Here is a 55,562-nt window from a genome sequence, read left to right as displayed (position 1 = left end):
CCGCCGGCAAGCGACTTCGTCGCGGCCTGAGCGGTACGCACATTGGCGCGAACCGAGACGTTCATGCCGATGAAGCCGGCAGCGCCGGACAGGATCGCGCCGATGGCAAAACCGATCGCGACATAGAGCCCGAGGAAATAGACAAGCAGCACGAAGATGACGATGCCGACGAGACCAATCGTGGTGTACTGGCGCCGCAGGTAGGCCTGTGCGCCTTCGCGCACGGCTCCTGCGATCTCCTGCATGCGCGGCGACCCCGCATCCGCGCTCAACACCGAAGACGTCGCCCAAATCGCGTAGACGACGGAAAGCACTCCGCAGAGCACTATCAACCATAATGCTGTCATGTGATTTTTGCCTCAGATCCTTGATGTACCCCCGGCGCCTTTTGTTGTCCGTCGTGCGGTGCGGCGCCTTGATTTCGAACAAGGCCGCCCCTTGCCCAAAAGGGGCGGCCTCAGTCGGTTGCGAGCTTGCCAAAATCAAATAGAGGGTGCAACGCCGGATAAGGCCGAAAGCGCCGATCTCGGCAGGTATTTAGGACCAAGTGCTGAGAACCAAGATGCCGGTCTGGAGCAATTCCTAGAAGTGGCTGTAGGACAGCCGCGTCAAGGGTAGTTCCTGGCCCTGCCCGTCCAGGAAGCGCGGCCGCTCACGACCCTGCACGATCCTGCCGATCACGGTCACCGCAACGCCCCTGGCCCGCCCAGCGGCGACCAGCGCGTCGCTTTGCGCCGGCGGAACGGTGCACAGCACCTCGTAGTCATCGCCCCCCGCAAGCAGCGTCTCGACGCAAACGACGTTGCTTGCGAGCAGGCCGGCCGCCGCCGCCGAGAGCGGCACGCTTGTCACGTCGACCGAAGCCGAAACCCCGGACGCTGCACAGAGTTTGGCCAGATCGCCAGCGAGACCATCGGAGACGTCCATTGCTGCGGTCGCATGGTCGCGCACCGCCCGCGCCAGCACGTTGCGCGGCTGCGGCACCCGATAGCGCGAGACCAGGGCTTCCCTCGCGGCAGGATCGGACGCGAGCGCTGCGGCAGCGGCACCGCCGGTGAGCACGTCGAGACCGAGCGCAGCATCGCCGATCGTTCCCGTCACGAGGATGCAATCCCCTGACTTTGCACCGGTGCGCCCGACCATCCGCCCCTGCGGCACGCGGCCAAAGGCAGTGATCGAGATCATCTGAGGCCCTGGCGTCGACACGGTATCGCCGCCGAGCAGCGGGCATGCGAATGTCCTGGCGTCCTCGCCCAGCGCGTCCGCAAAGGGACGGAGCCAGGCATCCTCTCGGCTGCGCAGCGCCAGCGTCAGCGCGAAACCGGCCGGCACCGCGCCCTTGGCGGCGAGATCGGACAGGTTCACCCGCAGCGCCTTGCGCGCGATGGTCCCGGGCGGATCGTCGGCAAGATAATGCACGCCCTCAACGACGGCGTCGGTGGTGACGACGATGTCCTCGCCGGATGACGACAGGACTGCGGCGTCATCGACGAGCCCGAATGCGCCGGGATCGGTCGCCAGCGGCTTGAAATAGCGCGCGATGAGGGAGTCTTCGGCGGAAGCCTGGCTGTTGTCCTGTTTCACGATAGCAGACCCGTCATCCTGAGGTGCGAGCCCTTGCGAGCCTCGAAGGATGCACGGCCAAGGTGCGTCCTCAGCGCGGCACGCCGCCGCCCTTCGAGGCCTCCGCTTCGCTCCGGCACCTCAGGGTGACGGCAACGGCGGAAGTCGTCTCAATTACCCCCGCCCGAACTCGTCGCCACGGAACTGGCGGCCGATCTGGTCGAGCACTGCGTTGACCATGCCGGTCTCCTCGCGGTCGACGAAGGCATTGGCGACGTCGACATATTCCGAAACCACCACCCGGCCCGGCACGTCCTTGCGCTGCTGGAGCTCATAGGCCCCGGCCCGCAGCACCGCGCGCAGGATGGCCTCGATCCGCTTCAAGGGCCAGCCCTTCGACAACGCCTCGTCGATCAGCGGATCGAGCTTCTTCTGGTCCCGTACCACACCCGAAACGACGTCGCGGAAGAACGCCGCCTCAGCCGGCAGGTAAGTGTCGCCCTCGACCTCGTTGCCGAGCCAGTGGCTCTCGAACTCGGCGAAGATGTCGTTGATACCGGCACCGGCGATATCCATCTGGTACAGCGCCTGCACGGCTGCGAGCCGCGCCGCACCGCGCCGGTTCGCCTTCTTCTCCGGAGTGCCTGCCGGCTTCTTGCTGTTGTCGGCCATGGCTTCAGGCCTGCGCAAGGCGGCGTTTGATGCGCAGCATCGCCAGCGCGGCGCGCGCGGCATCGCCGCCCTTGTTGAGCTCGCTGGCGCGCGCCCGCGCCCAGGCCTGCGCCTCGGTGTTGACGGTGAGAATGCCGTTGCCGAGCGGCAGTTTTCGCGCCACCGCGAGGTCCATCAGCGCCCGCGAGGATTCCTGCGACACGATCTCGAAATGAATGGTGTCGCCACGGATCACGCAACCGAGCGCGATCACCGCATCATAGGGCTTGCCGTTCGCCGCCGCGGCATCGACCGCGATGGCGACAGCCGCCGGGATTTCCAGCGCACCGGGAACCGTGATGACGTCATGGGTCAGGCCGGCCGCCTTCAGTTCAGTCACCGCGCCATCCAGAAGCGCGTCCTGGAGATCGTCATAGAACCGCGCCTCGACAACCAGCGCGCGCGCGCCGGAAATGTCGGTCTGGTCCTTCAGGGGTGCGCGCCGCGCGTCTGCCATGGTCAACCTATTCTGTCATTGCCGGGCTTGACCCGGCAATCCATCGGGCTAGCCCCTCTTAAGAGGATGGATGCGCGGGTCAAGCCCGCGCATGACGATCTTTGCTCACCGTCACTTCATCTCCGTCAGCCGCGCCGCGTAGCGGGCCATCAGGTCGACCTCGATATTGACCTCGTCCCCCGCCTTCCAGGTGCCGATCGTCGTGACCGTCAGCGTGTGCGGGATGATCAGCACCGAAAAGCTCACGTCCTTGACCGTATTGACCGTGAGCGACACGCCGTCGAGCGTGATCGAGCCCTTGGTGGCGATGAAACGCGCCAGCCCCCGCGTGGTGGAGAGCTCGAACCGCGCCATGTCGGGCAGATCCTCGCGGCTGAGAAGCGTCGCGATGCCGTCGGCATGGCCGGCGACGATATGTCCGCCAAGCTCATCGCCGATCTTCAGCGCGCGCTCCAGGTTGAGCTTCGTCCCCACCCTCCAGTGCTTGGCGGTCGTCAGCGCCAGCGTCTCGGCGGCGGTATCGACGTCGAACCAGGTCCTTTGAGCAGATCCCCTGCCGCCTTCCACGCCCGAGGCAACCACCGTCAGGCAGACGCCGTTGCAGGCGATTGAGGCGCCGTCGGCAATCGTGCTCTGATCGTAGCGGCAGGCGATGCGCAGGCGATGCAGCTGCCCCTGCGCCGTGGGCGTGAAGCTGACGATCTCGCCGATATCGGTGACAATGCCGGTGAACATTAGGCGCGCTCGTAGATGGTGAGAGTATCCTTGCCGAAGGTCTCGCTAGCATGAACCTTGTAGGCCGGCGACTGCGTGATTTTCGACAGGGGCAATGCATCGAGCGCATCGACGCCGCCACTGCCCACCGCTTCCGCCCCCCGGAACAGCCAGATCTCGTCGACGAGATTGGCCGCGACGAAGGACGCGGCGACACGGCTGCCGCCCTCGACCATCAGCCGCGTGATCCCTTTCTCGGCCAGCGCGTGCAGCGCGGCCGCAAGATCGAGCCCGGACGCGCCCTTCGGCGACACGCGAATGATCTGCGCACCGGCCGCACCAAGCCGCATGGCGGCAGCAGCCTCGGCGAGCTCGGACCCTACCACCCAGAGCGGCGTCTCGCGCGCGGATCGCACGAGCTGGCTCGATGCGGAAATGCGCAGGCTCTGGTCGAGCACCACGCGCACCGGCGAGCGCGCCATCATGCCCGGCAGGCGGCAGGTGAGAAGCGGATCGTCCGCCAGCACCGTTCCGATGCCGACCAGGATCGCATCGCTGTGCGCGCGGAGGAGATGCACGCGGTCGCGCGCGGCTTCGCCCGTGATCGCGAGCGGATTGCCGCCGGCCGCGCCGATCTTGCCGTCGGGCGAAACCGCGAGCTTGAGGATCACGTGAGGGCGGTGATCCCTGATGCGGCGGAAATGGCCGGCATGGTCGAAGGCAGCCTCCGCCGCGCAAGGACCCACATCCACATTGATGCCGGCAGCGCGCAGACGCGCATGCCCCTGGCCCGCGACCTCAGGATTTGGATCCTCGATCGCCGCCACCACCCGCTTGATGCCCGCTGCGATCACCGCATCGGCGCAGGGCGGCGACTTGCCGAAATGCGAGCATGGCTCCAAGGTGACATAGAGCGTGGCGCCACGCGCCGCCTCCCCCGCGCGCCGCAAGGCCTCGGGCTCACCATGCGGTCGCCCTCCAGGCTGCGTCCAGCCGCGGCCGACGATGACGCCGTCCTTGACGATGACGGCACCCACGGCCGGATTGGGCCAGGTCCGCCCCTGCCCGCGCTTGCCCAGCGAGAGCGCCAGCTCCATGAAGCGGCGATCGGCGTCCTTGGCCTCGCGGGCCTTCTGCGCGAACTGGTCTTCCAGGATGCGGAAGATCATTTGCGGATCGCGGCGAGCCGCGCTTCCTCCTCACCGGAGAGCTCGCCGAGCACGTCGGCGAAATCCTTGGCTTCGCGGAAATTGCGGTAGACGGAGGCAAAGCGCACGTAGGCCACGTCGTCCAGCGTGCGCAGATGCTCCATCACGGTCTCGCCGATCACCTCCGAGGAGATCTCGGCCTCGCCCCCGGTCTCGAGCTCGCGCACGATGGTAGAGACCATCTTCTCCACCCGCTCCGGCTCGACCTGCCGCTTGCGCAACGAGATCTGCACCGAGCGCATCAGCTTGTCGCGATCGAACGGCACGCGCCGGCCGTTGCGCTTGATCACCGTGAGCTCGCGCAGCTGCACGCGCTCGAAGGTGGTGAAGCGGAAATTGCAGGCGACGCACACGCGCCGCCTGCGGATCACGGACGAGTCCTCGGTCGGACGCGAGTCCTTTACCTGCGTATCCAGACTGTTGCAGTTCGGGCAGCGCATCCGTGTGACCTTTATTTTCGCATGATCTTTTCGGAAAACCGGCGCCCACTTTTGCGGATCATGCGGCGCCTTACTGGTAGATCGGGAACCGGTCGGTGAGCGCCTTGACCCGTTCCTTGATCGCAGCTTCCACCAGCGGCGCCTTGCCGTCGGAGGATTGCGCGATCGCGTTGAGGACCTCGGCGATCATGCCGCCGACCTGCTGGAATTCGGCCACCCCGAACCCGCGGCTGGTCGCCGCCGGCGTGCCGAGCCGGATCCCTGAAGTGACGAAGGGCGATTCCGGGTCGAAGGGAATGCCGTTCTTGTTGCAGGTGATGGCCGCGCGGACCAGTGCCTTCTCCGAGACGTTGCCCTTCAGGCCCTTCGGCCGGAGATCGACCAGCATCAGATGATTGTCGGTGCCGCCGGAGACGATATCGAGACCATGGCCCTTCAAGGTCTCTGCCAGGGCCTTGGCGTTCTCGACGACGTTCTTGGCGTAGACCTTGAAGTCCGGACGCAGCGCCTCGCCGAAGGCCACCGCCTTCGCCGCGATCACGTGCATCAGGGGACCACCCTGCAGGCCCGGGAAGATCGCCGAGTTGAGCTTCTTGGTCAGCGTCTCCTCATTCCACAGCATGAGGCCGCCGCGCGGACCGCGCAGCGATTTGTGCGTCGTCGTCGTGGTGACGTGCGCGTACGGCACTGGCGAAGCGTGCACGCCGCCGGCGACGAGCCCGGCGAAATGCGCCATGTCGACCAGGAGATACGCCCCGACGCTGTCCGCAATCTCGCGGAAACGCTTGAAGTCCCAGGCGCGCGAATAGGCCGAGCCGCCCGCGATGATCAGCTTCGGCTTGACCTCTTCGGCCTGCTTGGCCACCGCATCCATGTCGATGATCTGGTCCTCGCGGCGCACAGTGTAGTGCGCGGCCTTGAACCACTTGCCGCTCATGTTGACGGGCGAGCCATGGGTGAGATGGCCGCCGGCGGCGAGATCGAGCCCCATGAAGGTGTCGCCGGGCTGCAGCAGCGCCAGGAACACCGCCTGGTTCATCTGGCTGCCGGAGTTCGGCTGCACATTGGCGAAGTTGGCGCCGAACAGCTTCTTGGCGCGATCGATCGCAAGATTCTCGGCGACGTCGACCCATTCACAACCGCCGTAATAGCGCGCACCCGGATAACCTTCCGCGTATTTGTTGGTCATGACCGAACCCTGCGCTTCCAGCACGGCCCGGCTGACGATGTTCTCGGAGGCGATCAGCTCGACTTCATGGCGCTGCCGGCCGAGCTCGCCTTTGATGGCGGCGGCGATTTCCGGGTCGGCCTGCTCGAGCGAGGCGGTGAAAAACGAATCGGGCGCGGAGGCGGTTTTGGGTGCGGTCATCTTGCGAATATCTCCACCGCCGCAGCTTTTGGCGGGCTACGGGCGGGTCTGGTGTGGCGATCGGAAGCGGCGAGCGCGATCTACCACATCGCCCGCAACAGGCCAAGTGGTTGCGGGTCGGACCTGATATTTATGCAAGATGTGGTGGGATTGGAGGTCTTCAGCGCGGGAGCGGTTCTATGGAACCACCCCTCTGCAATATCTCGACAGGGCCGCTGTGGGCCTCATCTCGCGCCAAGAGTCACCGGCCGGACCCGGTGCCGTCTCACAGCCCCGTATACCCCGCCTTCACTGGATCCACGCTGCCGTCGAGCTGGCGCAGATAGGTCAGGCCGCAAACCGTCAACCTGTGAGGGTCCTTCTCGCCGGCTTCCATCAACGTATTGAGGTAGTTCGTGACCTTGGCCCGGGCCTCCTCGCTGGCCGCGGCGGTGCGGTTGGCGAGCAGGTCATAGGTCTTCATGATGCGGTCGATGGCGGCTTCCATGGCATCCTCTGGTTCGTCGCAATTCTGGGGGTTTGGATCAGGCAACCACTCTGGCCTCGATCAGCGCCTGGAACCGGGCGATCGCCTTGTTGGCCAGCCTGATCCTGTTGAATTCGCCGTGCTGGGTCAGCTTGACGATAATCCCGAGCAGGCGCTCGTCGGTGACCAGCGAGTCGGGGATCGCGCCGGAGCGGCGAAGGTAATTCGCGGCGATGCCGTAGGCCTCGCTTACGAGTTCCACGTTCATTGCCTGAAGCCCTCGCTCGACCAGCATCGACATCCCTCCGATCCGAAGGAGATAAGCGCGGGGCCCGGAACTGGTTCCTCAAGGCCGGCTCTTTTTTTCGCAGGTGCGAAGACATAAGGCGCACCGGTCCGGAAAATCCGGGCCGGCGCGCTTGGGGAGGTCAGGCACGTTCGGGAGGGCTGCCGGTCTTGTTCCGGGCCGGCTTGGCCTTGATCCCTTCAGAAAACTCAGAGGCGATAGAGGATCTGGTCGGTCCAGAACCGCTCGAGACGGTGCAGCGACTTGTTGAGGGTCGCGAACTCGTCGCCGGAGATGCCGCCGACCTGCTCCACCGTCTTGACGTGCTTCTGGTAGAGCGCATCGACGATGCGGCGGATTTCCTGGCCCTGCGGGGTCAGGCGGATGCGCACCGAGCGGCGATCAACGCGCGAGCGCTGATGATCGAGGAAGCCGAGTTCGACGAGCTTCTTCAGATTGTAGGAGACGTTGGAGCCGAGATAGTAACCGCGCGTGCGCAGCTCGCCCGCGGTCAGCTCCTTGTCGCCGATGTTGTAGAGCAAGAGCGCCTGGACCGAGTTGATGTCCGCACGGCCGCGGCGATCGAATTCATCCTTGATCACGTCGAGGAGCCGGCGATGCAGCCGCTCCACCAGAGTCAAAGCTTCCAGATAGAGCGACTGCACCGAACCCTGCTGGCCGGAGACGCGCTCTGCGGTATCTGCCGCAGTTGCGACGGCTTTCATCATGACACTTCCCCTGTTGTCGTTTTTATCGACACTTATTCGACGAAACTTGTGTCCCGCCTGATAGGTGCAACTTAAGGGGGCCGTTTGAAGATCGGCTTAAATAAGAGAATAAAGAGATCATGAATTTAAGACAGTGAATTGCGGATTAAGCCTGTGCCACAAGGGCTTTTCGAAAGCCTCTGTTGACCTTCGCAAGGTCCTGTTCACCCTCCGTCCGCCCCTGTTGTCGCATTCCAGAACAGCCCCGCCCCGTTTCGAAACGCGCGCTTAAGAGCTGTGGCGAAAGCGGCTGGTTAGCGAAAACTTACGTCAAATTTTACGCAACCAACGGTCAACCAAGAGCGCACAACTCCGCAAGCGCCGCTGCCCTGTCCCGGACGAGCGAAGCGAAGATCCGGGACTCACAAAGCCACAAGCGAGATCGCGGAGAGATGGGCCCCGGCTCTGCAGCGCATCACTGCGTGCTGCGCAGCGTCCGGGGCACGGCAGAGTGAGCGTTGAATAATCGTCGGCTATGGCGGCCGTTCGCGCGCGGCCATCCAGGCGAGCGCAAGATAGGCGGCAAGCATGAAGACCTCGACGCCGACCACGACGAGGCTGCCGCCGTAGATGCCGGGGAACATCAGCTCGATCACGGCCATCGACACCACGGTCGTGAGCCACACCACCGCGCCCCAGGGCGTCGCGAGCCAGAGGCCGACGGCGGCCACGAGCTCGATCACGGCGAAGTAGACGGTCGCGGCCTGCCAGGCCATCGACTGGTTCTCGAACGCCTCGTCCTCGCCGCCGACGAAACCCGTCACCTGCGCCCAGTGATAGAGGCCTTTTAGGATCGAGAGCAGCGCCATCACCCGCAGGAACAGCACCAGTCGGCGCGTCCAGACGTTATCATCGGACTGGGTGCGCTCCGACGAAATCGCCGCCACCGACAATGCGCTGTCTCTGGCATTGTCTCGGGCGGCGTCCCTGGCATTGGCGCCGTCGCGGGCCGCATCGCGGGTGGAGATCTCGGACATAGCCCCTTCTGGCTGCTTCGCCCCGCAAAATCAATCGGCTGCCATCCCTTGCGACAGGTCAAGCCGCGGTGACGGGAACCATGCGAGCTGGTATAAGAATAATTCCAGCCGGAGGAAGAGTGATGGCGATCAAATACGGACGTCCGATCGAATTGCGCGAGGTTTCGCGCCGGGATAGCACGGCGGTGCCCCATGCCCTCGATCTGACCGTCCGTCCGCGCCGCAACCGCAAGGCCGAGTGGGCCCGGCGCATGGTGCGCGAGAACGTCCTCACCACCGACGATCTGATCTGGCCGCTCTTCCTGATTGACGGCCACAACAGGCGCGAGCAGGTCGCCTCGATGCCGGGTGTCGACCGCCTTAGCGTCGACCAGGCCGTGCGCGAGGCCGAGCGCGCGATGAAGCTGACCATCCCCTGCATCGCGCTGTTTCCCTACACCGACCCGTCCTTACGCGACGAGGAAGGCTCGGAAGCCACCAACCCCGACAACCTGGTCTGCCAGGCGGTGCGCGCGATCAAGAAGGAGTTTCCGGAGATCGGCATCCTCTGCGACGTCGCGCTCGATCCCTTCACCAGCCACGGCCACGACGGCTTGATTTCCGACGGCAAGATCCTGAACGACGAGACGGTGGCCGTGCTGGTGCGCCAGGCGCTGGTGCAGGCCGAGGCCGGCTGCGACATCATCGCCCCCTCCGACATGATGGACGGCCGCGTCGCCGCGATCCGCGAGGGGCTGGATCGCTCAGGTCTGCTCGATGTGCAGATCATGGCCTATGCAGCCAAATATGCCTCCGCCTTCTACGGCCCGTTCCGCGACGCCATCGGCTCGGCCAAGGCGCTGACCGGCGACAAGCGCACCTATCAGATGGACAGCGCCAACACCGACGAGGCGCTGCGCGAGGTTGAGCTCGATATCGCCGAAGGTGCCGACATGGTGATGGTCAAGCCCGGCATGCCCTATCTCGACGTGGTCCGCCGCGTGAAGGATACATTTGCGATGCCGACCTTCGCCTACCAGGTCTCCGGCGAATACGCGATGATCGTGGCCGCCGCGAACAACGGCTGGCTCGACGGCGAACGAGCCATGATGGAGAGCCTGCTCGCCTTCAAGCGCGCCGGCGCCGACGGCGTGCTGAGCTATTTCGCGCCGAAGGCAGCGGAGAAGTTGCGGACGCAGGGGTAAGCTCAAGCTCCATCTTTGGGGGCGTCCCTGCGAACGCAGGGACCCACCGCGTGATCCATCTATGATACACGCTAGTCGTACAAATGTCGGCCCCCGACCATCAGGTCTCCCCCGCCCCCGAATCGCCGGAATATTTCGGCTTGTTATTGCCCGCGCGCCCTTGGCATCGGGATGGCCTGTTCCCATGTCGTGCACCGAGGGTTTTCATGTGCTTCCTCTCGGGAGGACGGACCAATGTCGTATGATACGGGCGGTTCAGGCGTCTGGCGCAATGACGGCGGGGTGCAGCCGCACGCCTACGATCCCTACCTGCACCCGGAACTGTTCCGCGGCGTGGCGACGCGGCGGGTGTTCGCGTTCCTGATCGACATGGTCGTGATCTCGGTGCCCGTGATCCTCGGCTACGTCTTCATCGCATTGTTCGGCGTGGTCACCCTGGGCATCGGCTGGGCCCTGTTCTGGATCGCCTGGCCGGCCTCCGTCATCTGGGCCATCGTCTATTACGGCGCCTGCATCGGCGGTCCGTCGTCCGCGACGATCGGCATGCGGGTCATGGACCTGGAATTGCGCACTTGGTACGGCGCGCCCGGTTATTTCGTGCTCGGCGCCACCCACGCCGTGCTGTTCTGGGTCACGGTCTCGTTCCTGTCGCCCCTGGTGGTGCTGGTCGGCCTGTTCAACGGCCGCCGTCGCCTGCTGCACGATTTCGTGCTGGGCACGGTCGTGATCAACAATTCCGTGCGCGCCCCCGTGCCTCACGCGGCAAGGCCGTACTGATCAAGAACCTATCAATCGGGACCGACTAAGCTGAGTGATCCGACCCGCCGAGCAGACCGATTGACCCGGGGCTTCCGTAGCGCGATGCTGATGCTCAGTTCGGAGGCCCACGACGTCCCTTGACCCAGCACTCGCGCGACACCCCCCAATTTTACCTCACGGCGCCCTCGCCATGCCCCTATTTGCCCGGCCGGCATGAGCGCAAGGTGTTCACGCACCTCGTCGGCGACCGCGCCGGCGACCTCAACGACCTCTTGACCCATGGCGGCTTCCGCCGCAGCCAGTCCATCGCGTACCGGCCGGCCTGCGACCAGTGCCGCGCCTGCGTCTCGGTCCGTGTGATCGCCAACGAGTTTCGGCCCTCCCGCAGCTTCCGGAAGGTGATGGCGCGCAACGCCGATATCATCGGCGAGCAGCGCAGCGCGGTGCCCACCTCCGAGCAATATTCGGTGTTCCGCGCCTATCTCGACGCCCGCCACCGCCACGGCGGCATGGCCGACATGACCGTGCTCGACTATGCCATGATGGTCGAGGACAGCCATGTCGAGACCCGCATCATCGAGTACCGCAAGCGCGGCCCCGACAGCGGCATCACCGGCCGCGGCGAGGAGTTGATCGCGGTCGCCCTGACCGACGTGCTCAGCGACGGCCTGTCGATGGTCTATTCGTTCTTCGAGCCGAGCCAGGTCGGCCGCTCGATGGGCACCTTCATGATCCTCGACCACATCGCGCGCGCCCGCCGGCAAGGCCTGCCTTACGTCTATCTCGGCTACTGGATCGAAGGCTCCAAGAAGATGGACTACAAGGCCCGCTTCCTGCCGCAGCAGCGCCTCGCGCCCTCAGGCTGGCTGCGCATCGACGCGCAGGGCGACGTCGCATCCGAGCCGCAGGATTGAAGGAGCGAATGGTGAGTAGCGAATAGCGAATAAGTCACCACTCACCCGAACAGCGTATCCGCCAGCAGCTTCACGTTCAAAACCACGATGACGCCCGCGACGATCCACGCGATCGCCGCGACCGATCTCGGTATCGCGAACTTGCCCATCTTGCGGCGGTCGGAGACGAAGCGGACCAGCGGGATCACCGCGAAAGGCAGCTGCATCGACAGCACCACCTGGCTGAACACCAGCAAATCCGCCGTGCCGCGCTCGCCATAGATCGCCGTGACGATGATCACGGGAATGATGGCGATGCCGCGCGTCAGCAGGCGGCGCGCCCAGCTCGGCAGGCGCAGGTCGAGGAAGCCTTCCATCACGATCTGGCCGGCGAGCGTTGCCGTCACCGTCGAGTTCAGGCCGGAGGCGAGCAGCGCCACCGCGAACAGCGTCGACGCGATGCCGAGGCCGAGCAGCGGCGACAAGAGTTCGAAGGCCTGGCCGATCTCGGCGACATCGGAATGACCGCTCTTGTGGAAGGTCGCAGCGGCCACGACGAGGATCGCGGCGTTGATGAACAGCGCCAGCATCAGGGCGATGGTGGAATCCGTCGTCGCCCATTTGATCGCCTCGCGCCGGCCGGTGTCGTTGCGTTCGTAGGCACGCGTCTGCACGATCGAGGAGTGCAGGTAGAGATTATGCGGCATCACGGTCGCGCCGATGATGCCGATCGCGATGTAGAGCATGTCGGAGTTGGTGAAGATCTCGGTCTTCGGCACGAAGCCGCGCAGAACCTCGGCCACCGGGGGCGCCGCAGCAACGATCTGGATCGCGAAGCAGACCGCGATCACCGCCAGCAGCGCGATGACGAAGGCTTCCAGGAAACGGAATCCGCGATTCATGAGGAGCAGCAGCAGGAAGGCGTCGAGCGCGGCGAGCAAGGCGCCGCCGATCAGGGGAATGCCGAACAGGAGTTTCAGCGCGATCGCGGTGCCGATCACCTCGGCGAGATCGCAGGCGATGATCGCCGCCTCGCAGGCCACCCAGAGCAGGAAGTTCACCGCCGGTGAATAGGTGGCGCGGCAGGCCTGGGCGAGGTCGCGGTCGGTGACGATCCCGAGCCGCGCGGCGAGAGACTGGAGCAGGATCGCCATCAAATTCGAGAGCAGGATGACGGAGAGCAGCGTGTAGCCGAACTTCGACCCGCCGGCGAGGTCGGTCGCCCAATTGCCGGGGTCCATGTAGCCGACCGAGACGAGATAGCCCGGACCGACAAACGCGAGCAGCCGCCGCGACCAATGGCCGGCTCTCGGGACCGCGACCGTTGCGTTGACCTCGGCGAGGCTCTTGGTGGTGGGCGCGTCGGCACGCCAGCCGGCGGAATCGGGGGTTAGTTGAGGCGATCGGGCATCCATGCCGACACAATACCCAAGTTCGTTCTTATTGCAACTCATTTGCAACTGCATCTAGCCGCGCCGTTCGGGCGCAAGTCTGGGCGACCCCGCCTGTTGTCGGGAAGCGGGTGGGCCTGGTGGCCGCCGAGGGCGAACATTGGCGCCAATTCGCCTTTGCAGGATATGAGCCATGTCAACGCCCCCTCGCCTCCCTGACACTTTCAACCGCCTCGCCTGGTCGAACCTCGCGGCGCAATCGGCCGAGCAGATCGCGCTCGCCGCTGCGCCCATCGTTGCCGTGCTGACGTTGGGGGTGGCCGAAGGTCGGACCGGCCTGCTCCAGACTGCGCTCACCTTGCCCTTCGTTCTGTTCGCCATTCCCGCCGGCGTGCTCGCGGACCGCATTTCCCGGCGCCGGCTGATGGCGGGCGCCGAGGCGTTGCGGGCCGCCGCGCTCGCCGCCATCTTGCTTCTGCTGGTGCTGGGGGCACTCGACTTGCCGCTGCTGGCGCTGCTCGGATTCGCTGCCGTGTGCGGCACCGTCGTCTACAGCGTCGCCGCGCCGGCGCTGGTGCCCTCGCTCGTGAGCTCGGAGCTGTTGCCGGCGGCGAATGCCCGCATCGAGCTTGCGCGCACCATCGCCTTCGCCAGCGGCCCTGCGCTCGGCGGCGCGCTGGTGGGATGGTGGGGCGCAGGCCCGGCGTTCGGCTTTGCCGCGGGGCTCTCGGCTATCGCGGTGGTGCTGCTCTCCGGCATCTACGAGCCCGCGCGCGTACCTTCGCCGCAGCGACATCCCTTTCAGGAGATCCGCGAAGGCGCGGCCTTCGTGTTTCACCATCCACTGCTGCGGCCGGTGTTCATCACCCAGTTCATCTTCAACACCGGCTGGTTCCTGCAGATCGCCGTGTTCGTGCCCTACGCCGTACGACATCTGGGCTTGACGGCCGCCGGCGTCGGCACGGTGCTGACGATGTACGGCGTCGGCATGGTGATCGGCGCGCTCCTCGCCACACGTGTGATGAAGCGCGTGGCCTTCGGCACGGTCGTCGGACTCGGCCCCGTCACCGGCTTCGTCGCCGCACTGGTGATGGCGCTGACGGTGTTGCTCCCCTCGCCCTGGCTCGCCGGCCTCAGCTTCTTCCTGCTCGGCGTCGGTCCGATCCTGTGGGTCATCTCGACCACGACTCTACGCCAATCGGTGACACCGCCGCGCCTTCTTGGACGCGTCTCCGCCATCAACATCATGAGCTACGGCGCCCGTCCGATCGGCTCGGCGCTGGGCGCGCTCGTCGGCGGCCTCTGGAGCGCGGAAGCGTGCCTCTATCTGGCGGCGGCAGTGTTCGGCGTGCAGGCCCTGGTGATCCTGCTGTCACCGGCCGTGGGGCTGGACCGGCAGCCGGACATGGTGGGAGATGAAGCTGCAGCGCGATGCTAGCTAGATCGTCGCCGCGAGTTCAATTCGCCAGGTAGCGCTCATAGCTCCCCGTCACGGGCTCGCTCGCGTCGACCTCCGGATCCAGTGTGTAGAGATCCTGCGCGCGGCCGATGCCGCGCAGCGCATAGCGGCCGGTGGAGACGAGATAGCGGCGGCCGGCGGCATCGAGGCCACTATAGAACTCGGATGAGGCCAGCAGTTCGCGGTCGACCGAGCGGCTCATCGACGCGATGCGGCTGACCTCATTGACGGTCGGACCGACCACGGTGAAATCAAGCCGGTCCTCGCTGCCGATATTGCCGTAGAAGACCTCGCCGACATGCAGGCCGACATAGGCCGACGTGGTCGGGCGGCCCTCCGCCGCCCGCCGCTTGTTCAGCGCAGCGACGTTCTTGCGGAACAGGTGCTCGGCCCGCAGCGCGGCCCGTCGCGCATCCGCCATATCCTCGCCCCAGAACATCGCCAGCACGCCGTCGCCGATCAGTTTCAGCACGTCGCCGCCGGCGTGGTGGATCGCGTCGATCACGGTCTGCGCATAGTCGTTGAGGAACGGAATGATCTCGTCGGGACCGATGCTCTCGCTGATGCCGGTCGAGCCGCGCAGGTCCGAATACCACAGCACGGCATTGATGCGCTCGGTGACGCCGCGGGAGATGCGCCCGCGCAGCACCTGCTCGGAGGCATCGCGACCGAGATAGACCCGGCCGAGCGTGCGCACGATGTCGACCTGCTGGGCCGACTTGATCGCGAGCCCCAGCACCGGCACGAGATCGCGCAGCGCTTCCAGCTCCAGTCCGGAGAACCCGCTCTCGCGGCGGGTGGTCCAGCACGAATAGAGGCAATCCATCAGGCCAAGCGCGCCATTCTCGCCGAACCGGTGCACGAAGGCGAGATAGTGCTTGTGGCCCTTCTCGGCGAGCTCGCCGATCTGCGAGAAATCCATCGACGGCGCATCGGCGAGATCAATCACCATCTCGTCGTGGCCATTCTCGAGCATGTGGAAGAACACCGAGCGGCGCCAGCTCTTTGCCGCGTCGCCGTCGGCGGTCGAGCCATATTCGAACGCATCGCTCTCGTTGCTGGGCCGGTCGCTCCAGCGAAAGCCCCTGCCCTCATAGATCGGATGCAGCGTGTCGATCACGACGAGCCCGCGCGACAGTTCCAGCCCCTCGGCGCAGCAGCGCTCGCAGAAGCCGCGGAGCAGCTCGTTTTCGGGCAGGCCCGTGAGCCCCTGGCCGGTCAGCCAGTTCATCAGCGCAAGGCGCGAGGTCAATTGCATGCGCCATTATGGCGTGCATTCGTGACGAGCGAAAGGCGCAGGCCCGACGTGTGCACCAGGCTCCCGTCCCCTGCAGGTCGAATATGTCGCGGAGCCGGTTGACGCCCTCGCCGCGCGAACGGCAAATGTCGGCGATGATGACTTCGTCGGCCGAAATCGGAAGCCCGTGCGGATGACCCAGCGCCAGCTTCCGATCATCCTGGCGCTCGGCACCACGCAGACCCTGGCCTGGGCCTCGAGCTATTATGTGCCGGCGCTGCTCGCCGATCCCATGGCGCACGACCTCGGCGTCTCCTCCAATTGGATCTTCGGCGCGTTTTCGGCTGCGCTGGTGATCTCGGCCATGCTCGGCCCGCGCATCGGGCGGCAGATCGATCTCGTCGGCGGCCGTCAGGTGCTGTCGGCCTCGAACCTGATCATTGCCGCCGGCCTCGTGCTCCTCGGGCTCTCGCAATCGATCGCGGTGATGGCGATCGCCTGGCTCGTGCTCGGCGTCGGCATGGCGATGGGGCTCTACGACGCCGCCTTCGCAGCTTTGGGGCGCATCTACGGCACCGAGGCACGCCGGCCCATCACCGGCATCACGCTGATGGCGGGCTTCGCCTCCACCGTCGGCTGGCCGCTCACCGCCTGGGGCATCGCCCATATCGGCTGGCGCGACACCTGTTTTGCCTGGGCCGCCGCCAACGTGCTGATCGGACTGCCGCTCAATTTGTTGATGCTGCCGGCGATCAAGGGCGCGAAGCAGGCCGCGGCCACGGCCGAGAAGCCGCATTTGCCGCTGGACCGCACCATGATCCTGCTGGGCTTCATCTTCGCGGCGGTCTGGACCGTCACCGGCGCGATGGCCGCGCATTTCCCGCGCATCCTGGAGGCGACGGGGGCCACGCCTGCCGAGGCCATCGCGGCCGGTGCACTGATCGGCCCGGCGCAAGTCGGGGCGCGCATGCTCGAAGCCGGCTTCCTCAGCCGCTTCCATCCGCTGTGGTCGACGCGGCTCGCCTGCCTCACCCACCCCGTAGGAGCGGTGATCGTTGCGATCTTCGGCGGCGCTGCGGCGAGCGCGTTCGCGCTGTTCCACGGCTCCGGCAACGGCATTTTGACGATCGCACGCGGCACGCTGCCGCTGTCGATCTTCGGCCCGAAGGATTTCGGCTACCGCCTCGGCATCATCGGCGCCCCGGCGCGAATGGCGCAGGCGGTGGCGCCACTCGCCTTCGGCCTGCTGATCGACCTCATGGGCGCCAAGGTGCTGATCGTCTCATCCGCACTCAGCCTCTTGGCGCTGGCGGCGCTGTTCCTGATCCGCCCGGAGCGGCGGCCGGATTGACGGAGCAGCCGCTTTCGCGCACAAGCGAGCCATGAGCGACGACGCTGGCCCGCCCCGCACATTCAAGAGCCTCCTGCGCTGGGCGACTACGCCGCCGCAGGCATGGGGCGTCTATCTCCTCGCCGTCCTCCTGATATGGCTGCTCTCGTTCTATGCCGGGACGCTGAAGCCGAAGAAGTCCCCGGACGCGAGCCAGCCGACGGCGACCGCGCCGCGGAGCTAGGCCGCCTTTACCTCGCTGGTCGCAATCCAGATGCCGGCGAACACCGCGACCAGCCCGATCAGAAGATTTCCCGTGATCGGCTCGCCGATCAGCAGCGCCGCCAGCAGAGCCGCGGCGATCGGATTGACCGTCATCGTATTGGCGACCCGGGTCGGCGTCGCCCGCGCCAGCGCCATGACCCAGAGGATGAAAGCGAGCGCGCCGCCGCCAATGCCCAGATAGACGCCGGCAATCCACTGCGCCGCCGTGAAGTGCTCGAGCGCCGCAAAGCTACCTTTAGTCAGCCCCACCAGCACAAGCGCAATTGCGCCCGCGCCCATGCCGACGGTGAGAAAACCGAGCGCGCTGGAGCGCTGCATCAGCGGACGCGACAGCACGTTGTAGAACGCCATGCAGAACACGGCGCCGGTCATGATCAACTCGCCGCGCCAGGCGCCGGGCGGACTCTGCGCGAGCCCCGCTGCAAGCGCCGCCGCCACGCCGAGCACGGCGATGCCGACGCCCGTGACCTTGCGCGCGGACAGGGGCTCCACGCCGAGCAGCGCGCCGACCATCATGGTGTGGAGCGGCAACGTCGCCAGCGCGAGACTAGCGCGCGCGGCGGTCGTGTAGGAGACCGCGATGTTATAGAGGATGAAGAACAGGCCGAAGAAGCAGATGCCAAGCAGCATCACCACAGGCCAGTCGGGCCGTTGCGGCCACCGCACGCCCAGCAGAAGCGCGCAAGGCAACAAGCAGAGAAAGCCGATCCCCCAGCGCAGGATCGCGAGCAGGATGGGATCGGCGCCGTCGACAAGATAGCGCGTAATGGCCGCAGCGGTTCCGCCGAAGCTGCTCGACGCCAGTGCGATCGCAACCCCGGCCCACTCGCCCACCACCATCCCCCGTCACGAAGTTCCTCCGGGCGTTAGCACGGTGCTGCTGCCAGCATGGTGGCAGCAGCACAACGGCGGGTCCGTTCGCGCGGCCCGTCAATGCGGGCAGGTCTCGACCTCGACCGTGACGTGGCTGAGGCCCTTCAATCCCGCGAGCCGCCGCTTGTACACGGCCGGCTGCTTCGGCTTGTCCGACACCACCGAGAGTAGCACGGCGCAATGGCCGGGGCCGACCTGCCAGAGATGGAGGTCGGTCACGCGATCGTCGCCGACCTCCATGCGGGCCCGGATCACCCGCTCCAGCTTCTCGTCGGCGCGCACGTCGAGCAGCACCGCACCCGATGACCTGATCAGGCCGTACGCCCAGCTCGCGATCACGACGCTGCCGATCAGGCCCACCGCCGGATCGGCCCAGACCCAGCCTGAATACATGGCGACGGCGAGTGCTGCGATCGCCAGCACAGAGGTCGCGGCATCGGTCATGACATGGACATAGGCCGCGCGAAGGTTGTTGTCGTGGTGATGGTGATGATGATGGCCGTGATGATCGTGGTCGCGGTCGTGATCGTCGTGGTCATCATGCGCATGGCCATGGCCGTGACCGTGACCGTGATGGTAATGATCGTGGCTATCGCGCAGCAGCCACACGCTGGCGAGATTGACGCACAGGCCGAGGGCAGCCACGGCCATGGCTTCGCCATAGACGATCGGTACCGGCGTGATCAGCCGCAGCACGCTCTCATAGGCGATCTCGACCGCAATCAGGCCGAGGATGATCGCGCTGGCGAAGGCGGCAAGATCCCCGAACTTGCCGGTGCCGAAGGTAAAGTGCGCATTCCCCAGGTGCCGGCGCGCGAAACGATAGGCGAAGGCGGCAATGCCGAGCGCGGCCGCATGCGTGCCCATGTGCCAGCCGTCGGCCAGCAGCGCCATCGAACCGAACAGCGAGCCTGCCACGATCTCGCCAACCATCATGACCAGCGTCAGGACGACCACGAGCCAGGTGCGGCGCTCGTTCTCGTCGTGCTTCTCGCCGAGGAAGGCGTGGTCATGGGTCCATTGTTCGATGGAATGGGAATGCATCGAATTCTCCCGAAGATTCAGGTCTGCCGGCGCGCAATATAGACGGCAGGCACCAATTTTCTAAGGTCCAATCGTCCCGCGGATTGACAGTACTACTTAGTTTCGCTGTAATCTGCGCCATGGGGATTTGAGCGATCTCCCCACGAGGCGACAGGCCCAAGCATCGCGTCCCGTTCGTTTCTTGCGAGGACGCATCATGTCTACATTCACGACCATTTCGTCTGACAAAATGGCACGGCTGATCGGCACGGCGAACGCGCCTGTCCTGATCGATGTGCGCACCGAGGAGGATTTTGCCGCCGATCGGCGGCTGATCCCCGGCTCCATCAAGCTCAGCCACGACAATGTGACGGACTGGGGGGACGCTTTCTCCGGCCGCCGCGCCGTCGTGTCCTGCTTCCGCGGTGAGAAGCTCGCGCAAGGCACCGCGGCCTGGCTGCGCCAGCTCGGGGTGCAAGCGGAGACGCTGGAGGGCGGCTTCGAGGGCTGGAAGGCGGCCAAGCTGCCGCTGCTCGATGCCCGCAAGCTGCCGCCACGCGATGCCGAGGGCCGCACCGTCTGGGTCACGCGAGCGCGTCCGAAGGTCGATCGCATCGCCTGCCCGTGGCTGATCCGCCGCTTCGTCGATCCCAGCGCGGTGTTCCTGTACGTCGCGCCGTCGGAAGTGGTGGGAGTCGGCGAGCGCTTTGGTGCCGCCCCCTTCGACATCGAGAACGTGTTCTGGAGCCACCGTGGCGAGCTCTGCACCTTCGACGTGATGATCGAGGAATTCGGGATCGCAACGCCGGCCCTGCTTCGCCTCGCGACGCTGGTGCGCGGCGCCGACACCGCGCGGCCGGACCTCGCGCCGGAGGCACCGGGCCTGCTCGCGGCCTCGCTCGGGCTGTCCCGGATGTACGACGACGACCTCGAACAGCTCGAGGCCGGCATGACGCTCTACGATGCCTTCTACCGCTGGTGCCGCGACGCCACCACCGAGACGCACAACTGGCCGACCAACAAGGTGAAGGCGTAAATGGACATCCGTAACGTTCAGGCAGGAGCTGACGCCGGTCACGGCGTCAGCTCCAATGAGGCCTTTCGCGTCTGGCTCCGCGTCGCCTGCCTCAGCTTTGGCGGGCCCGCGGGCCAGATCGCGGTGATGCACCGCATCCTGGTCGAGGAAAAAAAATGGATCTCGGAAGGCCGGTTCCTGCATGCGCTGAATTACTGCATGCTGCTGCCGGGACCCGAGGCGCAGCAGCTCGCGACCTATGTCGGCTGGCTGATGCACCGCACCGCCGGCGGGCTGATGGCGGGCGGGCTGTTCATCCTGCCCGGCATCATCGCCATCATGGGCCTCAGCTACGTCTATGCCGCGTTCGGCAATGTCAGCTTCGTCGAGGCGCTGTTCTTCGGCCTCAAGGCTGCCGTGCTCGCCGTCGTCGTCGAGGCGGTGGCGCGCGTCGGCAAGCGCGCGCTGAAGAACCGCATCATGATCGCGCTCGCGGCCGCGGCCTTCGTCGCGATCTTCTTCTTCGCGGTCCCCTTCCCGATCATCATCATCGCCGCCGGCCTCATCGGCTATGCCGGCGCCCGAAGCGGCCGTCCGGAATTCGCGCCGGCCGGTCACGGCCATGGCGGCAGCGGTGCCGCGATCGACAGCATGCTCGGCGAGGCCGTGCCCGATCATGTCCGTCCCAACGCGGCACGGGCGATCCGCGTCGGCGCAATGTGGCTGGCGCTCTGGCTTGTCCCGGTGATCGCGCTGCTGTTGTTCGTCGGACAGGCCAATGTGTTCAGCCAGGTCGCCCTGTTCTTCTCGAAGATGGCACTGGTCACCTTCGGCGGCGCCTACGCGGTGCTGGCCTACGTGGCCCAGCAGGCGGTCGAGCACTATCACTGGCTGAAACCGCACGAGATGCTCGACGGCCTCGGCATGGCCGAGACGACGCCGGGGCCCCTGATCATGGTGCTCCAGTTCGTGGGCTTCATGGCCGCCTTCCGCGATCCCGGCGGCCTGTCGCCGATGCTCGCGGCGACGCTCGGCGGCCTGCTCGCGACCTGGGTCACCTTCACGCCCTGCTTCCTCTGGATCTTCGTCGGCGCGCCTTATATCGAGCGCCTGCGCGGCAACACGGGCCTCGCCGGTGCGCTCAGCGCGATTACCGCCGCGGTCGTCGGCGTGATCCTCAACCTCTCGATCTGGTTCGCGCTGCACGCGCTATTCCGCGAGACCGTGCCGGTGCACGCGTTTCCGCTGGATTTCGACAGGCCGGTGCTGACGAGCGTTGATATCCCCGCGTTGCTGCTGGCCATCGCGGCGGCGACGGCGATCTTCCGATTCAAGCTGGGGATGCTGACGGTGCTGGCTGGCAGCTGTGCCGCGGGCGTGGCGCTAAGATTGGCGGGAATGATCTAGGAGAGCCGCTACGCTGTCCGGCCTTGCATGTCCCGGGTGGTCGATGATCCGGCTTAGCATCAGGCTGCGGTGTCCAGTTGACCGAGCGCGGCCTTGATATCCTTGGCCGGCGGCAGCCCGAACATGCGCCCATACTCTCTCGTGAATTGGGAGACGCTTTCGTAGCCTACTCCGAAGGCCGCGCTGCTCACGTCCGAGCCCTCGGACAGCATCATCCTGCGCGCCTCGATGAGCCGCAGCTGCTTCTGAAATTGCAAGGGAGTGAGTGATGTAATCGCGCGGAAGTGCTGGTGAAACGAGGAAGGACTCATGGCAGCCGCTTCCGCCAGGCGCTCGATCCGCAGCGGCTTTGCGTATTCGGATCGAATGATCGCGACGGCGCGCGCAATGCGTTGCGCATGACTGTCCGCGACGCCGAGAGCCCTTATCGCCGCGCCGTGTCGCCCCGCCAGCAGCCAATAGTGGATTTCGCGAATGAATTGAGATCGCAGAACCGGCAAGGAGGACGGACGCTCGAGCAGCCGCATCAAGCGGAGCGCGGCATCGGCAACCTCCGTTTCGGTCGGATCGACGCGCACGGGAATGCCTTGCTGCTCGGGAGCAAGGTTCATCTCCACGATCAGGCTCGCGATCACCGCCGGGTCGAGCTCGACGACCAGGGAATAATATGGGAGCTGCGCACTGGCACGGGTAATCTGGCTCACCGTTGGCACGTCCGCCGAGATCAGGAGCGACTCTCCTGCCCCGAAGTCGAAGGTGTGGGCTCCCATCGTCACGCGCTTTCGGCCCTGCAGGACGAGCGCGACAAGCGGTCGGTTGATTGCGTATTGGAGCTGGCCCGGCGTCAGCGCCCGTATGGCCGTAAGGCCCGGAATCGGCGTCCTGGCCGTGCCGTTTTGGTCGGAGTGCGAGTCCGCATAGCGGCGAACCGTTTCAAGGAAGGTCGTCGTCATTACGCGAATTTACACCAGCCGCGGGCTCCGGCAACCGACATGGCCGGACTGCTTCAACTTTGGGCACGTGAATTGATCGTTCGACGCAGCGACGGCCGGGCCTGAGGGACGCTCGCGGTCATTTGGAGGAATAGGCAAGAAGGTTCAAGGATCCGGCAACTCGAATGCCGCGGTGTCTGCCACCTTCGCCGTGTCAAACGAAGGAGACATCACATGGCAAAAATTGCAATCGTCACCGGCGCGAGCCGCGGCCTTGGCCGCAACATGGCCGTCAACATCGCGCGCAAGGGCAGCGATGTCATCATCACATACCGGAGCCGTGCGGACCTCGCGGAGAGCGCCGTTTCCGAGATCAAGGCGATGGGACGCCGGGCCGTGGCCTTTCAGCTGGACAGCGCCGACGTCGCCAACTTTCCCTCCTTCGCGCAAAGACTGGGCCTGACGCTGAAGGAGACATTTGGTCGCGAGAGCTTCGACCACCTCGTGCACAATGCCGGCGATGGCCTCTTCGCTCCGCTCGGGGAGACCACCGAAGCTCAGTTCGACCAGCAGATGAACCTGCATGTCAAAGGCGTATTCTTCCTCACCCAGGCCTTGTTGCCGCTGATGGCAGACGGTGGCTCGATCGTCACCATCGGCAGTGGCTTGACGCGTGTCACTTATCCGGGCTTCGCTGTCTACACCATGGCGAAAGCCGCCGCTGACATGATGGCGGTCTGCATGGCCAGAGAACTTGGGCCGCGTGGCATCCGCGTCAATAGCGTTGCGCCCGGCGCGATCGAAACCGACTTTGGCGGTGGCCTGGTCCGTGACAATCCCGACGTGAACAAGCAATTCGCCGGCATGACCGCGCTGGGCCGCGTTGGTGTCCCGGATGATATCGGCCCGATGGTCGCGAGCCTGCTGAGCGAGGACAATCGATGGGTGACCGGGCAACGGATCGAGGTATCAGGCGGTCAGACGATCTGAACGCCCCCACACTCGGTGTCATCGCCCGGCTTGATGTGCAGACCGGGCGATCCAGTACTCCGAGGCAGCCGAGATTGAGAAGAGAGGCCGCGGCGTACGGATGCCCAAATTCGCGGGGCATGAGACCGTCGTCGCGGCACTACCGCATCATCATTCGCGCGATCGCCTCGCCGATCACCACCGTCGTGAAATGCGTGTTGGCCCGGCAGTCCGACGGCATGATCGAGGCGTCGGCGACGCGCAGGCCCGCGATGCCTTTCACCGTGCCATCGGGGTTGACCACGCCGTCTGAATCTCCAGCGCCGCTCATGCGGCAGCTGCCGGCGGCGTGCTGGATGTCGCCGGTCTCACGGCGCAGCACCGCATCGAGCTCGTGATCCGGCAGGCTGGCGGCTTGCGGCAATGTCAGATCGGTGTCGGCGAGCCGGATCCAGTCGGAAATCCCAGATAGCGCCGGCTGCGAGGTGATCACCGCAAGGCGCCTCACCGCATCCATCATCCGCAGCATGTCGCGGGGATCGGCCAGCATGTTCTCCTCGACGATGGGATCGATCGCGGGATCGGTCGAGGCGAGCTTGAGCGTGCCGCGGGAGTACGCGTTGAACAGCCCGGCACCGATCGCGCCTGGCACGCCGACGCCGCGGTGATTGAAGGCGATCAGGATCATGTCGCGCTTGCCGCCATTGGCGAGGCCCGAAGAGTAGGTCACGCAGCAATTGGTGTGTCGCGTATCGGGATCGGTGGGACGAAGTTCCTCCCGGAGCTGGATGGTGGCACGAAAGAGCGGGTGGTCAAAGAAATGACGGCCGACCGGCAGATCGCGCGCGACCGCGATCCCCATCGCCCGCAACTCCTCGGCCGGTCCGATGCCCGAGCGCAGCAGGATCGCCGGACTGTGAATGGCGCCGGCGCACAGCACGATATGGTGCGCCGCGATCTCGCTCGTGCCCTGTCCTTCGATGTGAACGCGGACGCCGGTCGCCCGGCCGTCGCTGATCAGCACGCGATCGACCAGCGCATGCCCGCGGATCTCCAGATTGGCGCGGCCGCGTGCGGGCTCCAGATAGCCCTCATTGGTGGTGATGCGGCGGCTGTCGCGGCTGTTGATGGGATAGCAGGCGACGCCCTCGCCATCAGGACCGTTGACATCGGCACACCAGGGGTATCCGCTCGCCAGCGCAGCGTCGCGCAAACCGCGATCGATCGGGCCCCATGTCTCCGGCGGCGCGCGATAGACCGGCAACGGCCCACCGCGGCCGTGGCCCTCGGCATCGCCGAATTCCAGATCGTCCTCGATCACGGAGAACAGCGGCATCACCTCCTTCGCCGACCAGCCGATGCAGCCATTGGCCGCCCATTCGTCGAAGGCGTCCGCAACGCCGCGGATCGCGATCTGGCCGTTCATCATCGATGAGCCGCCGAGCCCCTTGCCGCGCCAGTAGAAGCGCGGCTCCTGCCCCGCCACCCGGCGCGTCAAGAGGTCAGGCCATTGCCATTTCTGCTGGTATTCGCGCTTGTGAATGATCGGGATCGGATTGGGCGTCCGCACCTCCCAGGGCGCCTCGTCGGCGCGCCAGTCGCGTCCCGCTTCCAGCAGCAGGACGCGCCGGCCGGGATCCTCGGACAGCCGTGCCGCAACGGCGGCGCCGGCGGAACCACCGCCGACAACAATGACATCGTACATCGCGTTACTTCTCAACGTTCCAGAACACCGGGATGGCGGACGGTATCAGACCGCGCAAGGTCGCGCGATAGGCGGCCGGTTGAGCGAACTGGCCCCACGGAATTGCGGGTGCCTGATCGTACATGACGGCCTGGATCTCGCCCGCGATCTTTTTGCGGTCCTCCTCGGCCGGTGCCTTGGCGAAGGCCTCCATCAAGGGCGTGATGCGCGCATCGCAATGCCAGCCGGTGAAGTCGGCGCAGTTGAAGGCAACCATGACATTGGTCAGCGGGGAGCCCAGATCGAAACCGCCGGCGTGAACGCCGTAGACGCTCCAGCCGTCCTTCTTGGCGCGGCGCGCCAGCACGCTCGCCCAGTCCATGACCTGCAGATCGACGTTGAAGCCGGCAGCCTTCATCCGCTCGGCGAGCACCTGCGCCGAGACGCGCGGGGCTTCGAGATCGTTGGCCTCCATGACGACGACAGGCTCGCCGGCATATTTGGTCGCCTTCAGAGTGGCCTTCGCCGCTTCGATCGACGGCTTCGCCGCCGCTTCGGTGCCGGCCGTGCTCTCATAAGTGGTGCCGCAGGTGAAATAGGTCGCGCAGGGCGTGGCGTACTTGGCGTCGAGTCCGAGCGCATCCAGCACTTCGCGCTGGTCGACCAGCTTCCACAGCACGCGCCGGATCGCGGGATCGTCGAACGGTTTCGACGCGGCGTTGAGGCGGTAGGCGCCCGCGAACATGTTGCCGCCGGTGAAGTTGACGAGCTTGATGCGGGAGTTCTTCTCCAACTGAGGCAACAGATCGAACGGGGCGTATTGCATGAAGTCGATCTCGCCGGCCTGGAGCGCGGAGGCTGCGGTCGCACCGTCGGGGATGACGCGGATCTCCAGCGTGTCGATATTGACGCGTTTGCCGCCGGCGAGGAAGTCGGCGGGCTCGGGGCGTGGCACATAATCGGCGAATTTCTTCAGAACCATGCGATCGCCGGTGCGGTGATCGGCCTTGCTGTAGACAAAGGGACCCGAGCCGATGATCTCGGTGATGCGCTGGTCGCCCGGCGTCTTGGCGATGCGCTCGGGCATCATGAAGGCGACGGGGCTGACGGGATTGCCGAGCGCGTCGATGACGAGACCCGACGGCTCCTTCAGCGTCAGCACGAAGGTCCTGGCGTCGGTCGGCTCGAGCGATGCGGTGATCGCGAAGATGCGGCGGCCGAGCGCGCTGCGGGTGCCCCAGCGGCGCAGCGAGGCCACGCAATCGGCCGCGGTGACCGGCTGGCCGTCATGCCATTTCAAGCCGTCGCGCAGGGTGAAGCTGTAGGTCAGACCGTCGGACGAGACTTTCCAGTCCTGCACCATCTGCGGTTTGATGTCTCCCTTGGAGTCCTTCGCAAACAGCGTATCGAACACCATGTAGCCGAACGTGCGCGAAATATAGGCCGTGGAGAAATGCGGATCGAGGGTGACGATTTCCGCCTCGAGCACCGCGACGAGATTGCCCGCCGCATTCGCCGGCGCCGCCACCAGCGCGAGGCCGAACAGCGCCGGAATGAAAGCCTTCAGTTTGAACATGGATGTGGTTTTGCCTTTTGACTGAAACGTTCGCAGTCGCCAGCAAAAAGCAATGTTCGTGCCCGTACTTATGCGATCGTGGGTATCTGCCACGCGTTTGCGGGGTACTCAATGTCAGTTGGAGAGCAGCGCAATCTCCTCCGCGTCATTGCGAGCGCAGCGGAGCAATCCAGAGTCTTTCCGCGGCGGGATTCTGGATTGCTTCGCTACGCTCGCAATGACGATGTGGGGACAGATGCGCGCCACATCCTCGTGCCCCGGACGCGGCGCAGCGCTTCTTCAGCGGTGCGCCGCAGAGCCGGGGCCCATGTCCCCGAGCAATCCGCGCAGCGTGGGTCCCGGCTCTGCGCAGCAACGCGAAGGGCGGTGCAGCGCGTCCGGGACACGAGAGCCGCCCTACCCGATCCCCCGGCCGAACTTGTTCGACTTCGGGAAGCCCTTCGGCGGCAGGCGGCCGGCATCGGCGCGGGTGCCTTGCCACTCCGCGAGCTCCTTCATGGTCGCGGAGAATTCGCGACCGGCGGAGTCCTTCCAGGTCAGGCCGGCCTTGGCGTCGAACACGGCAATATCCGAAAGGCCGCCATCCTTGTACTTCTGCAAGCGAACGCCACGGCCGCGCGCCATCTCCGGCACCTGGTCGAGCGGGAAGACCAGCATCTTGCGGTTGTCGCCGATGACCGCGACGGTGTCGCCGAGCACCTCGGTGATCGCGCGCGCCTCGTTCGGCATGTCCACGTTGAGGACCTGCTTGCCCTTCTTGGTGGTGCCGACGCAATCGTCCTCGTGGACGACGAAGCCCTGGCCCTCGTGGCTCGCGACCAGGAATTTGCGTCCCCCCTTGTGCACGAACAGCGCGACGGGCGCGGCTTCCTGCTCGAGGTCGATGAACAGCCGGATCGGCTCGCCGTGACCGCGGCCGCCCGGCAGCTTCGCGACGTCGAGCGAGTAGAACTTGCCGTTGGTCGCGAACAGCAGCAGCTTCGAGGTCGTCTCCGCGAAGAAGGCGAAGCCGAGCTTGTCGTCCTGCTTGAAGGCAAGGCCCGAGAGATCCTCGACATGGCCCTTCATGGTGCGGATCCAGCCCTTGTCGGAGACGACGACCGTCACCGGCTCGCGCTCGACGAAGGCCTCCTCGATCGCGGCGAGATCGTGCTCGGGCGCGTCCGCAAAAGTGGTACGGCGCTTGCCGAGCGGCGTCTTCGGTCCGAACATGTCGCGGACCTTGCCGACCTGCTCGCTGACCTTCTTCCACTGTTCGGCTTCGGAGGCGAGCACCGCATTGATGCCCTTGAGCTCGCCGCGGAGGTTCTTGTCCTCGGTGCGGATCTCCATCTCCTCGAGCTTGCGCAAGGACCGCAGGCGCATGTTGAGGATGGCTTCGGCCTGAACCTCGGTGAGCTTGAAGGCCTTCATCAGCTCGGGCTTCGGCTCATCCTCGGTGCGGATGATCTTGATCACCTTGTCGATGTTCAGATAGGCGATCAGGAATCCGCCGAGGACTTCCAGCCGGTGCTCGATCTGCGCCTTGCGATAATTGCTGCGCCGGATCAGCACGTCGCGCAGATGATCGAGCCATTCGCGCAAGCACTCGGCCAGGCCGACCACCTTGGGCACCTTGCCCTTGATCAGCACGTTAAGGTTCAGCGGGATCTTGCTTTCCAGCTCGGTGAGCCGGAACAGCGATTCCATCATCAGCGCCGGATCGACGTTCTTCGATTTCGGCTCGATCACGATGCGGACGTCTTCGGCCGACTCGTCCCTGATGTCGCCGACCAGCGGCAGTTTCTTCTGGTCCAGCAGCTCGGCGACCTTCTCGATCAGGCGCGACTTCTGCACGAGGAAGGGTATCTCAGTGACGACGACGACCCAACTGCCGCGGGCGCCTTCTTCCTGCTCCCATCTCGCACGGACACGGAACGAGCCCCGGCCGGTCGTGTAGGCTTCCGCAATCGCCTGCTTGGAATCGACGATGATGCCGCCGGTCGGGAAATCCGGTCCCTTCACCCATTTCAGCAGCGCCCTGGATTTCGCATCGGGCTTCTCGATCAGATGCAGCGCGGCATCGCAAAGCTCGGCGGCGTTGTGCGGCGGGATCGAGGTGGCCATGCCGACCGCAATGCCCTGCGCGCCATTGGCGAGCAGGTTCGGGAAGCCGCCGGGCAGCACGACGGGCTCTTTCGACTGACCGTCGTAATTGGCGCGAAACTCGACGCCGTCCTCGTCGATGCCCTCGAGCAGAAGCCGCGCGACGTCGGTCATGCGCGCTTCGGTATAGCGGTAGGCGGCGGGGTTATCGCCGTCGATGTTGCCGAAATTGCCCTGGCCGTCGACCAGCGGATAGCGCGAGGAGAAATCCTGCGCGAGGCGAACCATGGCGTCGTAGATCGCCTGGTCGCCATGCGGATGGAACGAGCCCATCACGTCGCCGACGATCTTTGCGGATTTCTTGAAGGCCGTGCCGGGGTCGAGCCGCAGCAGCCGCATGCCGTAGAGGATGCGCCGGTGCACCGGCTTCAGGCCATCGCGTGCGTCCGGCAGCGCGCGGTGCATGATGGTCGAGAGCGCGTAGGCGAGATAGCGCTCTTCCAGCGCCTCGCGCAGCGGCACGTCGTGGATTTCGGCCGGTTCTTCCGGCGGAACGATTCGTTTTCCCATGCCGCCCGGTTAAACCGTGGAAGCGAATCGGGCAAGGATCGAATGGTTCCCCTGGAGGCGGCCTACTGGCCTGCCCAGCCGGCGGTGAATGTCTGGGTTTTGGCCTGACCAGGCGTTTGGGCGGGTGTCGGCGCATTGCTCACGCAACGGCGGGCGGCTTCGATTTCGGCCTCGGTCGCGCCATGGGCCCGCGCCCATGTCTCTGCGGCGGCAGCGGAATATTTCGCCACATAATACCGGACGACCGTGCAGGATGCCCGGCGAAACAAGCCAGGTTGCGGCTCCCCGGCCGTGGCATCGGGCACGAACGTAAGCAGCGCCGCGGACAAGGCGAATCCCCTGATCAACATTTAGGCTGCCCCCATTTGTGGAACCTGAAGGCCGACCCGATTTCGTTCCGGGGAACTCCATGCGGAGGGGCAATGCAGAGCCCCGATGTGCTCATGGCGCTGGGAGCGCCACCCTCGCCTGCTGCCGTATCAGGGCATTGATGAAGCCGGCCCGGGCATCGGAATGGCCCTGCCCGCGCGGCTCCAGCACGTGACGCAGCAGGAACAGGCCGGTGAGCCGAAAGCCGTCCTGGAGATCCTGCTCGGTGAGATCGCTCGCTGTTTCGCCATGGCGCAGAAAAGGCGGCAGCCGCAACAGCCGGTCGCGCCACGGCTCGCCCGCGCCGCGCGACACCGCGCCACCGGATTTCGGCGAAACATAGATCAGGTCCGTGGTCTCGCCGGTCACCGCGCAATTGTCCAGCGCAAGGCCGAAACCCAGCTCTGCGAGCATCGCCATCTCGAAATGGATCAGGTGCACGGCGGCGCTGCCGATATCGTCGAAATTGTCGAGCGAATGTTCGAGCAATGCAAAGATGTCTTCGTGCGGATCGCGCTCCGGCAAGAGCCGCGCAACCGAGGCGAGATGAGTGACGCCATAGACCCCGTGGGACGATGCCAGCAGCGTCGCCGCGCGCAGCCTCAATCCCTCGATCGCATAGGTCCCGAGATGCTCGTCGAGGCGCGCCCGCCACACCGCGCTGACGCTGTTGCCGGGCTGCAAGAGCGGCCGCATCCGCGAGCTGGCACCGCCGCGGACGAGGCCGAGATGACGGCCATGCGCGCGCGTCAGGAGCTCGACGATGGCGCTGCTTTCGCCATGCCGCCGCACACCCAGCACGATGCCCTCGTCGGTCCATTCCATGGGAGAAGCTTACAGGATTTCGATCAGGAGCGCAGCGCCATCCCTATCATTCCGGGGCGCCTCGAAGAGGCGAACCCGGAATCTCGAGACCTCACGCGTTGAACCAGCCCTGCGCATCGCCGGTGAAGGAGAAATAAAGGCCCATCGTGGTCAGCGCGCAAGAGACGATCTCGATGGCACTGTCGAGCTCCAGGCCCTTCTCCCCGATGATCTGGCCGAGCGAGATCACCGACAGCGCGAGCGCTGCCGCCAGCACCCAGCGCGGCCAGTTCTTGCGCCGATACGCAGCCAGCCAGACGAAATAAACCAGCAGCAGGATCATGCCGCCGGCGAGCAAGGTCGCCGTCATGATCATCTGCTCGGTCATCTCGGCGTTGGGCGTGCGGTCCTGCACCGCGACCGAGAGGGCATCCAGCATCAACGATGCATAGAGCAGCGCTTCGAAGCGCCGGACGTTACTGGGCACGCTCATCGGTGACCTGTCTTTTCTTGGTTATTCCCTGGGGAAGTCCAGGCCCATCTCGCGGTAGCGATCGGGATCGTCGCCCCAGTTCTCGCGCACCTTGACGAACAGGAACAGATGCACCGGCACGTCCAGGATCTGCATCAGTTCCTTCCGCGAATCCGCGCCGATCGACTTGATTGTGGCGCCGCCCTTGCCGAGCACGATCTTGCGCTGGCTTTCGCGCTCGACGAAGATCGTCTGCTCGATCCGCACCGACTTGTCCTTGCGCTCCTCCCATTTGTCGGTCTCGACCGTGGACTGGTAGGGCAATTCCTGGTGCAGCTTCTGATAGATCTTTTCGCGCGTGATCTCGGCCGCGAGCTGCCGCATCGGCGCGTCCGACATCTGGTCCTCGGGATAGAGGAACGGGCCCGGCGGCACCATGTCCGCGAGCGTCTTGCGGATGTCGTCGACCCCATCGCCGGAGATCGCAGAGATCATGAATGTCCTCGCGAACTTCATGCGCTCGTTGGCAACTTGCGCCAGCGCCAGCAGCTTCTCGCGCTGGACCAGATCGACCTTGTTGATCACCAGGATCTTCTCGTGATTGACGCTGGCGGCCTTGGCGAGAATCGCCTCCGCTTCCTCGTCGATCCCCGTCTTGGCATCCAGCAGCACGCAGACGAGATCGGCGTCATGCGCCCCGCTCCAGGCGGTCGAGACCATGGCGCGGTCGAGCCGGCGCTTGGGCGAGAAGATGCCGGGCGTGTCAACCAGGATGATCTGCGCGTTGTTCTCGATGACGATGCCGCGGATCAACGCGCGCGTGGTCTGCACCTTGCGCGAGACGATCGTGACCTTGGCACCGACCAGCGCGTTGACCAGCGTGGACTTGCCGACATTCGGAGCACCGATCAGCGCCACGAAGCCGCAGCGCGTCGCAGTGGGCGCCTCGCCGCTTGCTTCAGCCATCATTGCCGCCGCCAACGCCTTCACGCTCGATCATCACTGACGCTGCCACCTTCTCTGCCGCGCGCTTGCTACCGCCGATACCTTCGGCCGGCGCCAGCCCCGGCAGATCGACCGCGACACGGAACTGCGGATCGTGATGCGGGCCGGTGCGCTCGACCTCGCGGTAAACAGGCGTCGGCAGTCCCTTGCCTTGCGCCCATTCCTGCAGCACGGTCTTGGGATCGCGCAAGGGACGGCGCGGCTTGTGCATGCGCTCGGTCCAGTTGCGCTTGACGAATTCGGCGGCCGCGGCATGGCCGCCGTCGAGGTAGATGGCGCCGATCACGGCCTCGCAGATGTCGCCGAGGATGGATTTGCGCAGGCGGGCGTCGGCGCTGGAGCCGACCGAGCCGAGCTTGATGTCGTCGACGAGACCGAGCGACTTGGCGACGTCCGCGCAGCTCTCCTTGCGCACGAGTTCGGCGAGCCGCTTGGACAGCTCGCCCTCGTCGGCGTTCGGGAAGGCGTGATAGAGCATGTCGGAGACGACGAGCCCGAGCACGTGGTCGCCGAGGAACTCCAGCCGCTGATAGCTATCACCGCGCTTGCGCCCGGACTTCAGCGCCGACACATGCGTGATCGCCTGCATCAACAGGTTTGGGTCGGCGAAGCGGTGCCCGATGCGCGCCTCGACCGCCGCGTTGGCATCCGCGCCCTTGGCCTTGCTGCTTCGCGCCCGCTTCTTCTTGGCAGGCGTTTTCGGTGCGGCTTCGCTCTCGGGAGCGGCTTGCGCCTCGGTCGGTTGGATCGCGATGTCCTTGGCTTCGTCTTTCATCGGACGATTTTGAAGAAACGATTCCAGCGTACCGCCCACGGCCAGCGCCAGAACATCCAGGCATGCTCGCCCTCGGCGATGGAGAAGAAGATCATCTGAGCGCGGCCGATCAGATTTTCCTGCGGCACGTAGCCGACCTGGCCGAGGAAGCGGCTGTCGGTGGAGTTGTCGCGATTGTCGCCCATCATGAAGAAGTGACCGGGCGGCACCGTGTAGACGTTGGTGTTGTCCATGTAGCCGTTGTCGGCGCAGTCCAGCGTCTCATAGGACACGCCGTTCGGCAGCGTTTCCTTCCAGCGCTTCACCCGGGAGATGCCGCCGCCTTCCGAGCCGCAGGGGTCCTCGCCGACATATTCGCTCATGCGCTGCCGCTCGACGGGCGTGTCGTTGATGTAGAGCAGACCGTCCCGCATCTGGACGCGGTCGCCCGGAAGCCCGATCACGCGCTTGATGTAGTCGGTGGAATCGTCCTTCGGCAGGCGGAACACGACGATGTCGCCGCGGTTCGGATCCGAGCCCCAGATTCGCCCCGAGAACAGCGGCGGCGAGAACGGAATCGAATAGTGGCTATAGCCGTAGGAATATTTCGAGACGAACAGATAGTCGCCGACCAGCAACGTCGCCTTCATCGAGCCGGACGGGATGTTGAAAGGCTGAAACAGGAAGGTGCGGATCACCAGCGCGATCAGGAGAGCATGAATGACGACCCGGATCGTTTCACCGACGCCGCTCTCAGTTTTCGTTCCTGAAGTCACGCTCATTGCTCTCTCAATTCCGGCCGGCGGTCACAGAGCGCCCTCCTTGGCGCGAACAGCCCATTGCTTCGCGGCCCATGGAGATTGTCCTGATTCTGATAGTGAGGGCCAATTCCGGCGTAAAGCCGAATTCGCCCAGGCTGATTTGCGTCGGCGGACTTTTAGACGGTTGTCGGAGGCCACGCAATCAAGGATCGCATCAAAACTGAGTAAGACTTTGATTTCAAACGCGAATTATAAAATCGAGCGGAGCGCTTCAGGGCTTCGCCAGCGGCACGGCGGAAATGATGACAAAGGCCTGCGCCAGCGGCCAGTCATCGGTGATCGAAACATCGATCCGGGCTTCGAAGCCCTCCGGCGTCAGGGCCTGGAGCCGGGCCAGGGCGCCGCCGGTCAGCTGCATGGTCGGCCGCCCTCCCGGCAGGTTGACCACCCCCATGTCGCGCCACCAGACGCCGCGCCTGATGCCGGTGCCGAGCGCCTTGGAGCAGGCCTCCTTGGCGGCGAAGCGCTTGGCGTAGGTCGCCACCACCATCTTCTCGTTCTTGGCGCGCCGCTCCGCCTTGGCCCGCTCGGCCGCGGTGAAGATGCGGTCGAGGAAGCGCTCGCCATGCCGTTCGATCACCTTGGCCACGCGGGTGATGTCGATCAGGTCGGAGCCGATGCCGATGATCATGCCCGGCCCCGGCCACGGTCCATCGCCGCGCGCATGTTGCGCACGGTCTCGGCCAGACCCACGAACAGCGCCTCGCCGATCATGTAGTAGCCGATATTGAGCTCCATGATCTCAGGCAGGGCCGCGATCGTCTCCGCCGTGGCATAGTCGAGCCCGTGCCCGGCATGGACCTCGAGCCCCGCATCCTTGGCCAGCTTCGCCCCCGCCACGATCCGCCGCCATTCGACCGCGGCCTTGTCGGCGTGGCCGTCGACGACGGCGTCGCACCAGGCGCCGGTGTGGATCTCGATCACGGGCGCGCGCAGTCGTGCCGCCATTTCGATCTGGGCGGGATCGGCGGCGATGAACAGCGAGACCCGGATGCCGGCATCGTTCAGCCGCGCGATATAGGGCGCGAGCGCGTTGTGCTGGCCGACCACATCCAGCCCGCCCTCGGTCGTTACCTCCTGGCGCCGCTCCGGAACAAGGCACACCGCATGCGGCTTGGTGGCGAGCGAGATGCGCAGCATGTCGTCAGTCGCCGCCATCTCGAAATTGAGCGGTTTGGAGATCTCCGCCTTCAGCCGCGCCATGTCCTCGTCGCGGATGTGCCGGCGATCCTCGCGCAGATGCGCGGTGATGCCGTCGGCGCCGGCCTCGATCGCGAGCAGCGCCGCGCGCACCGGATCCGGATTGCGGCCACCGCGCGCGTTACGCAGAGTCGCGACATGGTCGACATTGACGCCGAGGCGGAGCGGAGTTGCGGGCATTTCAGGACTCGCGAATTGACATTTCCCAACTTGTCATGCGCGGGCTCGACCCGCGCATCCATCTTTTTTGAAGAGATGGGTTGCCGGGGCAAGCCCGGCAACGACAAGCATCATCCATTAACACGTTCGACTTTGGCGACGACCGCCTTCGCGCGCAACTGAGCCAGGATCGCGCTCAGGTGCTTCAGATCGTAGACTTCGAGATCGATCGTCGTCTCCGTGAAGTCGGGCGAGCGGCGCTGCATGCTGATGTTGTCGATGTTGCCGTCGTGCTCGGCGATCACGGTCGCGATCTGCGCCAAGGCGCCAGGCTCGTTGACGTTCTCCACCTTGATGCGGGCCGGGAAGCGCTGCGGCGCGGAATCCTCGATGTCCCACCGGACATCGAGCCAGCGCTCCGGCTCCTCCTCGAAATCCTTCAGGGCGGGCGCCTGGATCGGATAGATCGTGATGCCCTCGCCCGGCGTGACGATGCCGACGATGCGATCCCCGGGCACGGCGCCGCCATTGGGCGCGAACTTGATCGGCAAGTCGGAGTTGATGCCGCGGATCGGAATCGCGACCGGGCTGCGCGGCGGCTCCGAGGCGCCCTTTTCCTTGAGCTTGGCCGCAAGCCCCTTCTTGACGCCGTAGCGCGCGATCCGTTCCTCCTTGTAGTCCGGATACATCGCTCGCGCGACGTGGGACGCCTTGATCTCGCCGCGGCCCACCGCCGCCATGACGTCCTCGATCGACGTGCGCGCGAGCCGCGGCAGCGCGCCCTTGAGCTTGTCGTCGGCATATTCGATCTTGGCGCGCTCGAACAGGCGCTCGACGATGCGCCGGCCGAGTCCGACATATTGATCCCGCACGGCGGTGCGCGTGGCGCGGCGGATCGCGGCGCGTGCCTTGCCGGTGACCGCGAGCGTCTCCCAGGCCGACGGCGGCGCCGATTGCGCTTCCGATGTCAGCACCTCGACCTCGTCACCGTTCTGGAGTTCCGAGGAGAGCGGCGCGAACTTGCCGTTGATCTTGCAGCCCACCGCGCTGTTGCCGACGTCGGTGTGCACCGCATAGGCGAAGTCGATCACGTTGGCGTGGCGCGGCAGCGCGATCAGCTTGCCCTTCGGGGTGAAGCAGAACACCTGGTCGTGGAACAGTTCGAGCTTGGTATGCTCGAGGAATTCCTCGGGATTAGCGCTCTCGGAGAGGATTCCGATGGTGTGGCGCAGCCAGGCGAACGCGTTGGACTCGCGCTTGAGGTATTCGGTCGGCGAGCCTACGCCTTCCTTGTAGAAGACATGCGCGGCGATGCCGCGCTCGGCAATCTGGTCCATCGCCTCGGTGCGGATCTGGAGCTCGACGCGCTGGTTGCCGGGACCGATCACGGTGGTGTGGATCGAGCGGTAGTCGTTCTGCTTCGGCGTCGAAATGTAGTCCTTGAAGCGCCCCGGCACGACCGGCCAGGTGGTATGGACGATCCCGAGCGCGCGATAGCAGGCCTCGATATCGTTAACGACGAGGCGGAAGCCGAAGATGTCGGACAATTGCTCGAAGCCGACCGACTTGCGCTCCATCTTGGTCCAGATCGAGAACGGCTTCTTGCGGCGGCCATAGACCCGCGCGCCGAGACCCCTGTGGCGCAGATTGTTGGAGAGCTGATCCTCGATCTCGCCGATCAAATTACGGTTGCGCTCGGCGAGCGCGTCGAGCCGCTGCATCACCACCGAATAGGCTTCCGGATCGAGGGTGCGGAAGGACAGATCCTCCAGCTCCTCACGCATTTCCTGCATGCCCATGCGCCCCGCCAGCGGCGCGTAGATGTCGAGCGTCTCCTCGGCGATGCGCCGGCGCGATTCCGTCGGCACGAAATCCAGCGTTCGCATGTTGTGCAGTCGGTCGGCGAGCTTGACCAGAAGCACGCGGACATCGTCGGCAATGGCCAGCAACAATTTGCGCAGGTTCTCGGCCTGCTTGGCCTCGCGCGACACCAGCTCGAGCCGCTTCAGCTTGGTCAAGCCCTCGACCAGCGCGCCAATCTCCGGCCCGAAGATCTGGTCGATCTCGGCCCGCGTCGCCTCGGTATCCTCGATCGTATCGTGCAGCAGCGCGGCCACGATGGTGGCGTCGTCGAGCTTCAGGTCGGTGAGAATCGCTGCCACTTCGAGCGGGTGCGAGAAATACGGATCGCCCGAGGCGCGGGTCTGCGAACCATGCGCCTTCATGGCATAGACATAGGCACGGTTCAGCAGGTCTTCGTTGGTGTTGGGATTGTACGATCGGACGCGCTCGACGAGGTCGTATTGACGCATCATGCGCGCGCGGGGCCTGGCCGGGCGCGCGACCGGCGCAGTCGGGGCCACGGCAACCGATTCGGTTGCGGCCTGCATCTGCGTGGATCTGCGGCGCCGATATACCATTCCGTCCTGCCTTCAAACGGGCCCTGAGCCGGCCCGTTGTATACATCCTAGCTCCGATCGCGCTTGTGTCCGATCAATTCAGTGACAGGGCGCAGCGCCAACGGGCAACGTTATGGTAACCACGAAAACGTCAACAAAAGCAAAGGCCCGAACAAGGGTTCGGGCCTTTGATCAGATCACAAGGAGTCGATGGATCGCGACGGAGAAATCACTCGTCTTCCTCGGGCTGCTCCTCGGGAGGCGCGAGGCCTTCCAGACCCTTCAGGAGCTCCTCTTCGGTCATGCGCTCCACGGCGACTTCGGTGTCGTCCGCGTCGACGCTCGCCCCTGCGGAACCGATCAGCGGCACCGTATCCGGCTCGGGCTCGTCCACCTCGACGAACTTCTGGAGCGAGTGCACCAGCTCCTCGCGGAGGTCCTCCGGCGAGATCGTCGTCTCGGCGATTTCACGCAAAGACACAACAGGGTTCTTGTCGTTATCGCGGTCAACCGTTAGTTGTGAACCTGACGAAATCATGCGGGCACGGTGGGCGGCCAGCAGGACCAGGTCAAACCGGTTGTCGACCTTGTCGATACAATCTTCTACGGTGACGCGAGCCATGGACTGTCGCTCCGCTGTGGGTGGGACGAAATATGTGGATGATTGGGGCTAGTTATAGGGGCCGCGACGATTTCGCAAGGCCAATTTGTGATTTGGCCTCGCCAAACGGCTCTGCTAACGCCACATTGGGGCTGGGACGGGTGGTTTTCCGGGCTGCCATCGAGGGCAGCCCCGGGTGTATGCAAGTCCGCCATAACTATACCTTGATTGCCACCACTTCTCCGGACTTGCGGTTTCGACGGGTCTCAGCGGCACTCTAGAACTGCGCGGCTTGCTGTAGCCGCGCCAACAAAAAACGATCAATCACGAACGTTACGCGAGCAAACTGAATGTCACCTTCTCCTACCAACAAGATCGCGCTCTTCATCGATGGGGCCAATCTCTACGCGACCGCGAAGACTCTGGGCTTCGACATCGATTACAAGCGCCTGCTGAAGGAGTTTCAGAGCCGCGGGACGTTGTTGCGGGCGTTCTATTACACCGCCATCATCGAAGACCAGGAATACTCCTCGATCCGCCCGTTGATCGACTGGCTGGACTACAACGGCTACACCGTCGTCACCAAGGCGACCAAGGAATTCATCGACGCCTCCGGCCGCCGCAAGGTCAAGGGCAACATGGATATCGAGCTCGCGGTGGACGCCATGGAGCTGGCCGAACACATCGACCAGATGGTGTTGTTCTCGGGTGACGGCGACTTCCGCTCCCTGGTCGAGGCCGTGCAGCGCCGCGGCGTGCGGGTCACGGTGATCTCCACCATCGCCAGCCAGCCGCCGATGATCGCCGACGAGCTGCGCCGCCAGGCTGACGTTTTCACCGACCTGGTCGAGCTGCAATCCAAGCTCGGCCGCGATCCGTCCGAGCGCCCCGCCCCGCGTGACCGCGGCGAGCGTGGCGAACGACACCACGCCCCGCAATTCCTCCAGCGCGCAACCACGATTTCGCCGAGGGGCGGCGATGAAGACTTCGAGGAGTGAGGCGGCCCGGTCAAGCCGCCAGCCTCTCGCCGTCGTTCCCGACCGTGACTGTCCGCTCTGTCCGCGCCTGGTCGCCTTTCGCGAGGCGAACCGCACACGCGAGCCATCGTGGCACAATGCGCCGGTTGCGCCGTTCGGCGACCTCGAGGCGCGCCTTCTGATCGTGGGCCTCGCGCCGGGAATGCAGGGCGCAAATCGCACGGGACGGCCGTTCACCGGCGATTATGCCGGCGACCTGCTCTACGCCACGCTGATCGAATACGGCTTTGCCAGGGGGACCTATCAGGCGCGTCCCGATGACGGCCTGAAACTGGTCGACTGCCGGATCGCCAATGCGGTGCATTGCGTGCCGCCGCAGAACAAGCCGCTGCCGGTCGAGATCAATACCTGCCGCCAGTTTCTCGTGGCGAATCTGGCGTCGATGCCGAATCTGCGCGCGATCGTCGCGCTCGGGCGGATTGCGCACGACAGCGTGCTCAAGCCGCTGAATCTGAAGGGTTCGCAGGCCCCCTTCGGCCACGGCGCGGTGCATCAGGCTGGCCGGTTCAAGCTCTACGACAGCTATCATTGCTCGCGCTACAACACGAACACCGGCGTGCTGACGCCAGACATGTTCCGGAGCGTTTTCGCGAGGATCAAGGCGGACCTCGACTAGATCTGATGCAATGGGGCCGGCTGGTCGTGGCTCTCCTCTCCCCAGCGGGGAGAGGTGCACACTCGGCTCACATCAACCAAAACTCATCCGACCTTAGCGGGCGATCCTTTGGCCGGATTCGCCTTCAGCCAGTCGAGCACGTCGCCCGCGTTCCGGTCGGGTGGAAATACCGGATAGAACACATGGGTGATCCTGGCGTCGTCGACGATCAGCGCGAGGCGCTTGATCAGCGTCAGGCCAGCGACCTCCATGGTCGGCAGGTTCAAGGCGTGCGTGAGCGCCAGCTTCTCGTCCGAGAGCACCGGGAACGGCAGATGCAGGCGCGAGGCCATCTCGGTCTGGTACGTGTTGCTCTGGGTCGAGAGGCCGAACACGTGTGAGGCGCCGGCAGCTTTCAGTTCGGCGAACAGATCGCGAAATGCGCAAGTCTGAGGCGTGCAACCGCGCGCCCCCGGGATCATGTCCCAATCGTCGACCAGCGCGATCTTGCCGGGCTCGCCAGTGCGGGGATAGGCGAACACGACGGTGCGGCCACGCAGCGCCGACAGCGTGACCGATGTATCGTCGGTCGCGAGCAGGCTGATCGGTGGCAACGTCATGCCCTCGAGATGCGCGGCGCCGCCGTCGTCGGAGGGCGCGGGAATCTGGCTCCAATCGACCTCGAGCAGGTTCCGTTGATTCATCACGTCACCCCCTCGCCCGCATCAGCCGGCCCTTCTCCCGACTCCAGTCGCGCTTCTTCTCGGACTCGCGCTTGTCGTGCAGCTTCTTGCCTTTTGCAACCGCCAGCTGCAATTTGGCGCGCCCGCGCTCGTTGAAATAGAGCTTGAGCGGGATCAGCGTCATGCCCTCGCGGTCGACCGCGCCCATCAGCTTGTTGATCTGACGGCGGTGGAGAAGCAGTTTGCGCGGCCGCTTGGGCTCGTGATTGAAGCGGTTGCCCTGGAGATATTCGGGAATGGTGGCGTTGATCAGCCAGATCTCGCCGTCCTTGGAATCGGCGTAGGATTCCGCGATCGTGCTCTTGCCGCTGCGGATCGATTTGACTTCGGTGCCGGTCAGCGCAATGCCCGCCTCGATCGTATCCTCGATCGCATAGTTGAAGCGGGCCTTGCGATTTTCCGCCATGACCTTGATTGGACGTTCGTTTTTATCGGCCATGAGAGGCAAACCCGATCGAGATGCGCAGCAAAGCTAACAGTTCGGATGAAGTGCGCGCGTCACTTCTTGAGGAGGTCGCGGATCTCGGTCAGCAGCTCGACCTCCGCTGAGGGCTTGGCCGGCGCGGCGGGCGCCGCCTCCTCCTTGCGCTTCAACGTGTTCATGGCGCGGATCACCAAGAACAGCACTAAGGCGACGATGATGAAGTTGATCGTCAGCGTCAAGAAGCTGCCGTAAGCAAGTACGGCGCCTTGCTTTTTCGCATCCGCTAAGTTGGTGGCTGTGACCGCCTTCGACAAGGGGACGAAGTAGTTCGAGAAGTCGAGGCCGCCGGTGACGGCGCCGATGATCGGCATGATGATGTCACCGACCAGCGACGTCACGATGGCGCCGAAGGCCGCACCGATGATGACGCCGACGGCGAGATCGACGACGTTGCCTTTCATGGCGAACTCACGGAACTCCGTGAGCATCTTCCTGCCCTTCTCGTCGACGCTCATGAACGGCTCCCCCGCAATGCTCGCCTCAGTTGATCAAGCCAGCGTGCACCATGGCGCTGCGGACCGCAACACGGGTCGGCTCGGAAACAGGCACCATTGGCAAGCGCAGGGTCTCGTCCAGCTTGCCGAGCAGCGACATCGCATACTTGATCGGCGCCGGATTGCTCTCGATGAAGAGGTTGTTGTGCAGCGGCATCAGCTTGTCGTGGATCGCGAGCGCCGCCTTGGTGTCGCCCTTCTGCCAGGCGGCGTGGAAATCCGAGCACAGGCGCGGCGCAACGTTCGAGGTCACCGAGATGCAGCCATGGCCGCCATGGGCCATGTAGCCGATGATGGTGGCGTCCTCGCCCGAAAGCTGGTTGAAGTCCTCGCCCATCGCCGCGCGCTGCTGCGACACGCGCACCATGCTTGCGGTGGCGTCCTTGACGCCGGCGATGTTCTTCAGCTCCCACAGCCGCTTCATGGTGTCGACCGACATGTCGATCACCGAGCGCGGCGGGATGTTGTAGATGATGATCGGAATCCCGATCGCGTCGTTGATCGCCTTGAAGTGCTGGTACATCCCTTCCTGGGTCGGCTTGTTGTAGTAGGGCGTGACGATCAACACGGCGTCCGCGCCGGCCTTTTCGGCATGCTGGGAGAGCTCGATCGCCTCCTTGGTCGAGTTGGAGCCGGCCCCCGCGATGACCGGCACGCGCCCCTTGGCTTCAGCGATGCACCATTCGACGACCTTCTTGTGCTCGTCATGGCTGAGCGTGGGGCTCTCGCCGGTAGTGCCGACCGGGACCAGGCCGTTGGTCCCCTCGGAAATCTGCCAGTTGACCAGGGAGCGGAACGCCGCCTCGTCCAGCGAGCCGTTCTTGAACGGCGTGACCAAGGCGGTGAACGACCCCCGGAATTTCGTCTTGGCTGCCATGGACTTCCTCCGTACGCGGCTATCTCTTGAGCAAGGCCCATTCATATCGGGTCTATCCTGCCGGTAAAAGGCCCGCTTCTGGGCGAGGGCAACGTTTAGGCCGCGATTTTGCCGCGGTGATGGTGCAAATCGGCCCGAGGTAAGCGGCTGTTGGTATTTTGTCCGCATATTCAATCAAACTTAGCTAGGTCTTGAGCCACTTCACTGATTCGGGGCGACGAAACTCCGTGACCTCCTTTACTCGTGCCGCATGGCGATCCACCGGTCTGGTTGTGTGCCTGACGGCAGCGCTGTCGCTGGGTTGCGCCGCCCTCGCCAAGTCCAATGAGACGGCCGCGGAGACAGGCAAGGATACCGCGAAGCCAGCGGCCAAGGATGCCGCGAAGGGACCGGTCAAGGGCTCGACCAAGGAACCCGCGAAGGAAACGGCCAAAGGTACGGTCAAGGGGGCCGGCAAGGAGCCGGCGAAAGGCGCGAGCAAGGGTACGGCTGGCGCCCCCGCCAAGGAAGCGGCGAAGACGCCAGCAAAGTATGCTACCGGTCGGGAACCCGCGAAGGACAAGCCGAAACCCGCAGCAGCAGCGCCCTCGCCAAAATCACACCCGACGAGCAACGGGTCGCCCGCCAAAACCGCACCCGTGCCGGCCGCGACGGCCACCGTCAAGCCCGCCGCCCCGGCCGCCGCCAGGCCGCTCGCCGCTCCCGTGCTGGCCCCCGCGACCCGCCAGCATGCAACGCCACGCAAGCCCGCCATCCCCTCCGCGGTCGCGGCGACATCGTCGACGTCGCAAGCCGACAAGGACACGCTGGAGAGCGTCATCGAGCTCGTACGCAAGCGCAAGGCCGGCGATGCCACCGATGCCGCGGCCGGCATTTCGGATCCGGTCGCGCGAAAGCTCGCCGAATGGATCATCCTGCGCAGCGAGGACAACGGCGCGACCGTGGAACGCTACCGGGCCTTCCTCTCCGCCAATCCGAGCTGGCCATCGCAGACCTTCCTGCGCCGGCGCCTCGAGGCCGCGATGTGGGACGACAGGCGCGACGATTCGGTCGCGTGGTCGTGGTTCGAGAACGAGTCTCCGATCTCCGCCAAGGGCCGCTTCACGCTCGCCAAGGCGATGCTGGCGCGCGGCGACCGCGCCAATGCCGAGCGGCTGGTGCGCGAGGCCTGGCGCGGCGATCCGATGTCGGAGGACACCGAGAACAATGCGCTCGACCAGTTCGGTGCCCTGCTGACGGCGGGCGATCAGAAAGCGCGGATGGATACCCTGCTTTACGGCAGCGAGACCGAGGCGGCGCTCCGCGCCGCAAAGCGCCTCGGCGCCGGCTATGTCGCGCTCGCCAAGGCCCGCATCGCCGCAGTCAAGAAAGCGCCCAACGCACGGGCGCTGCTCGACGCGGTACCGCGCGAGCTGCACAATGACCCCGGTTTCATCTTCAGCAAGATCCAGATCCTGCGCCGCGAGGAGAAGTTCACTGAAGCCGCGCAGCTGATGCTGTCGGCGCCGAAGGATCCGGGCCGCCTCCACAATCTCGACGAATGGTGGATCGAGCGGCGCCTGCTGGCGCGCAAGATGATCGACACCGAGGAATTCCGCACGGCCTATCTGATCGCGCGCGACGCCGCCCTGCCCTCGCGCGACATCTACAAGACCGAGCAGGAGTTCACCGCCGGCTGGATCGCGCTGCGCTTCCTCAACGATCCCTCCACCGCCGCCCAGCACTTCGCCCGCATCGGCGTCGGCAGCGTCAATCCGACCGCGCTGGCGCGGGCCGGCTACTGGCAAGGCCGCGCCGCGGAAGCTTTGGGCCGCCAGCAGGAGGCGCGCAACGCCTATGCCCGCGCGGCCGAGCAGTCGACCAGCTATTACGGCCAGCTCGCCCGCGCCAAACTCGGCCTGCCCCAGATCGAGCTCAACAGCCAGCCGCGCGGTCGCGGCGCCGAGCGGCTGGAGATCGTGCGCGCTGCGCAACTGCTCTACGAGCTCGACGAGCGCGAGCTCGCGGTGCCCATGCTCGCCGACATGGGCGAGAACGGCGATCCCGAGGCGCTTGCCGGCCTTGGCGAGCTCGCCCAGCGCCATAGCGACGCGCGCGGCATGCTGCTGCTCGGCAAAGCCGCGCTCAATCGCGGCCTGCCGTTCGACTTCTATGCCTACCCGGTCAACGGCATTCCGCAGTTCACGCCGATCGGCCCCGAGGTCGAGCGCAGCATCGTCTATGCGATCGCGCGACAGGAGAGCGCGTTCAATCCGCGTGTGGTTTCACCGGCGCAGGCCTATGGACTGATGCAGGTGACGCCGGACGCCGCCCGCTACGTCTGCAAACGCCACGGCGCGACCTACGACCTGGGGCGGCTGAAGAACGATTCGGTCTACAACGCCGCGCTCGGCTCGGCCGAGCTCGGCGGATTGCTCGAGGATTATCGCGGCTCCTACATCATGACCTTCGCCGCCTACAATGCGGGCCGCGGCAGCGTGAGGAAGTGGGTTGAGCGTTACGGCGATCCGCGCGACCCGAAGGTCGACGCGGTCGACTGGGTCGAGCTGATTCCGTTCTCCGAGACGCGCAACTACGTGCAGCGGATCATGGAGAACCTTCAGGTCTACCGCGCCCGCTTCGGCGGCGGCACGCGCTTGCAGATCGAAGCCGATCTGCGCCGCGGCGCCGCAAGCATCGAGTGACGCTGCCCCGTTCCGATTCGCGGCCGAGCATGGAGCGAGCGACGCCCTCGTCGGGATATGAATCGCCGAGGCATAGCCGGCCCCACCGGCAATGATCCTCAGCGAGCTCTTCGGACGCGCCCCTTGAGCGCTGCGACCGTTGTGGCCCGATCGGCCAAACTCGCCGGATCGCCGGCTGGCTGATGAACCGGTGCCCTCACAGATGAAGGCGTGGGTCGCTCCTGCTGCGGAGCCAGATCGTCGGGCGTTTGTACGGTTGGGCCGGGCATCGACGGCTTCTCTGCGCCCCCGGTCGGAGACGGCTTGCAGCACATCGGTCCACAGTGACTTCCATCAGGTCGCAACGAAGACCGCGAAATCAACAGAGAGTGGCGGCACCAGGTCGGACCTGCCCTAAGCGAAGCAGCATGCGACCGCCAAAAGAAAAACCCCGGCGGTTGCCCGCCGGGGTTCTCTGTCAGGTCGTTAGACCGAACTTACCAGTTGCGCTGAGCGCGGAGGAGCAGGGTGAACGAGTCCTGATCCTTGAGCTCATACACCGCGGTCGGCTTGGCAACGGTAGCAGCCGGAGTGATGAGGGCCGTGCCGGCATACTTCTGATCCAGACGGGTCCAGTTGAAATCTGCCGAGAAGGTCAGATTCTTCACAGGAGTCCAGCGGGTGATCACACCCACCTGGCCGATGTTGAAGTCGGGGTTACAGCTGGTGACACCGGCCACCGCCATCACACCGACGAAACCGCCGCCGCCACAGATGGCGTTCTTAGCCAGCGAGCCGAACTGGGCCGATGCATAGGCACCGTAGATCGCCGTGTTCCAGTAGGGATCCCAGTTGTGGGTGTAAGCACCACGGAAGCCCCAGGTCTTGACGCTCTCCTGCGCGCCGCCGGTCACGAACACCGTGTCCGGAGCATTGGCGAAACCGATGCTCTGGTAAGCGCCGAGGACGCCCGTGCCGCCGTACATCGAATACGAGCTACCGGCCAGGTTCTGGAAGTTGTAGCGGGTCGCACCATCGGTGTAGACGCCCTGGATGTTGATCGTGTCACCCGCGCCGGTCGGGATGTTCTTGATCGACAGAGCGAGCTGAACCGCCCAACCCCACTTGTCGTCGGGGTGGCCAGTGGTCTCGGTCGCGCCGTAATAGGCGACGTGGTTGTCATGCGCGGCAACCGACGCCTGGAACAGACCCCAAGCCTGGTCGACACGGACCATAGCAACGAGGTTCGGCGAACGCGAGCCACCGATGGCGTTGGAGCCATACGAACCGCCAGCGATACCAGCAACCGTGGCGCCCGTCAGGTTCAGATTGCCTGCCTGATAATAGGCCGTCGCATCTTCCGCCGAGAACGACGCCGTGATGCCCTGACCGAAATCAGCGGTGTAGGTGAACTGGTTGACACCAGTGACCGTGCCGCTGCCGCCGACGAGGCTGTCGATGTTGTTGCCGGGATAGTTGGTCCAGGGCGCGTCGAACTGCGACACGGCCTTACCCATGGTGAAGCCGGCGAACTGGATGAAGGCATAGTACACGCCGAGCGAACCGCCCGAGGTGCCGCCATCGGTCGGATTGATGACCGTGTTACCAGCCGTCGTGAAGGTAGCGGCGGTCGCGCCCGTGGGCGAGCCGGTGCCGACGTAGCCAGCGGTGGTCCAGGAGAACGTCGCATCGAAGAACGTGCGGACGACGCCGTATTCGGTTGCGGTGCGCGTGTCGATGTTGAGATCTTCACGAGCGCGCATCGTGTAGTAGTTGCTCAGGCGATTGTGAGCGCCGGCGGGTGCGCCGTTCTGAATGCCGTAGATGCTGTTCGTGTTCAGACCGACTTCAGCGCGCAGATAACCGCCCAGCTTGATGCAGGTGTCGGTGCCCGGGATATAGTAGAATCCAGCACCATACAGGGAGCAGATCTTCACGTACTCGACCGCCTTGGCCTTCACGGGGAGATCGGCTGCCTGCGCTCCGCCCACGGCGATCAGACCCGCCGCTGAGCCGAGCAAAAGGCTCTTAACCAACTTCATGTTAAACCTCCAAGTTGCTCTTCAGGGAAGGTCACTGACCGGACGGCCAATTCCCAAACCCCCTCTAAATCACCGCTTCGAGTCCCTTCGCGCCTTCGGACACACCCGCATGAACGCGAGGGACTTAAGCGAAAGACCTAAACGGGACGACCTCGGGATGCCCCCCTCCGTCGCTCAGCCACAATTACCGAACGCCTTTGCACACACAACAAGAGAACGCTCCGAAACGGGCCGATGAAGCGTGTTTTCCAACGGGTGTTGCACAAATAACACGCAGATGTGATCAAACCGCCCTCGCAACGCATTGTTTACATTAGCGTTTTTTCGACGGTTCCATTCGCCATCAAAGTTCCCCACATGAGGCGCACAGCCGAGACGTCGGATGGGAAGGGCTTTCGACGAGTTCGAATCGTGGAATCAGAAGGGAGACTCAATGAGGGGCATCAACCGCCTCCGCAGCCGCCAATTTGATGCGGGCAGGTCCACTGCTACGCCTGATGTAGCCGGCAAACACTCTTTATAGAGGCGGGATTTTGTTCCAGCCGCGCGTCCGTTCTCCCGACGCCACACTCTCGCCCCGAGAACCAGGCCCGCCTGGCCTCGAAAATCGCTGGGAATATTCGAGCGAAAACACCCGCTTCCAAATTGACCGGCCCAAGCAATTAGAGGCATAAGGCTCGCACCGGAGAGGTGGCCGAGTGGCTGAAGGCAACGCTTTGCTAAAGCGTCATACGGTCTCAAGCTGTATCGAGGGTTCGAATCCCTCCCTCTCCGCCACCCAGCAGCAAGAATCAATCAAGGTCTCTGCGTTCTTTCAGCTGAAAGCGATCGCGAAGCCGGCACAAGAGCCTGGCGCCAGGATGAGCACAGCGAGCTCAGCCCGATTCGCGTGCTCCTTATATATGTGTGCGCGCACCTAGATACCGGACCGCCATATTCGCCAATGCGAGGGCGATATCAGCACAGCCTCGCCGGCCCAGACATTGAACCAGACGCCGCCCTTGCGCCGGCACGGAAAGGACCAGGGCCGAATTCCCATCTTGTGAAGACATCCGAGTTCCAGGTCGCACTCGTCAGGAGCGATCTGAATCGGAAGCCATCGTCCATTCGTGACTTGATCGCCCATGCCGTCGGATTTTATCCGCGGCCCGGCGGAGACATTTGCTCCAGCGCAACCGGCCTATCCGTGCAAACACGGATCGGAGGCGGTTCTCATCTCAGTGCGAGGAGACCCAGGCCCTCGCCTCGCGCTGGGCGGCGGAGATCTCGGCATCCGACATCTGTCCGGCGACTTCCTGGCGCAGTGCCACCGCGTCCTTGCGGCCCTTCAACGCCGCGAGGTTGAACCATTTGTGCGCGGCGACGAGATCGACGATCCCGGAGCGGCCGCTCGCCCAATAGATCCCGCGCTCGAACAGCACGTCCGACAGCGCGCTTGCGTCGATCGGCGTCGCCGTCTCTAGATCGAAGGTACCCTGAAACATCACGCATCCCCTTTATTCTTGTGCCGTCTCGCTCCACCGAGCGCGGCTCCCGTCCAAACAACTGCTCAACTCTTCCCCGAGTCTTCTTGCCCATGCCGTTTGCCGGCTTGTTGGAGGCGATGATGGCGGGCAAATTTGAATGGCAGTTTAAGTATCGCGATGAAGCAGACGTAAACGCGAGCGCGCGAGGCGTGTACGGGAAATTCAAAAAGTCCCTGATTTGCAGACACTTCTGCAATTCCTCAGATTCGGTTTACCCTGAGATATTGGGACATCGATAACCATCGCGCGCGGTGGCGCGTCTCACGTGCCGCCCCACCCGCCGTCGTCACCTGCGACCCGGCTACGCCAAGGCCTCGCCGGGGGCATGCGGTCTCGGACCGCCGAAGCTTCCGCGAAGGCGGCAGGCGGACGGCCCCTATCCCGGAGGCAGCAGTTATCCGCCGAGAAGCTGCGGCGCACCGGATCGTCAGGTCGAGGCCGGGCGATGACACCACGCGCGTGGAACGCCCCGCGGCTGCGGCAGGCACCCGACGACATGCGCACAACCCTCGCCTACACCAAGGCAGCGCGGCCGCGTCGCGGTCAGATCAGCAATGTCGGGGGAAAGGAATGCCGGCAATACCCCGGCCTCATGAGAACGAGGGCGTCGGCGAACACGTCAGGACCAGATTCCACTTCGGCCCGAAGGCCTCTCGTGAAATTGCGGAGCCCTTTCCGGAGAACCGCACCGAACGAAGAAAACTCGTTTCTTCTGCCGGACCGCGAAGAAAACGGTCCGACCGTTGACCTGATGTCTCGCCGACACCCTCTATCGTCGACCAGAACCCTCTAGGGGGCGCTGATGACGTGCCGGCTATCTGGAGCCGGCAACTTCAGAAGCGAAGTTACTTCTTCTTCTTCGCGACCTTGCGGGTCTTCTTCGCAGTCTTCTTCACTGCGCTCTTCGCCTTCTTCGCCTTCGCCTTCTTCGCTTTCTTGGCCATGTTGCCCTCCGATGTGTGAGATGGCTTTAATCGCTGCGTGCACTCGGGGATCGAATGCACTTCATCCCGAATACACCAACACGAAGAAAAAAACAGCGTCTCGCTTAAAGAAGTGTTGACGGCGCAACGCGCCTGCGCTTGGCGAGCGCGACGCAAACGCACCGCACGAGGTGCACCTGCGATCGCGGAGAACACGCGTAGCGCCGACGTTCGCGACTGATGCGATTGCAGAAAAACACTATGCAGCAAGTATTTTCCTGCACGCGCGCATCGCGCGCGATCGAGGCGACGATGTGCAGCACCATTCCTCCGATCACCTCGCAGAGGCGCTTCGCGGACTCTGAGTCGCGACTTTTGGCAACGAAAAAATTTTCTTCGTTAACGTCGCGAACGCTCGTCGGAGCGCGCGCAAGTCGCCGTTTTGCGCGAATCGCGTGACGGCGATTCGGTGGCCGCGGCACTGTCGATCAGGATGAAGTTTGCTGCCGAGGATGCGCGCGAGCGTCGCAGCGACAACCGAAAGCGAGGCGGCGAAGCATGTCCGCCACCTCGTTCGAACGCGCGAGGCTAGAGGCCGAGCTTGGACTTGAGCAGGTCGTTGACGCTCTGCGGGTTGGCCTTGCCGCCGGACGCCTTCATCACCTGGCCGACGAACCAGCCGAGCGACTGCGGCTTGTCCTTCACCTGCGCGGCCTTGTCGGGATTGGCCGCGATGATGTCGTCGACAACCTTTTCGATCGCCGAAAGATCCGTCACCTGCTTCATGCCGCGGCTTTCGACCAGCGCGCGGGGATCGCCGCCTTCCTGCCAGACGATCTCGAACAGATCCTTGGCGATCTTGCCGGAGATCGTGCCCTCGCCGATCAGGTCGACGATCGCTGCCAGCTGCTCCGCATTGATCGGAGAGCCCGTGATATCCCGGCCTTCCTTGTTGAGGCGACCGAACAGCTCGTTGATCACCCAGTTCGCCGCCATCTTGCCGTCGCGGGCGCGGTTGGCAAGCTTGTCGAGCACCGTCTCGTAGAACACCGCGCTCTCTCGCTCGGCGACCAGCACGCTCGAGTCGTAAGCCGACAGGCCGAAATCGGCGACGAAGCGCGTCTTCTTCTGGTCCGGCAACTCCGGCAGCTCCGCCTTCAGCGCGTCGACGAACTCCTGGCCGAACTCCAGCGGCAGCAGGTCCGGATCGGGGAAGTAGCGATAGTCGTGCGCCTCTTCCTTGGACCGCATCGAACGCGTCTCGCCCTTGTTGGGGTCATAGAGCCGCGTTTCCTGGTCGATCTGGCCGCCGTCCTCGAGGATCTCGATCTGCCGCCGCGCCTCGTACTCGATCGCTTGGCCGATGAAATTGATGGAGTTCATGTTCTTGATCTCGCAGCGGGTGCCGAGCGGCCCGCCGGGCTTGCGCACCGAGACGTTGACGTCTGCGCGCAAGGATCCCTTCTCCATGTCACCGTCGCAGGTGCCGAGATAGCGCAGGATCGAGCGCAGCTTGGCCACATAGGCCTTGGCCTGCTCGGCGTCGCGGATGTCCGGCTTTGACACGATTTCCATCAGCGCCACGCCGCAGCGGTTGAGATCGACATTGGACATGGTCGGCGACCGGTCGTGCAGCAACTTGCCGGCGTCCTGCTCCAGATGCAGCCGCTCGATGCCGACGGTGACGCTGCGGCCGCCGTCGAGCTCGACCAGCACCTCGCCTTCGCCGACGACCGGCGATTTGTACTGGCTGATCTGGTAGCCCTGCGGCGAGTCCGGGTAGAAATAGTTTTTCCGGTCGAACACCGAACGCAGATTGATTCTGGCGTTCAGACCGAGCCCGGTTCGGACAGCCTGCCTGACGCACTCCTCGTTGATGACGGGCAGCATGCCCGGCATCGCCGCATCGACCAGCGACACGTGCGTGTTCGGCTCGCCGCCGAATGCCGTCGAGGCGCCCGAGAACAGCTTCGAGTTCGAGGTCACCTGGGCATGGATCTCCATGCCGATGACCATCTCCCAGTCACCGGTTGCGCCCTTGAGAAGCTTGTGCGTGGCCGTGCTCATGTCCTGCTCCCGAGCAGCGTGGCAGCGATCCGCTCCCACTCCGCCTGTAGTGAATCCTTTGCCGCCGGCTGGCCGGCCTGGCGATACCAGTAGCCCGCATTGCCGAGATCGCCTTCGACGCGGTGCAGATAGGCATGCACCCAAGCCGCATCACGGCTGCTCTCGTCCTGAACGATCTTGTGGGCGCGGTCCCAATCCCCCTTCGCCGCCCACCAGAGGCCGGCGAGCGGCGCGGTCAGGTCCGGCGCCGGCGCCGCGCCGTCGAGGCTCGCGATGAAGGCCGCGACATTCACCACCACCTCGCGGGCGTGAAGCGGCCGGCGGCCTGCTCGATCACCTCGCCGAGCGAGAACAGCGTCTCCTCGTCGAACGGGCGGCCGATCAATTGCAGGCCGAGCGGCAGGCCCTGCGCGTCCTTGCCGGCGGGCACGGCGATGCCCGGAAGGCCCGCCATGTTTACCGTCACCGTGAAGATGTCGTTGAGATACATCTCGACCGGATCGGCACCGCCCTTCTCGCCGATGCCGAAGGCCGCCGACGGCGTCGCGGGAGTGAGGATCGCGTCGACGCCTTTCGCGAAGCAATCCTCGAAATCCTTCTTGATCAGCGTCCGCACTTTTTGCGCACGCAGATAATAGGCGTCGTAATAACCCGCCGAGAGCACATAGGTGCCGATCATGACGCGGCGCTTCACCTCGGCGCCAAAGCCTTCGGCGCGGGTGTTCTCGTAGAGCTCGATGATGTTCTTAGCCGGCTCGCGCAGGCCGTAGCGCACGCCGTCATAGCGCGCGAGATTGGAGGAAGCCTCCGCCGGCGCCACGATGTAATAGGCCGGCAGCGCATATTTGGTGTGCGGCAGCGAGACCTCGACGAGCTCGGCGCCGGCGCTCTTGAGCCAGTCCGCGCCCGCTTGCCACAGCTTCTCGATCTCGGCGGGCATGCCGTCGAGCCGATACTCCCTGGGGATGCCGATCTTCATGCCCTTCACGGACTTGCCGATCGCGGCCTCGTAATCCGGCACGGGAATGTCGACCGAAGTCGTGTCCTTGGGGTCATGCCCCGCCATCGAGCGCAGCAGCATCGCGGCATCGCGGACGCTGCGTGCGATCGGACCGGCCTGGTCGAGCGAGGAGGCAAAGGCAACGATGCCCCAGCGCGAGCAGCGGCCATAGGTCGGCTTGATGCCGACGGTCGCGGTGAACGCCGCCGGCTGGCGGATCGAGCCGCCGGTGTCGGTCGCGGTCGCGCCCATGCACAGCAGCGCCGCCACGGCCGAGGCCGAGCCGCCGGACGAGCCGCCCGGCACCAGTGTGGTGTTGCTGCCGTCGCGCCGCCAGGGATTGCCGACGGGCCCGAAGCAGGAGGTCTCGTTCGACGAGCCCATCGCGAACTCGTCGTTGTTGAGCTTGCCGAGCATCACGGCGCCGTCGCGCCAGAGCTGCGAGGTGACGGTGGACTCGTAGGTCGGCACGAAATTGCCGAGAATCTTCGAGCACGCCGTGGTGCGCACGCCCCTCGTCGCAAACAGGTCCTTGATGCCGAGCGGAATGCCGGCGAGCGGGCCGGCATCGCCCTTGGCGATCCTGCTGTCCGCCTCGCGCGCCATTGCGCGCGCCTGGTCGGGCGTCTCCATCACGAAGGCATTGAGCACGCGCGCGGCCTCGATCGCGGTCAGATGCGCGTCGGTCAGCTCGAGCGACGTGAAAGTCTTGTCGGCGAGACCCTTGCGGGCCTCGGCGAGCGTCAACGATGTCAAATCGGTCATTTATTGATCGGGCTGCAGAAGAACGGAGACAGGGTCTTGTCGTTGGCCGGATCGTCTTTTTTGGCGGCGGCTTTCGCAGCGGCCTCGATCTCGTCGAGCACGGCATTGACGGCGACATTGGGGTCGGCAGCCTTGCCCTGCCGCTCCATCTTGTCGAGGTAATTCATGTAGGCCTGGTAGGCCTTCTCATCGTCGCAAAGCAGACACATCGGACCACGTCCTAAGACTCTTTGATTTGACGCGTCGTCTTCGCGCGAACCGCTTCCGCTTCGCTCGAAAACGCCATTCTATTCGACGACCTTGGGAACCAGGAAGAAATGGCCTTCGGTCGCAGGCGCGTTGGCAACGATATCGTCGGCGATCTCGCCGTCATTGACCACGTCCTGCCGCTTCTTCATCTGCATCGGGGTGACCGAGGTCATGGGCTCCACGCCCTCGACATTGACCTCCGAGAGCTGCTCGACGAAAGCGAGCATGGCGTTGAGCTCGCCCTGCAGATGCGGAACCTCGTCCTCGGAAACCGCAATGCGCGCCAGATGCGCGATGCGGCGGACGGTAGCGGCGTCGACGGACATTATATAAGGCCTCTCACGGCAAAACCCATGTGCCGTATAGCAGAGGCCGCTTTTGCGCCGCAACCGGCGCTGGCGCATGATCCGGAAAAGTGTGAAGCGGTTTTCCGAAAAGATCATGCGCAAACAAGAACCTGGAGGCCTATCCGGCCAGCGCTTTCAGGCGAGCCAAGGCCGATTTGGCGAGATCCCGGGTCAACTCGGCGGCGGGGACCTCGCGGCCGAGTGCAATGGCCTGTCCTGCCCAGAGATTGGTGAAATCCACCCTGCCCTGCTTTTCGGCAGCGGCCTTCAGCGGCCCCAGCGCGGTCGCGGCATGGGGAAACGGCGGCGCCTCCGGCGAGACCGGGCCGGCCTCGCGCATCAGACGGTTCTGGACGCCTCGCGCCGGTCGGCCGGTCATGACATTGGTGATGACGGTGGAATCGTCCCGCGCCTCGGCGAGCGCCTTGCGGCCGCCCGCGCTGACCTTGGATTCCGGGCAGCGCAGATAGGCGCTGCCGATCTGCACGCCAGAGGCACCGAGCGCGAAGGCCGCGGCAATGCCGCGCCCGTCGGCGATACCGCCCGCCGCGATCACCGGCACCTTCACGGCGTCGACGACCTGCGGCACCAGCGCGAAAGTGCCGGGCTGCTCGGCGATCTTGTCGGTCAGGAACATGCCGCGATGGCCGCCCGCTTCCGCACCTTGCGCGATCACGGCATCGACGCCGCGTTCTTCCAGCCAGACCGCTTCCTTCACCGTCGTCGCGGACGAGATGACGCGGCAACCCGCCGCCTTGACGCGCTTGAGCAGCGCCTGCTCCGGCAGACCGAAATGGAAGCTGACAACCTCCGGCTTCAGCTCCTCGACAACCTCGCAGAACGCCGCATCGAACGGCGCGCGGTTCGCCGCAGCGATCGGCGCCGCCGGATCGAGACCATGCTCGGTGTAATAGCTCGCGAGCCGCTGCTTCCAGCGCGTTTCGGCCTCGGCCGTCAGCTCGACGGGCGTATGGCAGAAGAAGTTCATGTTGACCGGCGCCTTGACGCGCTGGCGGATGAGACCGACCTGCTCGCGCGCTTTCTCGGCCGAGATCATCGCGCAAGGCAGCGAACCAAGTGCCCCGCCTTGCGCGGCCGCAATCACCATTTCCGCATCCATCGCCCCCGCCATCGGCGCCAGCACGATCGGGAATTCGGTCTTGAACAGATCGATCAATCGACGGTCAGGCCACATGGTTGTTCTCTCTCGTTCTTTCTTACCCTCCCTGGAGGGTAAAGAATTCTACGCCGCGACCACCGAGTTTCTCCGCCCAGCAAGAAGCTGCTCCGCCTCGGCCGCAATTCGCTCGACGATCTCGGCCGCCGGTGGAATATCATGGATCAGTCCGACCGCCTCGCCGGCGATCACCGCGGCGACGTCGAAATCGCCAGCGGCCTTTGCCGCGGCATAGTCGGCCGCGACTGCGGCGACATTCTGCATCAGCTCGACCTCGCGCCCGACCCAGCGCCTGGCATGGTCGTTGACCAGACACCGTCCCGTGAACGGTGCCGGCCAGACATTGTTGCGGGAGAGAT

General features: G+C 64.9%; 55 protein-coding genes and 1 tRNA gene (2 of these 56 only partly in view). 13 read left to right on the top strand and 43 right to left on the bottom strand.

Annotation, left to right across the window (positions count from 1 at the left end):
* From EHH60_RS03025 to EHH60_RS02970, 12 genes are all read right to left on the bottom strand, one after another.
* Positions 1 to 347 carry the beginning of a sodium-translocating pyrophosphatase gene (locus tag EHH60_RS03025; RefSeq protein ID WP_124157997.1) on the bottom strand. Its footprint begins 1,774 nt before the window's first position, so 347 of the gene's 2,121 nt are visible here — the first part of the coding sequence; it begins with the start codon at positions 345 to 347; the stop codon falls past the left edge of the window.
* Positions 348 to 582: 235 nt separating this feature from the next.
* Positions 583 to 1,584: a thiamine-phosphate kinase gene (gene thiL / locus EHH60_RS03020; RefSeq protein WP_124157996.1), complete on the bottom strand. Its 1,002-nt coding sequence runs from the start codon at positions 1,582 to 1,584 to the stop codon at positions 583 to 585.
* Between the two features lie 153 nt (positions 1,585 to 1,737).
* Positions 1,738 to 2,235: a transcription antitermination factor NusB gene (nusB, locus tag EHH60_RS03015; RefSeq protein ID WP_124157995.1), complete on the bottom strand. Its 498-nt coding sequence runs from the start codon at positions 2,233 to 2,235 to the stop codon at positions 1,738 to 1,740.
* 4 nt (positions 2,236 to 2,239) lie between these two features.
* Complete coding sequence (ribH, locus tag EHH60_RS03010) at positions 2,240 to 2,731, bottom strand: 6,7-dimethyl-8-ribityllumazine synthase (protein ID WP_124157994.1); 492 nt, start codon at positions 2,729 to 2,731, stop codon at positions 2,240 to 2,242.
* Between the two features lie 111 nt (positions 2,732 to 2,842).
* Entirely contained in the window at positions 2,843 to 3,466 is a 624-nt protein-coding gene (locus tag EHH60_RS03005) for a riboflavin synthase (protein WP_124157993.1), read from the bottom strand.
* Positions 3,466 to 4,614 carry a bifunctional diaminohydroxyphosphoribosylaminopyrimidine deaminase/5-amino-6-(5-phosphoribosylamino)uracil reductase RibD gene (ribD, locus tag EHH60_RS03000; RefSeq protein WP_124157992.1) on the bottom strand — a complete coding sequence of 383 codons (1,149 nt, stop codon included), beginning with the start codon at positions 4,612 to 4,614 and terminating at the stop codon, positions 3,466 to 3,468. The genes EHH60_RS03005 and ribD overlap by 1 nt, the downstream gene beginning before the upstream one ends.
* Entirely contained in the window at positions 4,611 to 5,093 is a 483-nt protein-coding gene (gene nrdR, locus EHH60_RS02995) for a transcriptional regulator NrdR (RefSeq protein WP_011087793.1), read from the bottom strand. Before nrdR ends, ribD begins: the two co-directional genes overlap by 4 nt.
* Positions 5,094 to 5,163: 70 nt before the next feature.
* Positions 5,164 to 6,462, bottom strand: coding sequence for a serine hydroxymethyltransferase (gene glyA / locus EHH60_RS02990; RefSeq protein WP_124157991.1), 1,299 nt, complete (start codon positions 6,460 to 6,462; stop codon positions 5,164 to 5,166).
* 265 nt (positions 6,463 to 6,727) lie between these two features.
* The gene (locus tag EHH60_RS02985; protein WP_124157990.1) at positions 6,728 to 6,949 is read right to left on the bottom strand and encodes a hypothetical protein; all 222 of its coding nucleotides are present in this window, start codon (positions 6,947 to 6,949) and stop codon (positions 6,728 to 6,730) included.
* Between the two features lie 37 nt (positions 6,950 to 6,986).
* Positions 6,987 to 7,223: a hypothetical protein gene (locus EHH60_RS02980; protein ID WP_124158337.1), complete on the bottom strand. Its 237-nt coding sequence runs from the start codon at positions 7,221 to 7,223 to the stop codon at positions 6,987 to 6,989.
* A 200-nt stretch (positions 7,224 to 7,423) separates the two neighbouring features.
* Positions 7,424 to 7,942 carry a transcriptional regulator LdtR gene (gene ldtR, locus EHH60_RS02975; protein ID WP_124157989.1) on the bottom strand — a complete coding sequence of 173 codons (519 nt, stop codon included), beginning with the start codon at positions 7,940 to 7,942 and terminating at the stop codon, positions 7,424 to 7,426.
* Between the two features lie 512 nt (positions 7,943 to 8,454).
* Positions 8,455 to 8,958, bottom strand: a complete 504-nt coding sequence (locus EHH60_RS02970; RefSeq protein WP_124157988.1) for a DUF6163 family protein — start codon at positions 8,956 to 8,958, stop codon at positions 8,455 to 8,457.
* 122 nt (positions 8,959 to 9,080) lie between these two features.
* On the opposite strand from EHH60_RS02970, the gene hemB reads away from it, so the two are divergent.
* From hemB to EHH60_RS02955, 3 genes are all read left to right on the top strand, one after another.
* On the top strand, positions 9,081 to 10,142 hold the full coding sequence (gene hemB, locus EHH60_RS02965; RefSeq protein WP_124157987.1) for a porphobilinogen synthase: 1,062 nt from the start codon (positions 9,081 to 9,083) through the stop codon (positions 10,140 to 10,142).
* A 234-nt stretch (positions 10,143 to 10,376) separates the two neighbouring features.
* The gene (locus EHH60_RS02960) at positions 10,377 to 10,919 is read left to right on the top strand and encodes an RDD family protein (RefSeq protein WP_124157986.1); all 543 of its coding nucleotides are present in this window, start codon (positions 10,377 to 10,379) and stop codon (positions 10,917 to 10,919) included.
* Between the two features lie 119 nt (positions 10,920 to 11,038).
* On the top strand, positions 11,039 to 11,815 hold the full coding sequence (locus tag EHH60_RS02955) for an arginyltransferase (RefSeq protein ID WP_124157985.1): 777 nt from the start codon (positions 11,039 to 11,041) through the stop codon (positions 11,813 to 11,815).
* 41 nt (positions 11,816 to 11,856) lie between these two features.
* Here EHH60_RS02955 and EHH60_RS02950 read toward each other — a convergent pair whose 3' ends face one another.
* Entirely contained in the window at positions 11,857 to 13,209 is a 1,353-nt protein-coding gene (locus tag EHH60_RS02950) for an Nramp family divalent metal transporter (RefSeq protein ID WP_124157984.1), read from the bottom strand.
* Positions 13,210 to 13,378: 169 nt separating this feature from the next.
* On the opposite strand from EHH60_RS02950, the gene EHH60_RS02945 reads away from it, so the two are divergent.
* Complete coding sequence (locus tag EHH60_RS02945; RefSeq protein ID WP_124157983.1) at positions 13,379 to 14,623, top strand: MFS transporter; 1,245 nt, start codon at positions 13,379 to 13,381, stop codon at positions 14,621 to 14,623.
* Between the two features lie 19 nt (positions 14,624 to 14,642).
* On the opposite strand, the gene EHH60_RS02940 is transcribed toward EHH60_RS02945, so the two are convergent.
* Positions 14,643 to 15,902: an adenylate/guanylate cyclase domain-containing protein gene (locus EHH60_RS02940; RefSeq protein WP_124157982.1), complete on the bottom strand. Its 1,260-nt coding sequence runs from the start codon at positions 15,900 to 15,902 to the stop codon at positions 14,643 to 14,645.
* Positions 15,903 to 16,074: 172 nt separating this feature from the next.
* Between EHH60_RS02940 and EHH60_RS02935 the strand changes: the two genes are divergently transcribed.
* Positions 16,075 to 17,232 carry an MFS transporter gene (locus EHH60_RS02935; protein ID WP_124157981.1) on the top strand — a complete coding sequence of 386 codons (1,158 nt, stop codon included), beginning with the start codon at positions 16,075 to 16,077 and terminating at the stop codon, positions 17,230 to 17,232.
* Between the two features lie 31 nt (positions 17,233 to 17,263).
* Complete coding sequence (locus EHH60_RS02930; RefSeq protein ID WP_124157980.1) at positions 17,264 to 17,455, top strand: hypothetical protein; 192 nt, start codon at positions 17,264 to 17,266, stop codon at positions 17,453 to 17,455.
* Here EHH60_RS02930 and EHH60_RS02925 read toward each other — a convergent pair.
* Entirely contained in the window at positions 17,452 to 18,330 is an 879-nt protein-coding gene (locus EHH60_RS02925; RefSeq protein ID WP_124158336.1) for a DMT family transporter, read from the bottom strand. The genes EHH60_RS02930 and EHH60_RS02925 overlap by 4 nt on opposite strands.
* A 96-nt stretch (positions 18,331 to 18,426) precedes the next feature.
* Positions 18,427 to 19,413 carry a CDF family Co(II)/Ni(II) efflux transporter DmeF gene (gene dmeF / locus EHH60_RS02920; RefSeq protein ID WP_124157979.1) on the bottom strand — a complete coding sequence of 329 codons (987 nt, stop codon included), beginning with the start codon at positions 19,411 to 19,413 and terminating at the stop codon, positions 18,427 to 18,429.
* 196 nt (positions 19,414 to 19,609) lie between these two features.
* Here dmeF and EHH60_RS02915 point away from each other — a divergent pair, with 196 nt between their 5' ends.
* Both EHH60_RS02915 and chrA read left to right on the top strand, forming a co-directional pair.
* Complete coding sequence (locus EHH60_RS02915) at positions 19,610 to 20,428, top strand: chromate resistance protein ChrB domain-containing protein (protein ID WP_148090212.1); 819 nt, start codon at positions 19,610 to 19,612, stop codon at positions 20,426 to 20,428.
* On the top strand, positions 20,429 to 21,814 hold the full coding sequence (gene chrA, locus EHH60_RS02910; protein WP_124157977.1) for a chromate efflux transporter: 1,386 nt from the start codon (positions 20,429 to 20,431) through the stop codon (positions 21,812 to 21,814).
* A 59-nt stretch (positions 21,815 to 21,873) separates the two neighbouring features.
* On the opposite strand, the gene EHH60_RS02905 is transcribed toward chrA, so the two are convergent.
* A complete protein-coding gene (locus tag EHH60_RS02905) occupies positions 21,874 to 22,767 on the bottom strand; it encodes an AraC family transcriptional regulator (RefSeq protein ID WP_124157976.1) in 894 nt (297 codons plus the stop codon).
* A 213-nt stretch (positions 22,768 to 22,980) separates the two neighbouring features.
* On the opposite strand from EHH60_RS02905, the gene EHH60_RS02900 reads away from it, so the two are divergent.
* Positions 22,981 to 23,736, top strand: a complete 756-nt coding sequence (locus EHH60_RS02900; RefSeq protein WP_124157975.1) for an SDR family NAD(P)-dependent oxidoreductase — start codon at positions 22,981 to 22,983, stop codon at positions 23,734 to 23,736.
* A 139-nt stretch (positions 23,737 to 23,875) separates the two neighbouring features.
* Here the strand turns inward: EHH60_RS02900 and EHH60_RS02895 are convergent, their stop codons facing one another.
* The 13 genes from EHH60_RS02895 to rpoZ form a co-directional block, all read right to left on the bottom strand.
* Positions 23,876 to 25,420, bottom strand: a complete 1,545-nt coding sequence (locus tag EHH60_RS02895; RefSeq protein ID WP_124157974.1) for a GMC family oxidoreductase — start codon at positions 25,418 to 25,420, stop codon at positions 23,876 to 23,878.
* 4 nt (positions 25,421 to 25,424) lie between these two features.
* Entirely contained in the window at positions 25,425 to 26,975 is a 1,551-nt protein-coding gene (locus EHH60_RS02890; RefSeq protein ID WP_124157973.1) for an ABC transporter substrate-binding protein, read from the bottom strand.
* A 396-nt stretch (positions 26,976 to 27,371) separates the two neighbouring features.
* Positions 27,372 to 29,630: a DNA topoisomerase IV subunit A gene (gene parC, locus EHH60_RS02880; protein ID WP_124157971.1), complete on the bottom strand. Its 2,259-nt coding sequence runs from the start codon at positions 29,628 to 29,630 to the stop codon at positions 27,372 to 27,374.
* Positions 29,631 to 29,692: 62 nt separating this feature from the next.
* Positions 29,693 to 29,980 (bottom strand): hypothetical protein, encoded by a 288-nt coding sequence (locus EHH60_RS02875; RefSeq protein WP_124157970.1) that lies wholly within the window; start codon positions 29,978 to 29,980, stop codon positions 29,693 to 29,695.
* A gap of 91 nt (positions 29,981 to 30,071) precedes the next feature.
* Positions 30,072 to 30,824: a DNA repair protein RecO gene (recO, locus tag EHH60_RS02870; protein WP_124157969.1), complete on the bottom strand. Its 753-nt coding sequence runs from the start codon at positions 30,822 to 30,824 to the stop codon at positions 30,072 to 30,074.
* Positions 30,825 to 30,915: 91 nt separating this feature from the next.
* Entirely contained in the window at positions 30,916 to 31,296 is a 381-nt protein-coding gene (locus EHH60_RS02865; RefSeq protein WP_124157968.1) for a hypothetical protein, read from the bottom strand.
* Between the two features lie 21 nt (positions 31,297 to 31,317).
* Positions 31,318 to 32,244, bottom strand: a complete 927-nt coding sequence (gene era, locus EHH60_RS02860; protein ID WP_124157967.1) for a GTPase Era — start codon at positions 32,242 to 32,244, stop codon at positions 31,318 to 31,320.
* Complete coding sequence (gene rnc / locus EHH60_RS02855) at positions 32,234 to 33,055, bottom strand: ribonuclease III (RefSeq protein ID WP_124157966.1); 822 nt, start codon at positions 33,053 to 33,055, stop codon at positions 32,234 to 32,236. The genes era and rnc overlap by 11 nt, the downstream gene beginning before the upstream one ends.
* Complete coding sequence (lepB, locus tag EHH60_RS02850; protein WP_061877333.1) at positions 33,052 to 33,816, bottom strand: signal peptidase I; 765 nt, start codon at positions 33,814 to 33,816, stop codon at positions 33,052 to 33,054. The genes rnc and lepB overlap by 4 nt, the downstream gene beginning before the upstream one ends.
* 250 nt (positions 33,817 to 34,066) lie before the next feature.
* Positions 34,067 to 34,486 carry a holo-ACP synthase gene (acpS, locus tag EHH60_RS02845; RefSeq protein WP_124157965.1) on the bottom strand — a complete coding sequence of 140 codons (420 nt, stop codon included), beginning with the start codon at positions 34,484 to 34,486 and terminating at the stop codon, positions 34,067 to 34,069.
* Entirely contained in the window at positions 34,483 to 35,235 is a 753-nt protein-coding gene (locus EHH60_RS02840; protein ID WP_124157964.1) for a pyridoxine 5'-phosphate synthase, read from the bottom strand. Before EHH60_RS02840 ends, acpS begins: the two co-directional genes overlap by 4 nt.
* A 110-nt stretch (positions 35,236 to 35,345) precedes the next feature.
* Positions 35,346 to 37,634, bottom strand: coding sequence for a RelA/SpoT family protein (locus tag EHH60_RS02835; protein WP_124157963.1), 2,289 nt, complete (start codon positions 37,632 to 37,634; stop codon positions 35,346 to 35,348).
* A 208-nt stretch (positions 37,635 to 37,842) separates the two neighbouring features.
* Positions 37,843 to 38,235: a DNA-directed RNA polymerase subunit omega gene (rpoZ, locus tag EHH60_RS02830; RefSeq protein ID WP_007603391.1), complete on the bottom strand. Its 393-nt coding sequence runs from the start codon at positions 38,233 to 38,235 to the stop codon at positions 37,843 to 37,845.
* A gap of 329 nt (positions 38,236 to 38,564) precedes the next feature.
* Between rpoZ and EHH60_RS02825 the strand changes: the two genes are divergently transcribed.
* On the top strand, positions 38,565 to 39,212 hold the full coding sequence (locus EHH60_RS02825; protein WP_124157962.1) for a LabA-like NYN domain-containing protein: 648 nt from the start codon (positions 38,565 to 38,567) through the stop codon (positions 39,210 to 39,212).
* Positions 39,193 to 39,867, top strand: coding sequence for a uracil-DNA glycosylase (locus EHH60_RS02820; RefSeq protein WP_124157961.1), 675 nt, complete (start codon positions 39,193 to 39,195; stop codon positions 39,865 to 39,867). The genes EHH60_RS02825 and EHH60_RS02820 overlap by 20 nt, the downstream gene beginning before the upstream one ends.
* A gap of 83 nt (positions 39,868 to 39,950) precedes the next feature.
* Here EHH60_RS02820 and EHH60_RS02815 read toward each other — a convergent pair whose 3' ends face one another.
* From EHH60_RS02815 to dapA, 4 genes are read right to left on the bottom strand one after another with little or no spacing between them, the layout of a single operon-like run.
* Positions 39,951 to 40,550, bottom strand: a complete 600-nt coding sequence (locus EHH60_RS02815) for a peroxiredoxin (protein ID WP_124157960.1) — start codon at positions 40,548 to 40,550, stop codon at positions 39,951 to 39,953.
* 4 nt (positions 40,551 to 40,554) lie between these two features.
* Entirely contained in the window at positions 40,555 to 41,028 is a 474-nt protein-coding gene (gene smpB / locus EHH60_RS02810) for an SsrA-binding protein SmpB (RefSeq protein WP_124157959.1), read from the bottom strand.
* 59 nt (positions 41,029 to 41,087) lie between these two features.
* Positions 41,088 to 41,501 carry a large conductance mechanosensitive channel protein MscL gene (gene mscL / locus EHH60_RS02805; RefSeq protein ID WP_124158335.1) on the bottom strand — a complete coding sequence of 138 codons (414 nt, stop codon included), beginning with the start codon at positions 41,499 to 41,501 and terminating at the stop codon, positions 41,088 to 41,090.
* A gap of 52 nt (positions 41,502 to 41,553) precedes the next feature.
* Entirely contained in the window at positions 41,554 to 42,444 is an 891-nt protein-coding gene (gene dapA, locus EHH60_RS02800) for a 4-hydroxy-tetrahydrodipicolinate synthase (RefSeq protein ID WP_124157958.1), read from the bottom strand.
* Positions 42,445 to 42,671: 227 nt separating this feature from the next.
* Between dapA and EHH60_RS02795 the strand changes: the two genes are divergently transcribed.
* Complete coding sequence (locus EHH60_RS02795; RefSeq protein ID WP_124157957.1) at positions 42,672 to 45,128, top strand: lytic transglycosylase domain-containing protein; 2,457 nt, start codon at positions 42,672 to 42,674, stop codon at positions 45,126 to 45,128.
* Positions 45,129 to 45,604: 476 nt separating this feature from the next.
* Here the strand turns inward: EHH60_RS02795 and EHH60_RS02790 are convergent, their stop codons facing one another.
* Positions 45,605 to 47,149 (bottom strand): porin, encoded by a 1,545-nt coding sequence (locus EHH60_RS02790; RefSeq protein ID WP_124157956.1) that lies wholly within the window; start codon positions 47,147 to 47,149, stop codon positions 45,605 to 45,607.
* A 684-nt stretch (positions 47,150 to 47,833) separates the two neighbouring features.
* Between EHH60_RS02790 and EHH60_RS02780 the strand changes: the two genes are divergently transcribed.
* A tRNA-Ser gene (locus EHH60_RS02780) sits at positions 47,834 to 47,926 on the top strand.
* A 440-nt stretch (positions 47,927 to 48,366) separates the two neighbouring features.
* Here EHH60_RS02780 and EHH60_RS02770 read toward each other — a convergent pair.
* From EHH60_RS02770 to EHH60_RS02720, 8 genes are all read right to left on the bottom strand, one after another.
* Positions 48,367 to 48,633 carry a hypothetical protein gene (locus EHH60_RS02770; protein ID WP_124157954.1) on the bottom strand — a complete coding sequence of 89 codons (267 nt, stop codon included), beginning with the start codon at positions 48,631 to 48,633 and terminating at the stop codon, positions 48,367 to 48,369.
* Positions 48,634 to 50,186: 1,553 nt separating this feature from the next.
* The gene (gatB, locus tag EHH60_RS02750) at positions 50,187 to 51,665 is read right to left on the bottom strand and encodes an Asp-tRNA(Asn)/Glu-tRNA(Gln) amidotransferase subunit GatB (protein ID WP_124157953.1); all 1,479 of its coding nucleotides are present in this window, start codon (positions 51,663 to 51,665) and stop codon (positions 50,187 to 50,189) included.
* Positions 51,662 to 51,964 (bottom strand): hypothetical protein, encoded by a 303-nt coding sequence (locus EHH60_RS02745; protein ID WP_124157952.1) that lies wholly within the window; start codon positions 51,962 to 51,964, stop codon positions 51,662 to 51,664. The genes gatB and EHH60_RS02745 overlap by 4 nt, the downstream gene beginning before the upstream one ends.
* Positions 51,955 to 53,430 carry an Asp-tRNA(Asn)/Glu-tRNA(Gln) amidotransferase subunit GatA gene (gatA, locus tag EHH60_RS02740; RefSeq protein ID WP_124157951.1) on the bottom strand — a complete coding sequence of 492 codons (1,476 nt, stop codon included), beginning with the start codon at positions 53,428 to 53,430 and terminating at the stop codon, positions 51,955 to 51,957. Before gatA ends, EHH60_RS02745 begins: the two co-directional genes overlap by 10 nt.
* On the bottom strand, positions 53,427 to 53,639 hold the full coding sequence (locus EHH60_RS02735; protein WP_027547180.1) for a hypothetical protein: 213 nt from the start codon (positions 53,637 to 53,639) through the stop codon (positions 53,427 to 53,429). The genes gatA and EHH60_RS02735 overlap by 4 nt, the downstream gene beginning before the upstream one ends.
* Before the next feature lie 78 nt (positions 53,640 to 53,717).
* Positions 53,718 to 54,005 (bottom strand): Asp-tRNA(Asn)/Glu-tRNA(Gln) amidotransferase subunit GatC, encoded by a 288-nt coding sequence (gene gatC, locus EHH60_RS02730; RefSeq protein WP_008548395.1) that lies wholly within the window; start codon positions 54,003 to 54,005, stop codon positions 53,718 to 53,720.
* 139 nt (positions 54,006 to 54,144) lie between these two features.
* A complete protein-coding gene (locus EHH60_RS02725) occupies positions 54,145 to 55,221 on the bottom strand; it encodes an NAD(P)H-dependent flavin oxidoreductase (RefSeq protein WP_124157950.1) in 1,077 nt (358 codons plus the stop codon).
* A 48-nt stretch (positions 55,222 to 55,269) separates the two neighbouring features.
* Positions 55,270 to 55,562 carry the end of an NAD(P)H-dependent flavin oxidoreductase gene (locus tag EHH60_RS02720; RefSeq protein ID WP_124157949.1) on the bottom strand. 685 nt of this gene lie beyond the right edge of the window, so only the last 293 of its 978 coding nucleotides appear in the window; the start codon falls outside the window, past its right edge; its stop codon occupies positions 55,270 to 55,272.

Origin of the sequence: Bradyrhizobium sp. RP6 (genome assembly GCF_003837805.1) — a bacterium.
Lineage (GTDB): Bacteria > Pseudomonadota > Alphaproteobacteria > Rhizobiales > Xanthobacteraceae > Bradyrhizobium.
This window is presented reverse-complemented; position numbering and strand designations above follow the sequence as displayed.

What these genes read in the sequence shown, in the direction of transcription:
- nusB (WP_124157995.1), bottom strand. Translation starts at nt 2,235, where the DNA reads ATGGCCGACAACAGCAAGAAGCCGGCAGGCACTCCGGAGAAGAAGGCG.
- ribH (WP_124157994.1), bottom strand. Translation starts at nt 2,731, where the DNA reads ATGGCAGACGCGCGGCGCGCACCCCTGAAGGACCAGACCGACATTTCC.
- EHH60_RS03005 (WP_124157993.1), bottom strand. Translation starts at nt 3,466, where the DNA reads ATGTTCACCGGCATTGTCACCGATATCGGCGAGATCGTCAGCTTCACG.
- ribD (WP_124157992.1), bottom strand. Translation starts at nt 4,614, where the DNA reads ATGATCTTCCGCATCCTGGAAGACCAGTTCGCGCAGAAGGCCCGCGAG.
- nrdR (WP_011087793.1), bottom strand. Translation starts at nt 5,093, where the DNA reads ATGCGCTGCCCGAACTGCAACAGTCTGGATACGCAGGTAAAGGACTCG.
- glyA (WP_124157991.1), bottom strand. Translation starts at nt 6,462, where the DNA reads ATGACCGCACCCAAAACCGCCTCCGCGCCCGATTCGTTTTTCACCGCC.
- EHH60_RS02985 (WP_124157990.1), bottom strand. Translation starts at nt 6,949, where the DNA reads ATGGAAGCCGCCATCGACCGCATCATGAAGACCTATGACCTGCTCGCC.
- EHH60_RS02980 (WP_124158337.1), bottom strand. Translation starts at nt 7,223, where the DNA reads ATGCTGGTCGAGCGAGGGCTTCAGGCAATGAACGTGGAACTCGTAAGC.
- ldtR (WP_124157989.1), bottom strand. Translation starts at nt 7,942, where the DNA reads ATGATGAAAGCCGTCGCAACTGCGGCAGATACCGCAGAGCGCGTCTCC.
- EHH60_RS02970 (WP_124157988.1), bottom strand. Translation starts at nt 8,958, where the DNA reads ATGTCCGAGATCTCCACCCGCGATGCGGCCCGCGACGGCGCCAATGCC.
- hemB (WP_124157987.1), top strand. Translation starts at nt 9,081, where the DNA reads ATGGCGATCAAATACGGACGTCCGATCGAATTGCGCGAGGTTTCGCGC.
- EHH60_RS02960 (WP_124157986.1), top strand. Translation starts at nt 10,377, where the DNA reads ATGTCGTATGATACGGGCGGTTCAGGCGTCTGGCGCAATGACGGCGGG.
- EHH60_RS02950 (WP_124157984.1), bottom strand. Translation starts at nt 13,209, where the DNA reads ATGGATGCCCGATCGCCTCAACTAACCCCCGATTCCGCCGGCTGGCGT.
- EHH60_RS02945 (WP_124157983.1), top strand. Translation starts at nt 13,379, where the DNA reads ATGTCAACGCCCCCTCGCCTCCCTGACACTTTCAACCGCCTCGCCTGG.
- EHH60_RS02940 (WP_124157982.1), bottom strand. Translation starts at nt 15,902, where the DNA reads ATGCAATTGACCTCGCGCCTTGCGCTGATGAACTGGCTGACCGGCCAG.
- EHH60_RS02935 (WP_124157981.1), top strand. Translation starts at nt 16,075, where the DNA reads ATGACCCAGCGCCAGCTTCCGATCATCCTGGCGCTCGGCACCACGCAG.
- EHH60_RS02930 (WP_124157980.1), top strand. Translation starts at nt 17,264, where the DNA reads ATGAGCGACGACGCTGGCCCGCCCCGCACATTCAAGAGCCTCCTGCGC.
- dmeF (WP_124157979.1), bottom strand. Translation starts at nt 19,413, where the DNA reads ATGCATTCCCATTCCATCGAACAATGGACCCATGACCACGCCTTCCTC.
- EHH60_RS02915 (WP_148090212.1), top strand. Translation starts at nt 19,610, where the DNA reads ATGTCTACATTCACGACCATTTCGTCTGACAAAATGGCACGGCTGATC.
- chrA (WP_124157977.1), top strand. Translation starts at nt 20,429, where the DNA reads ATGGACATCCGTAACGTTCAGGCAGGAGCTGACGCCGGTCACGGCGTC.
- EHH60_RS02905 (WP_124157976.1), bottom strand. Translation starts at nt 22,767, where the DNA reads ATGACGACGACCTTCCTTGAAACGGTTCGCCGCTATGCGGACTCGCAC.
- EHH60_RS02900 (WP_124157975.1), top strand. Translation starts at nt 22,981, where the DNA reads ATGGCAAAAATTGCAATCGTCACCGGCGCGAGCCGCGGCCTTGGCCGC.
- EHH60_RS02895 (WP_124157974.1), bottom strand. Translation starts at nt 25,420, where the DNA reads ATGTACGATGTCATTGTTGTCGGCGGTGGTTCCGCCGGCGCCGCCGTT.
- EHH60_RS02890 (WP_124157973.1), bottom strand. Translation starts at nt 26,975, where the DNA reads ATGTTCAAACTGAAGGCTTTCATTCCGGCGCTGTTCGGCCTCGCGCTG.
- parC (WP_124157971.1), bottom strand. Translation starts at nt 29,630, where the DNA reads ATGGGAAAACGAATCGTTCCGCCGGAAGAACCGGCCGAAATCCACGAC.
- EHH60_RS02875 (WP_124157970.1), bottom strand. Translation starts at nt 29,980, where the DNA reads ATGTTGATCAGGGGATTCGCCTTGTCCGCGGCGCTGCTTACGTTCGTG.
- recO (WP_124157969.1), bottom strand. Translation starts at nt 30,824, where the DNA reads ATGGAATGGACCGACGAGGGCATCGTGCTGGGTGTGCGGCGGCATGGC.
- EHH60_RS02865 (WP_124157968.1), bottom strand. Translation starts at nt 31,296, where the DNA reads ATGAGCGTGCCCAGTAACGTCCGGCGCTTCGAAGCGCTGCTCTATGCA.
- era (WP_124157967.1), bottom strand. Translation starts at nt 32,244, where the DNA reads ATGATGGCTGAAGCAAGCGGCGAGGCGCCCACTGCGACGCGCTGCGGC.
- rnc (WP_124157966.1), bottom strand. Translation starts at nt 33,055, where the DNA reads ATGAAAGACGAAGCCAAGGACATCGCGATCCAACCGACCGAGGCGCAA.
- lepB (WP_061877333.1), bottom strand. Translation starts at nt 33,816, where the DNA reads ATGAGCGTGACTTCAGGAACGAAAACTGAGAGCGGCGTCGGTGAAACG.
- acpS (WP_124157965.1), bottom strand. Translation starts at nt 34,486, where the DNA reads ATGATCATCGGCATCGGCTCCGACCTGATCGACATCACCCGCGTGGCC.
- EHH60_RS02840 (WP_124157964.1), bottom strand. Translation starts at nt 35,235, where the DNA reads ATGCCCGCAACTCCGCTCCGCCTCGGCGTCAATGTCGACCATGTCGCG.
- EHH60_RS02835 (WP_124157963.1), bottom strand. Translation starts at nt 37,634, where the DNA reads ATGGTATATCGGCGCCGCAGATCCACGCAGATGCAGGCCGCAACCGAA.
- rpoZ (WP_007603391.1), bottom strand. Translation starts at nt 38,235, where the DNA reads ATGGCTCGCGTCACCGTAGAAGATTGTATCGACAAGGTCGACAACCGG.
- EHH60_RS02825 (WP_124157962.1), top strand. Translation starts at nt 38,565, where the DNA reads ATGTCACCTTCTCCTACCAACAAGATCGCGCTCTTCATCGATGGGGCC.
- EHH60_RS02820 (WP_124157961.1), top strand. Translation starts at nt 39,193, where the DNA reads ATGAAGACTTCGAGGAGTGAGGCGGCCCGGTCAAGCCGCCAGCCTCTC.
- EHH60_RS02815 (WP_124157960.1), bottom strand. Translation starts at nt 40,550, where the DNA reads ATGAATCAACGGAACCTGCTCGAGGTCGATTGGAGCCAGATTCCCGCG.
- smpB (WP_124157959.1), bottom strand. Translation starts at nt 41,028, where the DNA reads ATGGCCGATAAAAACGAACGTCCAATCAAGGTCATGGCGGAAAATCGC.
- mscL (WP_124158335.1), bottom strand. Translation starts at nt 41,501, where the DNA reads ATGCTCACGGAGTTCCGTGAGTTCGCCATGAAAGGCAACGTCGTCGAT.
- dapA (WP_124157958.1), bottom strand. Translation starts at nt 42,444, where the DNA reads ATGGCAGCCAAGACGAAATTCCGGGGGTCGTTCACCGCCTTGGTCACG.
- EHH60_RS02790 (WP_124157956.1), bottom strand. Translation starts at nt 47,149, where the DNA reads ATGAAGTTGGTTAAGAGCCTTTTGCTCGGCTCAGCGGCGGGTCTGATC.
- EHH60_RS02770 (WP_124157954.1), bottom strand. Translation starts at nt 48,633, where the DNA reads ATGTTTCAGGGTACCTTCGATCTAGAGACGGCGACGCCGATCGACGCA.
- gatB (WP_124157953.1), bottom strand. Translation starts at nt 51,665, where the DNA reads ATGAGCACGGCCACGCACAAGCTTCTCAAGGGCGCAACCGGTGACTGG.
- gatA (WP_124157951.1), bottom strand. Translation starts at nt 53,430, where the DNA reads ATGACCGATTTGACATCGTTGACGCTCGCCGAGGCCCGCAAGGGTCTC.
- EHH60_RS02735 (WP_027547180.1), bottom strand. Translation starts at nt 53,639, where the DNA reads ATGTGTCTGCTTTGCGACGATGAGAAGGCCTACCAGGCCTACATGAAT.
- gatC (WP_008548395.1), bottom strand. Translation starts at nt 54,005, where the DNA reads ATGTCCGTCGACGCCGCTACCGTCCGCCGCATCGCGCATCTGGCGCGC.
- EHH60_RS02725 (WP_124157950.1), bottom strand. Translation starts at nt 55,221, where the DNA reads ATGTGGCCTGACCGTCGATTGATCGATCTGTTCAAGACCGAATTCCCG.